Origin of the sequence: Pilimelia columellifera subsp. columellifera (genome assembly GCF_039532605.1) — a bacterium.
GTDB lineage: Bacteria > Actinomycetota > Actinomycetes > Mycobacteriales > Micromonosporaceae > Pilimelia > Pilimelia columellifera.
The window spans coordinates 114,289-163,928 of record NZ_BAAARY010000008.1 but is presented as its reverse complement, the minus strand read 5'-3'; the positions used below and the strand labels follow the sequence as shown (position 1 = coordinate 163,928).

Here is a 49,640-nt window from a genome sequence, read left to right as displayed (position 1 = left end):
GGTTACCAGGGCCAGGGCGGCGGTCAGCAGATCGACCCGCAGGTGTTGCAGCAGCTCGCGGCGTACCTGGCCTACCAGGCCCAGATCGCCCAGCAGCAGCAGGGCCAGCAGCAGCAGGGCCCGCAGGGTCAGCTCGACCCGCAGGGCCTGTTCGGCGGCATTCTCGGCAACGCCCTCGGTGGCGTGGCCGGCGGAGCGATCGGCAACCTGCTCGGCAACCGCGGCATCGGCCAGACCGTCGGACGGACCGCCGGATCGGCTCTGGGCGCGTTCCTGCCCTTCCAGGTCCCGGCGCCGACCGGGATGCCGCAGACCGCCGGCATGTTCTAAAGGGGAACGGCCGTGACTTCGTTCGGACCAATGGCCGCAGCGCCCGGCTTCGGCGCGACCACCAATATGGGCGGGGCGGCGGGCATCGGCCTGGCCAGCGGCCAGAGAACTGTCGGGGTGGCCGCCGGTTCGGCCATGGCGACCGTCCTCGAACCGGCCCGGCAGCAGGCGGCCGCGACCCTTCAACGGGTCTACCGATGGCTGGAGGCCGCAGTGCCGATGGCGCCGGAGACCGCCGTGCTGGTGCCCGTGGTCGTCACCGCGGTGCATCTGTACGAGGCGCAGCAGTACGAAGCGTCGATCACGCAGGCGATGACCGTCGTGCAGACGGCTCGGGCACTGCGCTCAGTGGCCCCGGCGCTGCCACCGCTGTGACGATGGCGGATCCGCTGGAACCGGAGGTCGGGCCCGTGGTTGACGGGCCCGACCTCCGACGCCACCTCATCGGCGCCGAGGACCCGCAGATCCTGGTCGACGCGCTCGAAGCGATCAGCCAGGACCCGCGGGCGGCTGTCATCCGTCGGCCCACCGCCGACCTCGCCGTGGTGCAGGCGCCGACCGAGACGCTTGACGCGCTCAGATCGCGTTTCGGCGCCGAACTGATCATCGAACCGGATCTGGAGCTGGATCCGCTGGAGCCTGTCGCCGACGACGGGACCACCGACCACAACCACCCGCGCCGTACGGCGCTCGGTGAACACCGGGCGTGAGCCCGCAGAGAGGAGCTACCCATGTCCGACTCCAAGCCGGACCCCCGCGGACGGCGTGACGACGACGAACACGGCGCCTACCCACGGTCCGGGCGTAGCGGCCGGGTCAGCGGATCAGCCCGGCCGGTGGAGCCGAGACGCGAGCGGTACCTGGTGGCCCCGCTGCCGCCGGAGCTGGCCCCGGCCGGCGCCGCGCTCGGCGGCCCGATGACCGATCCGAAGACTGTGCTGGCCCAGTTGGACGCCGACCCGCGCACCACCGTCCGTCGGGTGATCTCCGCCCCTGAGCGGGTCTCCATGCTGGGCGCCGGCGGTCCGTCCCTCGTCTTCCCCGACGTGGCGATCGTGGAGATGGAGCCGGACCGCGCCGTGGAGCTGGCCGCCACGCCGATGGTGCACGTCGAGCCGGACCTGCCGTTGTCGTACGCCGCCGCCGAGACCGGACTCAACATCGCCGACCCGAGCCTGACGCCGCTGGGCGAGGATGTGGCCGTCACGTTCGATATCCATGGCGCTGACGGCAAGCCGCTCGAGCACGCCGAGATCTATGTGATGAGCCACACCTTCCCGGTGCGCGGCATCACCGACGCCAGGGGTCGGGCCGAGCTGCCGGTGCCCGCCGGCGCTCTCGGCAGCGTCACCGGGGTGTACGTCAAACCCCGCTACGACTACTGGAGCACCTGGAACGCCCGCCCGGACCTGTCGGTGACCAGCCCCAACCTCATCACCTGTCCTACCCTGACCGAGACGTTCCCGGGCCTGGGCGAGGGCCGCCAGGTGGACACCTGGGCCCGGCGAGCGATGCGGTTCGACGCGCTGCCGCCCAACTTCCGCGGCCACGGGGTGAAGATCGCGGTGATCGACTCCGGGGCGGACGTCGGACACCCGGAGCTGGCCGACCGGTTCGTCGGCGGACGTGACATCACCACCGGCACCGACGACGGCTGGCGCGTGGACACCCTCGGGCACGGCACCCACTGCTCCGGCATCATCGGCGGCACGGGCGCCGGCATCGTCGGCATCGCGCCCGAGGCTGAGCTGCATGCCTGCAAGGTCTTCCCAGGCGGGCGGTTCAGCGACCTCATCGAGGCGCTGGACTACTGCATCACCCACCAGATCGATGTCGTCAACCTCAGTCTGGGCAGCGCACAGGGATCCGAGTTGATCGCCCGCAAGGTCGAGCAGGCCCGTCAGGCCGGCGTGGCGTGCGTCGCCGCCGCCGGCAACTCCGGGGGCGCTGTCGGCTTCCCGGCCTCGCTGCCCAACGTGCTGGCTGTCGCGGCGCTGGGCAAGGCCGGCGAGTTCCCGCCCGGCACCTACCACGCCACCCAGGTCCAGGGCGCCCCGACGCCGGAGGGCTTCTTCACCGCGAAGTTCACCTGCTTCGGGCCGGAGGTCGACGTGGTCGGTCCTGGCGTGGCGATCGTGTCGTCGGTGCCGCCGGCCAACTACGCAGCCTGGGACGGCACCTCCTTCGCCGCCCCGTGCGTGACCGGCCTGGCCGCGCTGGTGCTGGCCCACCACCCGGACTTCCGCGCCCAGTTCGCCGCCCGGGACGCCGCTCGGGTCGACCGGCTGTTCGATCTCATCCGCCGCAGCTGCCGTCCGGTGCGGCTGGCGGACCCTGGGCGTAGCGGGGCGGGCCTGCCCGACGCCGTCGCCGCGCTGGGGCTCATCGCGATCGGTTCGCCGCCGATGATGCCCACGGTTCCGGCGCTGGCGACACTCTGGTCGGCGATGGCCCAGGCCGGACTATTGCCGGGGGTGGGGTTCACGCCGCACATGATGGGCGTCCCGGCATCCGTCGACCGCGTCAGCGGCGCCGCCGGCAACCAGCAGCTGGCGAGTATGTCGGCGTGGCCGGCTTCCCCGGAGGAGAACCCGGCGAGTTCCAACCGTGCCGAGCCGTCGAAGAAGGAGGGCAACGGCGCGGCGACTTCGCCGACGGCAGACCAGTCGCTGGCGCCGTTACGGGCGGCGTTGCGGGCAGCTGGGCTGCTGCCGGCGCCGGAGCCTGCGCGCTGAGCCAACCCAGTCACACCAGAATCGGATAGTCCCGTCCGTCACCGTCCGGAGGCCGCCCATGGGCGGCCTCCGGACGGTGCTTCTGAACCAAGGAGGCCGCCGCTCCCCATTCACACTGGGTCAGTGGTGTGCTTCGGCCGGTGGCGCATACGGAGGTTTCGTACCAGTCGGGTGGTGATGAAGAGCGCTATACCGAGGCCCGCCACCGCGATGATGACCAGCACCGACGTGTTGATACCTGGCGCCAGACTGCTGAAGCTCGCCGCCCGTTCCGCCGGTGCGCCCTCGCCACCCTGGTTCGCCGCCGCCGCCGCTGGCGGCGCGGCAGCTGCCGGCGGCGGCGCGGTCGGCAGGGTGGAGAAGTTGACGATGCCGCTGCTCTCCAGCAGGGTCAAGTGAGTCAGGACGAACTGGTTGGCGCGTTGTGCGAGTTTACGCACCGAGTCGTTACGGGTGCTCGCTCGGATTGTCCCGATGGCGGGGAAGATCTTGCCGTGTGCCGCCCGCAGCCGATCGATGTAGATCTGGTCGAACTCCTCGCCCTCCGCCTTGTCCATCTCGTCGAGCCAACCCTGCTGATCTTCGTTGGGTTGGTCAGGCAGGGGAACGTCGACCTTCTTCGCCGCCTCGACAACCATTTCGTCGAGCACTTGGTGCTGGTCGGCGATGTCGCGCCCGATCGTTCGGATCCGGCGGTTCTCGGACTTCTGTTGAGCCATCTCGCCAGCGGGCATCTCCCATAGGCCAGCGAGGCGCACCTTCACCATGAAGTCGCGGTCGGCCTCAGAAATGTCGCCCCTGCCACGATCGGACAACGAGTCGCTCGGAGGCACCGGAACACCGGGCTCGGCGCGACCAATACCTGGGCTCAGCAGAACCACCATCGCAGAGGCGACCGCCAAGCCTGCTAGGCGGCCCCACCGCGACATACCACCGTCAGCTAACACGCCTACCTCCACTACTGGCGACACGACAAAGGTGTGACAGGTGGAGATACGCGCCGAAGCACGCTTCGGATCAACAAGCCTGCGACCGGGTTCTGGCGTCGTGGCCGCTTCGTACGGCGGTCAGTCCGCCACCCGGGCTGGCCGGCCGCCGCTGCGGGCGCCCCGGCGGCCGGGCAGGAAGCGGTCGAGGGCCCACTCGCCTGGACCGATGGCGGCGATGAGCAGGAAAGCCCAGCAGTACAGCGCGGCCATCTCGCCGCGGTTCTGCATCGGCAGCAGCGCCGCCGGCTGGTGGACGACGAAGTACGCGTAGGCCATCGCGCCGGAAGCCAGGATGGCCGCCGGCCGGGTGAGGAGGCCAATCATGACTAGCAGGCCGGTGCTGAGCTCGATCAGGCCGGCCCACCAGCCTGGCCACTGGCCGATCTGCGCGGCAGCGCCCCTGCCGCCAGCGCCGCCGAAGACGCCGAACAGCGTCGCCGCGCCGTGCATCGCGAACAGCAGGCCGATCACCACGCGAAACAGGGTGTGGACGAGAAGGGTGAAGCGGGGGTGCGCCATGTCGGTCTCCTGAGGGGTCCATCGGTCCGGGCCGCAGGGCAGCATAACTCCAAATTGGCAGACTTCGATGTCCGTGATGGACGCCGGAAGTCGCGCGAATTGCGCAGTGTCGCCATGGACAAAGTCGTCCTGATCTTGAAGCCTTGCTGGTAAGCGACAGCGTCTACTCAGGACGGGACAGCCGCTTCAGAGCGCCCGGACGGCTGCCCTGGGCATTTGCCCGGTCACACACGCGGCCCAGGCTCCGGCTCACTAGGCCCTGATGAGGGCGGTTACTGCATTGACAGGTGTACGTGGTTCGTGTGGGTGGCCGAGGGGCCGGGCCCGCCGCTGTAGGAGCGCCAGCCGGTGCTCGGCATCCAGATCTGGCGGTACCAGATGACGTACAGAACGCCGAGGCGGCCCGCGTTGCGCACGTAGAAGGCGGCCAGTCGGTCGCCGTACGACTTGTCGCCGCCGGAGGCGTCGACGTTCTCGAATCCGCCGGTCGCGGCGGCGAAGTCGCAGGCCCGCCCCTTGGGATGCTCACCGCCGCCACCGCCGCGGTGACAGGAGACGAACCGGCCGAAACCAGCTCGTTTGGCTTCCTTCATCGCGTGCAGCGTGCGCGGCGTGATGCAGCCCGAGGTCGTCGGGTCGTTGACGTTGCACGACTCGTCCGGCCATGAGCCGTCCGAGCGGCGTGGCGCTGGTTTGGCCAGCGCGGAGTTCGCCGACAGGAAGCCGCTGGTGATCGCGCCTCCGCCCGCCTCGATGAGGGCCTCTTCAGCCTCTTTCTTGCGTTTGGCCATGGCCGCGAGCTGCTTGGTCTGCTCGCCGATCTCCAGCTTGAGAGCGGCCTGGTTGGCCCGCATCCGGTTCTGCGACTCGGTGAGCCGGCCGAGCCGGCCGGCGTCGGCGCGGGCGAGCCGTTCCATCGCGTTCGCCCTTGTCCAGAACGCGTCGGGGGAGGAGCTGTCCAGCAGTAGCGAGACCTCGGTGAGCGGCCCGTTGCGGTAGGCGCGGGCAGCCATCTTACTGGCGACGCCGGCAACCTCCGCATGCTCCACAGCCAGGGTCTTGAGCTGTGCGTCCAACTCTGTCTGCCGTTTCTTGGAGTTGTCGATCCGCAATTTGGCCGAGACATATCCTTTATTGGCGGAATCCAGCGCTTTGCGCAGCTTTGCGGTGCCGCCCTCCGGGTCGGCGGCCGACGCCGGCGCCGCGGCGAGCATGGCCGTGGCGAGCGTCGCGGCGGTCAGCGCGGCCAGCCAGCGGGAGCGGTGCCCAGTTGACACGAGTTGTCCTCTCGGTGTCGCCTTCGTGCCGTAGCTGCGGGCGGCACGTATCGGCCGGAGGGCCGACCGGCGGCAACTGTACCCGACCGCCGGGACCGCCGAGAACCCGCTGAAGGGGCATGTCCCTCGATCCCCCTGTCGAGGGCGATCGGATTCCGGCCCAGGTCACGCGCTGCGTGCCTGGTCCTATTCGGGCAGTCGTGGGCCAGCCTCACGCTGCGCCGCAAGCCACGCCTCGACCTCCGCGGCGGCCGTGGGGAGGCCCGCCGACATGACCTCGGCGCCGTCGGCGGTGACGAGAACGTCGTCCTCGATCCGCACCCCGATGCCGCGCAGCTCAGCCGGAACCAGCTCGTCCTCGGGCTGGAAATACAGACCCGGCTCGACGGTGAGCACGAAGCCCTCGGCCAGCTCGCCGTCCCGGTAGGTCTCGGCGCGGGCGTGGGCGCAGTCGTGCACGTCGATGCCGAGCATGTGGCCGAAGCCGTGCAGGCTCCACCGTCGGTACAACGTGGACGCCGGGTCCATCGCCTCGTCGACGCTCACCGGCAGCACGCCCAGATCGGCCAGGCCCTCTGCCAGCACCCGCATACATGTCTGGTGGATGTCCTTGAATCTGGCGCCCGGACGCACCGCCGCGATACCGGCCAGCTGCGAGGCGTGCACGATGTCGTAGACCTGCCGCTGCAACGGGCTGAAAACGCCGTTGACCGGCAGCACCCGGGTCACGTCGGCGGTGTAGAGGTTCCCACCCTCGACGCCCATGTCCATGAGCAGCAGCTCGCCGGGCTTCGTCCGGCCGTCGTTGCGCGTCCAGTGCAGGATCGTGGCGTGTTCGCCGGCGCCGACGATCGAGCCGTATCCGACGTCGTTGCCGTCGTGCCGGGCCCGCAGCGCGAAGACGCCCTCCAGCAGCCGCTCGGAGACCGGCCGGTCGGCCGGCAGCACCCGGGCGACATCCTCGAAGCCGCGGGTCGTCGCGTCGACCGCCGCCTGCAGCTCAGCGATCTCCCACTCGTCCTTGACCAGTTTCATCTCGGCCAGGATCGTGGCCAGCTCGCCGTCGCGCCCGCCGTCGTCGCTCCGGCGCACCGCCGCGTCGACACAGGCGTCGAAGCCGCGCAGGACCCGGGTGCGCCCCGGGGCGCAGTCGGCCAAAGCGTCCGCCAGCTCGTCCAGGGGGGCGGTTTCGATGTCCAGCTCGGCGGCGCTCTCGGCCAGCGTCGGCCGGCGGCCCACCCACAGCTCGCCGTTGCGGTTGCGGAAGAACTCGTCGTTGTCGCGGTCCGCGTGCGGACACAGGTAGAGCGTGGCGTCGTGGCCGGCGCCGTTGGGCCGCATGACCAGGACGCTGCCGGGCGAGCGTTCGCCGGTCAGGTACGCGAAGTCGCTGCCGGACCGGAACGGGAAGTCGGTGTCGTTGGACCGGACCTTCTCGCCGCCGGTCGGCACGACGATCGTCTGGCCGGGCAGCGCCTCGCTGAGCGCCGCCCGACGCTTGGCGTGCCGCGGCGCCTCCGGGCGGGGGGAGGTGGGAGCGTCGACATCGTTCCACCCGGCGCGCATGAACTCCAGGTACGCCGGCGGGAAGGCCGGATCGTGCGATTCGACGCCCTCAGTGGTCTCGCTGGTGATGGCCTGCTCGCCCGACGCCGCGCCCATTAGTCCGCCCCTCACGCCACTATGCCGTTACCGGACTCGACGGTACCGCGTGAAAGACTGAACGCCATGTGCGGACTGCTTGCGTTCTTCAGCGCCCGAGGCGAAGCCGACCGACACGTCGGGGCGATCACCGACGCGGTCGAGTGCCTGCACCACCGCGGCCCGGACGACACCGGCGTCGACATCGTGCGCGGCGCGGACGGCACCGCCGACGGCGTCTTCGGCCACAAACGGCTGTCGATCATCGACGTGGCCAGCAGCCACGAGCCGCTGCCGTACGCCGAGGGCCGTTACCTGCTCACCTTCAACGGCGAGATCTACAACTACAAGGAGCTGCGCGAGCAGCTCGCCGCCGAGTTCGGGGCGCCGTTCGCCACCGCCGGGGACGCCGAGGCCATCGTCGCCGGCTACCACTACTGGGGCGAGGAGGTGGTCAACCGGCTGCGGGGGATGTTCGCGTTCGTCATCTGGGACCGTGAGCAGCGGCGCGCCTTCGGCGCCCGGGACCACTTCGGCATCAAGCCGCTGCACTGGTTGGAGACCGCCGACGGCGTCTACCTGGCCTCGGAGAAGAAGGCGCTGCTGCCGTTCTCCGACGCCGCCGTGGCCGGCGACGCCGGCATCGACGCGGCGAACCTCTCCCACTACCTGACGTTGCAGTACGTGCCGGAGCCGGGCACCCTGCACCGGGGCATCCAGCGGATCGGGTCGGGGGAATGCTTCACCTGGTCGCCGGCCGAGCACATGCGCATCCGCCGCTGGTACCGTCCGGTCTTCCACCCGGCCCCGGTGGACGACGAGCAGAAGCTGTTCGCCGAGATCCGGGAGACGCTGCGCGAGAGCGTCCGGATGCACATGCGCGCCGACGTGCCGGTGGGGGCGTTCCTGTCCAGCGGCATTGACTCGACCGCCGTGGTGGCCCTGGCCCGTGACTTCCACCCGGGCATCCTCACCTTCACCGTCGGCTACGACGTCCCCGGCTACTCCGAGATCGACGTCGCGCAGGATTCGGCCAACCATCTCGGCGTCACGCTGATCCCCACCAAGATCGGCCCACAGGAGATGATGGACGCCCTCCCGAAGATCGTCTGGCACCTGGACGATCCGGTGGCCGACCCAGCCCTGGTGCCCCTGTACTTCGTCGCGAAGAAGGCCGCCGAGCATGTCACCGTGGTCCTCTCCGGGGAGGGCGCCGACGAGTTCTTCGGCGGCTACACCATCTACCGCGAGCCGTTGTCGCTGTCGGCGGTGAACGCGCTGCCCGACGGCGTCCAGAAGGGACTGCGCGCGGTCAGCCGGGTCATCCCCGAGGGCGTCAAAGGCAAGAGCTTCCTGGAGCGGGGCACCACCCGGCTGGAGGAGCGCTACTACGGCAACGCCCGGATGTTCACCGAGGACGACAAGCGCGTTTTGCTGCGCCACTACGACCAGAACGTGCGCTACACCGACGTCACCGCCCCGATCTACGCCGAGTGCGCCGAACTGGACCCGGTGACCCGGATGCAGTACGTCGACCTCTACACCTGGCTGCGCGGCGACATCCTGGTCAAGGCGGACCGGATGTCGATGGCGCACTCGCTGGAGGTGCGGGTGCCGTTCCTGGACAAGGAGGTTTTCGCGGTCGCCGCGAAGATCCCGGTCGACCTGCGGCTGCCGCCGCGCTCGGACGCCACCAAGTGGGCGCTGCGCCAGGCGCTCCGCCAGGTCGTGCCGCCGGCGATCGTCAACCGCCGCAAGCTCGGCTTCCCCACCCCGACCCGGGTCTGGCTGGCCGGCGACATGTACGGGTGGGCGCGGGACATCTTCGCCGGCTCCGGCGCCGGCGACCTCATCGACCTGTCGGTGGCCCAGCGGCTGCTCGACGAGCACCGGCGCGGCGTGGCCGACAACTCGCGCAAGGTGTGGACGTTGCTGGTGTTCTGCGTCTGGCACGCCGTTTTCGTCGAGCGCAGCCTCGATCCGGGCGTCAGCCGCAACCAGTCCGCGCTGATCACCAAGCCGGCGGTGGGCTCGACCGTGTCGTGAGTGGATCGGGCGCCGGCGCGGCGCGGCGCGGCGGTGGCAGCGGCGCCGCCCCGGCGAGCAGCGCCGCCATTTCCTCGGCCGGCAACGGTTTGGCGAAGTGGTAGCCCTGGGCGAGCTGGTATCCCAGCTCGTACAGGCGGCGCGCCTGCGTCGGCGTCTCCACGCCCTCGGCGACGGCGCTCAGGCGCAGCCCGTTGGCGATGTAGAGGGTGGCGGTGACGATGGTGCTCTCGGCGTTGTCGCCGCCGAGGTCGTCGACGAACGACTTGTCCACCTTGAGCACGTCGACAGGGGCGGTGCGTAGCAGACTCAGCGACGAGTGTCCGGTGCCGAAGTCGTCAAGTGCCAACGCCACCCCGAGCGCCGAGATCTGCCGCAGAGTGGCCGTGGCGGTCTCGTTGTCGAAGATCGCGGTCTCGGTCACCTCGATCATCAGCCGGTCCGCCGGCAGCAGCCAGCCGGCGAGCGCCTCGGCGACCTGAACGGCGAACCCGGGCTCGCTGAGCTGCCGCGCGGACACGTTCACGCTGACCTTCCACGGGCCGGTGGTCCGCAGATCCCGGAGCCACTGCGCGGCCTGGCGGCACGCTTCGTTGAGGACCCACAGGCCAAGCGGCACGATGAGGCCGGTCTGTTCGGCCAGTGGGATGAACTCGACCGGCGGGACGACGCCGCGTTCGGGGTGCCGCCATCGCACCAGCGCCTCCGCGCCAGCCGGGCAGCCGTCCGGCAGCCGAACGACCGGCTGGTAGACGAGGAAGAACTCGTCCCGGTCCAGCGCGCGCCGGAGATCGGCGCCCAGCTTCGCGTCATGCGTGGCGCGGCGGTCCATCTCGGCCTCGTACACCACGATCCGCGCCTTGCCGGAGGACTTGGCGGTGTGCATGGCCACGTCGGACCGCCGGAGCAGCTCCGCGGCGTCAGCGCCGGCCCCCAGGCCCAGGGCGACTCCCACGCTCACGCTGACGAACACCTCATGCTCGGTGACCCGGGCCGGTTGGCTGATCCGCTCGGCGACCCGGCTGACCGCGCTCAGCGCGCGATCGGGCGAAAGGTCGCGCAGCAGCACCGCGAAGGCGTCGCTGCCCAACCGGGCCACCACGTCGCCGGGGCGGATCGCGGCAACGATCCGCTGGGCCAGGACCATGAGCAGCTCGTCGCCGACGGCGTGGTGCAGCCGGTCGTTGACGGCTTTGAAGTCATCGATGTCGATGAGCGCCACGACGCCCACATCGCCGCCGCTGTCGATGATGTCGTCGAGGCGCCGCTCGAACAGTTGCCGGTTGGCCAGCCCGGTGAGGTCGTCGTGACCTTCCTGGTGGGCGAGCTGGGTGCGGGCGCTGCGCAGGTCCCGGACCCCGCTCTCCACCCGCCGTCGCAGCTCGGCCTCGCTCCGGCTCGACGACCACTGCCGGTGCCCGGCGACGGCCATGAGCAGCACGATCGTGATGGTCAGGGGAAGGCCGCCGTGACCGGAGCGGTGGGCGATGAGCAGCAGCAGCACGCTCGTGGCCAGGAAGGGCAGGTAGGCGGTGACACCCCGGGGTCGGCCGGCGCCCACGCCACCGAACCGCTGCCGGTGCGCGGCGGCGGCGTAGCCGACGGTGACGAAGGGCAGGATGGCGACGATCGGTCGCAGGCCCTGGGTCAGCATGATTGGCGCGCTGGCCGCCAGGATGGCGCCGACCGCGATTCCCAACGCCAACGCACGCAGGGCCCGCTGATCGACCACTGCGCCGTCGCCCAGGGCGATGGTGATGAACGCCGCGGTCGCGACCACGCCCATGGCCAGGATCGTTCCGACCGCCACCCACCCGCCGCCACCGGCCCAGTCTCCGGTGTCCCCGAGCGACAACTGCCAGGCGACGGCGACGGCGCTCGCGAAGATCAACATCGCCTCGGGGATGATCCGCATCCTCTCGGCGCGGGACACCCCTCGTCGGCGGGGCAGTCGGACCAGGGCGACCAGCGAGGCCAGAACCGCCGTCACGTACATCCCCCGCACGAGCGGGCCAGGGCGGGTTGACACCTCCGCCAGGTTCTGGACCAGCAGCAGCACGGACGCAGCCCCGGCCACCCCGAGCGCGACCGCGGCCTGGCGCCAGAACTGACGGCCCCGTCGCGATCCCACCAGGCTGCCGGTCTGCCAGCAGGCGGCCGACGCCAGCAATGCGCTCGCGGCGCTCGGCGCCCAGCCGACCCAGGCGGGCAGGTCCGCGCCCAGCAGCATCGCCGCCAGCCACGCCAGGCTGGCCGCCGCCGTGCCCAGGGCAGCGAGCACCAACGGCGCGGGGCGATTGCTCATGCATTCCGTTTCGGATGGCGCTGCCCGATTGTGAGGTATCTGGGTCGACAGGTTGTTCCCCCATGACCGGACCGGCCTGATCAGGCGCCGTGGCGGCAGTGGCCGCAGTGAACCGATCTTGAACCCCGACCGTGCTGGGGTGCGGGTGGACAACTCCGCCCGGGGCGGGAGCCTCCCCTTCGCCACCGCCGCGTCGGCCCCAGGACCGTACGCCGCGGTGGCGGGCGCCTGAGGAGCTGACGTGAAGAAGAAAGTCGCCGTGACACTCGGCGCGGTCGCCATCGTTGCCGGATCGGTGGTCCTGAAATCGCCCGTCGGCCTGGCGGCCACCACCAGCGACGGGTCGCCGCTGACCGCCGCCCAGTCGGTGAACCTGGCCAGGTCAACCGTCGCGTCGCTGGTCGCCACCGACCCGGCGCGCTTCCACGCCACCGCCAACGAGGCGTACGTCGACCTGGGCGTGGTCAGCCAGGACGGCCTGCAGTACGTCGGCTACTCGCGTCAGTACGCTGGCCTGCCTGTCTTCGGCGGGGACTTCGTGGTCGTCACCGACTCCGCCGGGGCTTACCTCAGCTCGACCGTCGCCCAGGAGCGGGCGTTGCTGCTGGAATCGACGACGGCGACCGTCGGCGTGGCGGAGGCGACCAGGATCGCCCGCGGCAAGATGAAGTCCGTCGTCGCCGCGCAGACGCCCCAGCTGACGGTCGTGGCCCAGGGCGCCGGCGTGCTCGCCTACGAGGTCGTCGTCGAGGGGACCGTCGCCGCCGAGAACGGTGGGCAGCGCCCCAGCCGTCAGCACGTCTTCGTCAACGCCGCCACTGGCGCGGTGATGAAGCAGAGCTACGACGAAGTCCTCGACGCCGCCGGCACCGGCGCCTACTACGGCAAGGTCGAGCTGTCGTTGCAGGAGTCCGGCGGCCGGGTGTCGATGATCGACACCGCCCGGCCGGGATTGCAGTGTGGCGGTCAGGACGGCACGCCGTTCGCCAAAGCCGGCGGCGAGTTCGGCACCGGGGCCGGCACCGACCTGGAGTCGGCCTGTGTGGACGCGATGCACGCGGTTGCCAAGGAATGGGACATGCTCAAGGAGTGGCTGGGCCGCGACGGCATCGACGGCAAAGGCCGTGGATTCCCGATCCAGGTCGGCCTCCAACAGGTCAACGCGTTCTGGAACGGCCGGTTCACCAGCTACGGCCACTCCCAGGACAACAAGCGACAGCTGACGGTCATGGACGTCGTGGGGCACGAGTTCGGACACGCGATCTTTCAGAACACCCCGGGCGGCTCCGGCGGCGGCAACGAGTCCGGCGGGCTCAACGAGTCCACCGGCGACATCTTCGGCGCCCTGACCGAGTCCTTCGCCAACGACCCCAAGGACAAGCCCGACTACGACGTCGGCGAGCTGGCCGATCTGGTAGGCCAGGGACCGATCCGGGTGATGAGCGACCCATCCAAGGTCGGCGACCCCAACTGCTTTTCGAACGAGATCCCCAACACCGAGGTCCACGCGGCGGCGGGGCCCCAGAACCACTGGTTCTACCTGCTCGCCGAGGGCAGCAACCCGGCGTCCGGGCCAGCCAGTCCCACCTGCGACAACAGCAAGATCGAGACCGGCATCGGCATCCAGAAGGCCGGGAAGATCTTCATGGGGGCGTTGAACCGCAAGACGTCCGGCTGGACCCACGCCAAGGCCCGCGCCGCGTCCGTCGCCGCCGCCGCCGAGCTGTTCCCCAACGGCCCGGAGTGCCAGGCGGTCAAGACCGCCTGGACCGCCGTCAGCGTCCCGGCCAGCGGCAACGAGCCCGGGTGCGCCAGCGGCCCCGGCGGGCCGCCCGCACCCACCGCGTCGCCGACCGACGCGCCTACCCCGTCTCCGCAGCACCCCAGCGGCGGGCCGACGGAGACCGCATCGCCCGGCGTGCCACCGTCGTCCCCAGCCGGCGGCACGCCGTCCACCTCGGGTTATCCCGCCCGACGGCACTAGCGAAGCGGTGCGTCTCCGGCGCGGCGCGGTGGCTACCCCGCCACGGCGCCGCGCCGGAGCGCGTCTCAACGCGTCATCGGCCCGGATCACGGGCCTTGAGCCGGGCCAGGGCGCGGCGGGCCGCCGGTAGGACGGCCGCCGGGGGCCACGACGACCTCTCGGCGATCTGCTCAGCGGTGGCGCCCCGGTCATGGCCGGCGACAAGCAACTCCGCCAGAGCGGCAAGCGCGTCGCGCTGCCCGGCGACGAACTCCAGGTCCACCGGGTCCCCGTGGCCGGGCAGCACGGCCCGGGCCGTGCCGAACCGCGTCAACAGCTCGTCCAGCGCGGCCGGCCAGGCCAGCGCGTCGCCGTCCTCGAAGTCCGGCGGCGCTCCCTGCTCGACCAGATCCCCGGCGATGAGCACGCCGACGTCAGGGACATGAACAACGACGTCGCCGTCGGTGTGGCCGGGCCCCGGATGCGACAGCGTGACCGCCCGCCCGCCGACCTCCAGCAGCGCATCGACGACGAACGTCCGGGTCGGCACGAGCAGCGGGGCCGCCGCCAGGCCGGCGGCCAACGCCGGATGCGTCGGCGCCCACTGCCGTCGCCACCGCTCCCGGAGTCGTTCGCCGTCGGCGACCAGCCGACGGCGGCAGTTCTCGTGCGCCCAGACCGGGCGTCCGTCCGGGTCGGCCAGCACGCCGTTGCCCCAACAGTGGTCGAAGTGGTGATGGGTGTTGACCAGCGTCAGCGGCGCCCCGGTGATCCGGCGCGCCGCCGCCGCCAACCGCCGGGCCTGCGCCCCGTGTGACAGCGTATCCACCAGCAGGGCCTCGCCGTCGCCGAGCACCAGGGCGGCGTTCACGTTCAGCTCGGGGTGACGCAACGCGAACACGCCGTCGGCGATCTCCCGCACGGCCAACGCCGTGTCGGTCACCGCGGGTCGGCGGCGCTGGCGACGAAGGCCTGCCGGTCCACCAGCACCCGGTCGATGTGCCCGCGCGCGACGACGACCGGGCCGTCGGTCACCGACACCTCGAAGATGAGCCGCCGGCCCTCCACGGCCGCCAGCGTGGCCTGCGCGGCCACGGTACGGCCGACGCCGGTGGGCGCCAGGTGCTCGACGTGCACACACGCGCCGACGGTCGTCATCCCCGACGGCAGCCGGCGGGCGGTGGCAGCGACCGTGGCCGCCTCGGCGAGCGCCAACAGTTGTGGGGTGCCGAGCACCGGAACGTCGCCTGAGCCGATCGCCTGAGCGGTGTCGCCATCGGTGATCCTGCGCCGCACCTCGGCGTTGAGGCCGACCTCGAACGGGACCTCGTCCCGGGATTTCGTGGCGCTGCCGGCGTCCGCCCGAACCGCGTCGGCGGGGGAGGCGTCAGCGTTCTTGTCGGCGGGCACGCTCGGCAGCTCGTCCATTTCCGGATCCTACGCGTGGTTTGCGATGTCCGGCTACCGGTGCGAGCCGCCGGGTTGGCCCGCCGTTAACCTAGCCGTCGATGACCACATTTCCCGCGCCCCGCGCCGCGCCGTCAGAGCCGGTCGCCGACGCCCGCCTGCGCCGCCGACGGCGCCTCGCCATGACCTGCTGGACGGCCGCCTTCGTCGCCGGCTGGCTGGGCATTGGCCTGCCGATCGACCCCGTCTACGCGTTCGTCTGGCTGTGGAGCGCCGCCATCGCCTGGAACAGCCACCGGCCCTGGCGCGAGCACCTGCGCTTCGGCCGCGACTGGCTCCTGATCGTGCTGCTACTGGTGGCGTACAACCTCAGCCGCGGGTTCGCCGACAACGGCGCCACCCCGCACGTGCTGGAGCTCATCGTCACCGATCGGGTGATGTTCGGGTGGCTCACCGACGGACAGGTTCCCACCGTCTGGCTCCAGCGGCGCCTCTACGACCCGGACGCGATCCGCTGGTGGGACGTCCTGGTGAGCTGGGTCTACTTCTCCCACTTCGTCGCGGCGCTCGCCGCCGCCGTCGTGCTGTGGCTGCGCGACCGCGACCGCTGGGCGGCGTACCTGCGCCGGTTCGCCTTCCTGTGCCTGGCCGGCCTCGCCACCTACTTCGCCTATCCGGCCGCGCCGCCGTGGTGGGCGGCGAAGTACGGCCTGCTCGAGGACGTCGCGCGGATCTCCACCCGCGGCTGGAGCGCCGTCGGCATGCACGGCGCCGGCAACCTGCTCAACGCCGGCCAGCTAGGGGTCAACCCGGTGGCCGCCATGCCGTCCCTGCACACCGCGTTCGCGCTGTTCGTCGTGGTGTTCTTCCTGTCGACGACCCGGCGCCGGTGGTGGCCGCTGCTGCTGGCCTACCCCCTGGCGATGACGTTCACCCTGGTCTACGCCGGCGAGCACTACGTCATCGACGTCCTCGTCGGATGGGCGTACGTCGGCCTGACGTTCGTGATCGTCGGCGCCGCCGAACGCTGGTGGCGTTCGTGGTCAGCGCAGCGCCCGCAGCATCCGGTCGGTGAGCAGACCGGCGAGCCAACGGGCCTCGTCGGCGTCGCGGTGGGCGGCGGTCACCGTCCCGGCGCCGGTGTCGAGGTGGACGCTCGCCAGACCGAGTAACCGCTGCGTCCGGGATCGGGTCAGCCGCACGCTCTGCGCCCGTGCGTACGGCACGAGGTTGTACCGGCGGGTGAACACGCCGTCAGCGGTGGCGAAGACCTCGTCGGTGACGGCCACCGCCAGCGTCGGCTGGGCCAACGGCGCCAGCCACCGCGCCCGCGGCGGCGCCGGCCGCATCGGCAGCCCGAGCAAGTCGACCCCCGGCAGGACGGTCGGCAGCAGCCGCCGGGCGGTGGCGAGGTCACCCACGGGCATGAGCGTGTTCGCCGTCTCCTCTTCGTCCGCCTGCCGGACCCCGGCGATCTCCAGCTGGATCCGCAGCCAGCCCCGCCGCCGCCACAGCAGCGGCCACACCGCCCGCGCGATCTGCACCCGCCGGACCGGCACGACCTGCCGGCGCAGCTCCAGCAGCCCACGGGCCACATGCAGGCCGTCCGCGTCGGACGAGAGCCGGAAGCTCCAGTCCGCCAACACCCGGCGGACCGGTTGCAGCGCCACGCCCACCAACGCCGTCACAGTGCTCGCGAACGCGATGAGGCTGCCCGAGCCGGCGTACATGGTCTGCGCCACGATGAACGCCAGCGGCAGCGGCAGCGTCAGGGCCTGAACGGTGAGCAGCTGCCCGACCAGCACATCCCGCGACGGCACCGCCAGCAACGGAACGGCCGCGACGGCTGGGCCGTGCGGGGCGGGCGGCCGGGCCCGTCCCAGCAGCGTCTCCCGCAGCGCGGCGGCGTCCTCGCGGCCCAGGTAGGCCAGGGGCGCCTCAGTCTTGGACCCACCGGCCACCTCCAGCCGAAGCTCGGCCACGCCCAGCAGCCGGGCCAACGGCGACTGACGCACCTCGACGGTCTGTAGCCGCTCCAGCGGAATCGCGCGGGTACGCCGCCACACCAGCCCTTCGCTGACCCTCAGCTCCCGGCCGGTCACCTGGTAACCGGTGGCCCGCCAGCTCACCGCCGCGACCGCCAGACCGATCACGCACAGCGCCGCCACCAGCGCCGCCCAGCGCAGCGGCCCGAGTTGGGCGTACCCCTGCCAGGAGATCGCGGCGACCGCCACCGCCAGCGTCTTGACGCCGTGCAGCAACGGACTCAACGGATGCAGCCGGCGCCGCGGCGCCTCCACCGGGGGGGTCGTGGCGGTCACAGACCGGCCGTCCGGTCGGCGCCCAGCTCGGTCAGCCGGTCCCGCAGCCGGCGCGCGTCGGCCGCGACCAGACCCGGCACCTCAGCGTCCGAGGCCGCCGCCGCCGTGTGCAGCTCGACGGTGGCCAGCCCGAACGCCCGTTCCACCGGCCCCGCGCTGACGTCCACGAACTGCATGCGGGCGTACGGCACGATCGACAGCTGCTTCACCCACAGCCCGTGCCGGACCAGCAGGTCCCGGTCGCGTTCGGCATAGCCCCAGGCGCGGACGGCCCGCACGATCGTGGCGCTGCGCAGCAGCGTCAGCAGGCTGATCACCGTCAGGGCCCAGCCCACCGACAGCGCCAGGCCGGTCAGCGTCACCACCGCGACGACCAGCGCGCCGAGCACCAGCGCGCCCACCCACAAGCGGATGAGCAGGACGACGGCCAACCGAGGCGAGACCGACCGCCAGGCGACCCCTTCCGGCCAGGCCTCGAACGGGTCGGTGGCGCCATCGCTGCTCATGCCCGCAAAAATATGCCCCGGACCGCCCGTCGGCGAACCGCGGGGTGACGCCGCGTGTCAGGCGTCCCCGGCCACGAACGGGGTGACCTCCCGAAGGAAGGCCCGCGCGTCGAGAAAATCGCCGAGCGACGTGCGGTGCTCGTCGCAGGCCAGCCAGGTCTTACGGCGGGCCGGCTGGTGCAGCTTGGGGTTGTTCCACAACAGGCGCCACCGGGCGGGCGCACGACAACCCTTGGCGGAGCAGATCACCGGCTCGACAAGCACGGGACGAGCTTAGTGGCGGCGATCATCGGCCGCTGGGCCCGCCCCGCCTCGTAGGGTGGGTCAGGTGAACCAACCATCGTCATCCGAGCCGGAGTCCGAGTCCGAGACGTCAGGCCAGCGCGTCGGGGTGCCGCCGGCCCAGGACGCCGGGGCGCTGGAGCGGGCGCTGTTCGAGGTCAAGCGGGTCATCGTCGGGCAGGACCGCCTCGTCGAGCGGATGTTCGTCAGCCTGCTGGCCCGCGGGCACTGCCTCATCGAGGGAGTGCCCGGGGTGGCCAAGACGCTGGCCGCCGAGACGCTGGCCACCGTCATCGGCGGTCAGTTCGCCCGGATCCAGTTCACCCCCGACCTGGTCCCGGCTGACATCGTCGGGACCAGGGTCTACCGGCCATCGAGCGAGTCCTTCGACGTCGAGCCCGGTCCGGTGTTCGTCAATGTCCTGCTCGCCGACGAGATCAACCGGGCGCCGGCCAAGGTCCAGTCCGCGCTGTTGGAGGTGATGGCCGAACGCCAGGTGACCCTGGCCGGCCAGAGCCGCCCGGTGCCCGACCCGTTCCTGGTGCTCGCCACCCAGAACCCGATCGAGCAGGAGGGCGTCTACCCGCTGCCCGAGGCCCAGCGGGACAGGTTCCTCATGAAGCTGCTGGTCGGCTACCCGACCGACGTCGAGGAACGCGAAATCATCTACCGGATGGGAGTGGCCGCCCCGCAGGCCAGCCCGGTGTTCGGGCCCGCGGAGCTGCGGGCGTTGCAGGGCCGCGCCGACCAGGTCTTCGTCCACAATGCGCTCATCGACTACACGGTGCGGCTCGTGGTCGCCACCCGCGAGCCCGGCCGCCACGGCCTGGCCGATCTGGCGCCGCTGATCCAGTACGGGGCCAGCCCGCGGGCGTCGTTGGGCATCGTCCGGGCGTCCCGGGCGTTGGCCCTGCTACGCGGCCGCGACTACGTGCTGCCCGGCGACATCGCCGACGTGGCGCCCGACCTGCTGCGGCACCGGCTGGTGCTCAGCTACGAGGCGCTCGCCGACGATGTCCCCGCAGACCACCTCATCGGCCGGCTGCTCGCCGTCGTCCCGCCGCCGGCGGTGGCGCCCCGCCAGGACGCCGTCCCACCGGCGGGCCAGGCCGCGCCACACCCGGTCGCCGCCTGGCCCGCAGCGGCCGGATGAGCGTCGACCCACTGGGCCGCGGCCACCTCACACTGGCCCGGCTGAGGCTTCTGGTCACCCGCCGGCTCGACGGGCTCCTCCAGGGCGAGTACGTCGGCCTGCTCCCCGGCCCCGGCGCGGAGGCGGGGGAGTCGCGCGAGTACCGACCCGGCGACGACGTGCGTCGGATGGACTGGCACGTCACCGCCCGCACGACGATCCCGCATGTGCGGGAGACAATCGCCGACCGGGAGCTGGAGACGTGGCTGGCGGTGGACCGCTCCGCCAGTCTTGAGTTCGGCTCGGCGGCGATGCTCAAACGGGACCTGGCCGTGGCCGCGGCCGCCGCCGTCGTCCACCTGGCAGCCCGCGGCGGCAATCGGGTCGGGGCGGTGGTCGGCGCAGGGCCGGCCGACGCCCGGGTGCTGCCCGCCCGCTCGGGCCGACGGGCCGCCCAGGCGTTGACGACGGCGATCGCCCGGCAGCCGGGCGTCGCCGGCCCCGGCGACCTGCCCGGCCTCATCGGACGGCTGGCCCGGCCGCCGCGCCGACGCGGCCTCGCCGTGGTGATCTCCGACTTCCTCGGGTCGCCGTCCGGGTGGGCAAGGCCGATGCGCGCGCTGGCGACCCGCCACGACGTGTTGGCCGTCGAGGTGAGCGACCCCCGGGAACGGGAGCTTCCCGACGTCGGCGTGCTCACGGTGGTCGACCCGGAGACCGGTCGCTGGCATGAGGCGCGCACCACCGCGGCGCTGCGGCGCCGCTACGCCCAGGACGCCGCCGAACGCGCGGACGCCACGGCCGCGGCGCTACGCCTGGCCGGCGTCGGGCTGTTGCGCCTGAGCACCGACCGGGACTGGCTGCGCGATATCGTCGCCTTCGTGGCCGCCCGGCGACATGCCCGCGCCCGAGGAGCCGTGTGATCATCAGATTTCTTCAGCCGTGGTGGCTGCTGGCTCTCGTCCCCGTCGCCGCAGTCGCGGTCGGGTACGTGCTGCGCCAGCGGACCCGACGGGTGGTCGCCCTGCGGTTCAGCACCACCGAGATGCTGCGTGCCATCGCCCCGCAGGGGCTCGGCTGGCGCCGCCACCTCGCCCCGGTCGCGTTCCTGGCCTGCCTGACGGCCCTGGCGACCGCCATGGCCCGCCCCGCCACGGACGTGCGGGAGACCTCCGAACGGGCGACGGTGCTGCTGGCGATCGACGTGTCGCTGTCGATGGCCGCCGAGGACGTTCCGCCGACCCGACTGAGGGCCGCGCAGGACGCGGCCGCCGACTTCGTCGGCGACCTGCCCGCCGGTTACAACGTCGGCCTGGTGACCTTCGCCCGCTCGGCCAACGTCACCGTGCCGCCGTCCAAGGACCGCGACGCCATGATCCGGGCTATCGCCGGGCTGACCCTGGCCGAGGCCACCGCCACCGGCGAGGCCGTCTTCACCAGCCTGGAGGCGCTGCGCGCCTCGGTCGCCACGGCCGGGCCGACGCTACCGCCGGCCCGGATCGTGCTGCTCTCCGACGGCTACCGCACCACCGGGCGCTCGCTGCCCGAGGCGGCGACCGCCGCGGCGGCGGCCAATGTGCCGGTGTCCACGATCGCCTTCGGCACCGACGCCGGCGTCGTCCAGATCGAGGGCCGGATGCAGCCGGTGGCCGTCGACCGGCGGGCGCTGGCCGAGCTGGCCGCGGCGACCGGTGGCCGCTACTACGAGGCGGTCACCGCCGGGGGGCTGAGCGAGGTGTACGCCGACCTCGGCAGTTCCCTGGGCGAGCGGACCGTCGCCCGGGAGGTCGGCCACTGGTACGCCGGTGTCGGTCTGCTGTTCGGCCTTCTGTCCGCGACCTTCGGGTTGCTGTGGACCTCGCGGCTGCCCTGACCGGTGACGCCGCTCCCGGCCACCCTGGCGTGACCGTCCCGGAACGCAGCGCCTAATGTGCCAATCGCGCCGATCGGTGTCAGGGCCGGCGCCTGAGAACGTGGCGGAGGGAGCCGACAGATGGCGCGGACCGTGCTGGTCACCGGGGGGAACCGGGGGATCGGGCTGTCGATCGCCCAGGTGTTCGCCAAGCAGGGCGACCGGGTCGCGGTCACCACCCGCGGCGGCGAGGCCCCCGAGGGGCTGCTCGGCGTGCGTTGCGACGTCACCGACTCCGACGCCGTCGATGCCGCGTTCACGCAGGTCGAGGCCGAGCTGGGCCCGGTCGAGGTGCTCGTGGCCAACGCGGGCATGACCGACGACACCCTGCTCATGCGGATGTCCGAGGATCAGTTCTCCCGGGTGCTCGACACCAACCTCACCGGCGCCTGGCGGTGCGCCAGGCGGGCGTCGGCCAAGATGGTCCGCGGCCGCTTCGGTCGCATGATCTTCATCTCGTCGGTGGTCGGCCTCTACGGCGGCGCCGGACAGGTGAACTACGCCGCCAGCAAGGCCGGGCTGGTCGGGATGGCCCGCTCCATCACCCGCGAGTTGGGCAGCCGCAACATCACCGCGAACGTAGTCGCCCCGGGCTTTATCGAGACCGACATGACCGCCGCGCTGCCCGAGGAGCGCAGGGCCGAGTACCGCAAGGCCATCCCCGCCGCCCGGTTCGCCGCCCCGGAGGAGGTCGCCGGCGTCGTCGCCTGGCTGGCCGGCGACGCCGCCGGCTACGTCAACGGCGCCGTCATCCCGGTCGACGGTGGCCTCGGCATGGGGCACTGACCACCCCACCGGCACGACCCACCTGTCGACGACTCTCGGAGGAACAACCCCGTGTCTGGACTTCTGGCCGGCAAGAAACTGCTCATCACCGGAGTGATCACCGACCAGTCGATCGCCTTCACCGTGGCCCGGCTGGCCCAGGAGCAGGGCGCCACCGTCGTGCTCACCGGCTTCGGCCGGATGTCGCTGGTGGAGCGCATCGCCAAACGGCTACCGGCGCCCGCGCCGGTCATCGAGCTGGACGTCACCAACCGCGAGCAGCTCGCCAGCCTCGCCGACCGGGTCCGCGAGCACGTCGACGGCCTCGACGGCGTGGTCCACTCGATCGGGTTCGCCCCGGCGAGCTGCCTGGGCGGCGGGTTCCTCGACGCCCCCTGGGAGGACGTGGCCACCGCCGTGCACGTCTCCACGTTCTCGTACAAGTCGTTGGCGATGGCCACCCTGCCGCTGATGTCGCCCGGCGGCGCGATCGTCGGACTCACCTTCGACGCCTCCGTCGCCTGGCCGGTCTACGACTGGATGGGCGTGGCCAAGGCCGGCCTGGAGTCCACCTCCCGGTATCTGGCCATGCACCTGGGCGGGCAGGGCATCCGCAGCAACCTCGTCGCGGCCGGGCCGCTGCGCACCATGGCGGCCAAGTCCATCCCCGGCTTTGAGCAGTTCGAGGAGGCCTGGACGAAGCGGGCCCCGCTGGGCTGGTCGTTGACCGACACCGAGCCGACCGCCCGCACCTGCGTGGCGCTGCTGTCAGACTGGTTCCCCGCCACCACCGGCGAGATCGTGCACGTCGACGGCGGCTTCCACGCCGTCGGCTCCTGACCACTTCGGAGGACCGCATGACCGCGCCGCCGTACGACGGGTTCCTGCTGCTGTCGTTCGGCGGCCCGGAGCGCCCCCAGGACGTCATGCCGTTCCTGCGCAACGTCACCCGCGGGCGCGGCGTTCCGGACGAGCGCCTCGCTGAGGTCGCCGAGCACTACCTGCACTTCGGCGGCGTCTCGCCGATCAACGAGCAGTGCCGGCGGCTGTCGGCGGCGATCCGGGCGGACTTCGCCGCGAACGACGTCGATCTGCCGGTCTACTGGGGCAACCGCAACTGGCATCCGATGCTCGCCGACACCGTCGCCCAGATGCGCGACGACGGCGTCCGGCGGGTGGTCGCCTTCGCCACCAGCGCGTACGGCGGTTACTCATCGTGCCGGCAGTACCGGGAGAACATCGCCGCCGCCCGCGACACCGTCGGGCCGGACGCCCCCCAGATCGACAAGCTTCGGCACTTCGCCGACCATCCGGGCTTCGTCGAGCCGCACGCCGACGCGGTGCGCGCCGCTTTCGCCAGGCTCGACCCCGAGCGTCAGGCCGCCGCCCGGCTGGTCTTCACCGCGCACTCCATCCCCACCGCGATGGCGGCCACCGCCGGCCCGGACGGGGGTCGCTACGAGGCGCAGCTCGCCGAGACGGCCGCGCTGGTGGCCGGCCTGTCCGCCCCCGGCCGACCGTACGATCTGGTGTGGCAGTCGCGTTCGGGGCCGCCGAGCATCCCGTGGCTGGCGCCGGACATCAACGATCACCTTGAGGCGCTGGCCAGGTCCGGTGTCGACGCGGTGGTCGTCTCGCCGATCGGGTTCGTTTCCGACCATCTCGAAGTCGTCTGGGACCTGGACACCGAGGCCGCTGAGACCGCCGCCCGTCTGGGAGTGCAGCTGGCCCGGGCGGCCACACCTGGCGCCGATCCGCGTTTCGTGGCGATGATCCGGGAGCTGGTCAAGGAAAGGCTTGTCCCACCGGCCGCCGAGCCGGCCGGCCTGGGACGGCTGCCACGCTGGGACACCTGCCCGGTCGACTGCTGCGCCCCGGCCCGCCGCCCGGCGTCCGCCTGACGCTCCCTTCAGGACAGTGGGGCGTTGCAGGCAGCCAGGACAGCCCGTCGGCATGCGGCCGTCAACGGACGCAGCGCCTCCTCGCGCTGCTGCGCCTCGTACGCGTTGACCGATCCGCCCGGCGCGGAGCCAGCGGCCAGCTCCAGAACCCCTTCGAGCACCCGGGCCCGGGCGTAGAGGCGACGACAACGCGGGTCGTAGCCCGGCGGAAGGTCGGTGCCGTTGCCGGGTTTGCGCAGCCCGGCCAGGGCGCTGGCCAGCTCCGGGCGCCACTGCGCCACGTCGAGGCGGGTCAGCGTGGTGGTCGTGGCGGCCAACGTCTCGGACAGCTCAGCCTCCGCCTCGGCCGGGGTCATCACCGGTGGGCGCAACGGATCGGGAGGCATCGGGTACACCCGCCAGGTGACGGTGTGGAACGTGTCCCCGGAGCCCGAGGTGTGCGACCGCAGCGTGGGCACCAGTCCGATGTCGCCGGCGATGACGCCCTCCCCGGCGGCCAACGCGGCCTCCGACAGCGGCCCCGGCCCAGGGAGACCGGCCGGGTCGCCGGGGGCCGGCAGGACCAGCCGGACCGCGTCCGGGTGCAGTTTGGACAGCGCCGGCAGCGCCTCCGTCAACGGCACGTCCCGCCAGGCGCCGGGCAGGTCGGCGACGAGCTGCTCCTCGCCGTCGGCGATGCCGTCGGCGACCTGGTCGTACGGGGCCAGGCCGGCGCGCCACGCCCGGACCCAGGTCACGAACCGGACGGACCGGTGCGCGGCGCCGGTCAACGTGGGGGACATGCGTTGAGGGTACGTGGCGGCCCTCGGCTTTGTCTCCCGCGACGCGTTGGGCGCCGCCGGGCCGCTGCCTGCCTCCGGGGCGGCCACCGGCGTGGCTAGAGTCTGTCGGGTGACCGATCGCCCCGCCGCCCGCCCTGCCGCCGGCCCTGCCCGCGCTGGCCACGGCCCCGGCGCCGGCCGATACACCGGGGATGTGCTCGCCGGTGACTGGCGCCGCCGACGGGTCACCCCGGAGGTCGACGCCGAGCCGGGACTGGTCGTCGAGGACGCCGACTCCGGCTTCTGCGGAGCGGTGGTCGAGGTCGCCGGATCGGCGGTGACCCTGGAGGACCGGCATGGTCGCCGTCGGCTGTTCCCACTGCTGCCGGCGGCGTTCCTGCTGGACGGATCTCCGGTGACCCTGCGTCGCCTGGTCCGGCCAGTCGCCGTGCCCGCCCGCCGCACCGCGTCCGGGTCGATCGCTGTGCCGACCGCCCGCGCCCAGGTCGCCAAGGCCAGTCGGATCTGGGTCGAGGGCGTGCACGACGCCGCCCTGGTCGAGCAGATCTGGGGCGACGACCTCCGCGTCGAGGGCGTCGTTGTGGAGCCGCTGCACGGCATCGACGACCTGCCGGCGGCGATCGCCGCGTTCGCGCCAGGCCGGGGCCGGCGGCTCGGGGTGCTCGTCGACCATCTCGTGCCCGGCTCCAAGGAGAGCCGGATCGTTGCGGCGGTCACCTCGCCGCACGTCCTGGTGACCGGGCACCCGTACGTCGACGTGTGGCAGGCGGTGCGGCCCGAGCGGCTGGGTATCGACGCCTGGCCGGTGGTGCCGCACGGTCAGCCGTGGAAGGAAGGGGTCTGCGCCGCGCTCGGGGTGGCCGAGCCGTCCGACATGTGGCGGCTCATCCTGTCGCGGGCACGCACGTTTCGGGACGTCGAGACCCCGCTCATCGGCGCGGTGGAACGCCTCATCGACTTCGTCACCGAGCCGCCGTAGATTCCAGAGCAGGCGGGCAGGTCGGGTTCTCAGGGTTCGATCCGCCGCTTCGATGTGAGCCACATCACCCATTGGCCGCAGTGGAGTGTTGATCAGGGCTCCGGCCTGGCGAGGTGCTATCTGTGGCCATTTTCTCGTCACCTGGAGTTGGTGACCACGGGCACACGGAGATCGGGGATTGTCGTTAGTTTCCATCGCGCGAGCGGTCGGTGACGGATCGGCCGTCGCTACCCGCAGCCCACCGGAGGTGGCCATGCGTTGGAAGCTCTTTCCGCCCAGGACCAGTTGGATAGCCGGTTTCGTGGCGACGACTCTGGTCGCCGGAAACCTCGTGCCGGTCCGTTCGGCTCAGGCCGCTGCGCCGCCGCCGTTGTTGGGCCCTTCCCCCACCGCGGCACCGCTGCAACGACCACTGCCTCGCGACGCCGTGCCGTCCGACGGGGTGGCACGACCGCTGCCGTCCCCGATGCCGTTGACTTTGAAACCGGCGGGAAAGCCCCGCATGTTGACCGCGCAGGAACGTGGGGCGGCGCCCCGTGCCGGCAAGGGCAGCGCCCGCCGCGCCGGCGACCAGTCGACTGTGTTCACCAATGTGACCGTCCGGCCCGGTTTCGTCATCGCGGACACCTCCCTGTCGGTGTACTTCGATGTCACCGACGGGCAGGCTGACGCCATCAGGTTCTGGGAGGCGACCGTCTACGAGGACGGTGGGGATGTCGCCCAGGCGAGCGTCCGACTGTCCGCGGCGGAGCTGGCCCAGTCCCGGGACTGTGGCTACCTCGGGTACTGCCGCGATTTCGGTAGAGCCGACGGGTGGGTGCTGGACCCCGCCAAGGGTTACTACGTGACGCTCACCGCGTTCCTGGCGAACGACTCGGCTGTCGTGTCCGCGCCGTCGGCCGCCAACCGCCCGCAGGTGATCGCGGACTGGCCGGCGATGCCGAAGGAGCAGGCGGCTGGTTGCCTGTGCGGCAACGCGCTCGGTATGTCGGCCGGTGCTCAGGCGAACCGCGGTCAGGGGCTCAACACCGGCACCGGCGCCTTTGTGTGGACGACCAACGACATGAGCATGGACTCGTTCGCGATCCCGTTCGCGTCCGGTCGTGTCTACAACTCGGCCAACGACAACGTCGGGCTCTTCGGCCGCGGCTGGTCCTGGACGTACGGGATGCGCGTGGACGTCAAGGGCGAGGCGGCGTGGGTGACCGCCGACGACGGTGCGGTTGTCGTCTACCCGAAGAGCGGTGACGGCTACGCGCGCCCGGCCGGGGTGCGCTCGAACCTGCGTAAGGTCGCCACGGGGTGGGAGCTGACGACGTTGGAGAACGTCGTCTACGGCTTCGACGCCGCGGGCAGGCTGTCGTCGATTCTCAACGCCCGCCAGCGTGGCATCCGGATCGAGTACCAGACCAGCCCGCTGCCGAACCGTCTGACGATGTTCATCAGGGACGCCAGCGGACGCACGGCGCGGGTGGCGATCGACCGTGGTCGGATCAAATCCATCCAGTTGCCGGACATGCGGACCACGTGGTTCAACTACGACTCGACCGACATGTTCCTCTCGCAGATCAAGGACCCCAACAACGAGTACTGGATGTACCGGTACGACAACGGCGGTCGGCTGAGCGAGGTCAACGTGCCGGCGCCGGGCCTCAGCCCGGGGAAGCGGGCGGCGCCAGGGCGGGCGAACCTCGCTACGTACGTCCGCAACGAGTACGACGATCAGGGTCGGGTGATCAAACAGACCGACGGCGACGGGGACGTGACCAGCCTGGCCTGGGACGCGGCGAAGCAGGTGGCCACCACTACCGATCCGGACGGGGTCGCTGTCCGCGACGGCTACCGGGGCAACTCGCTGATCTGGACCCAGTTCGGCGCCGGCGAGGTGATCCACCGCCGCTACGACGCCAAGCTGAACCGGTCTTTGGTGGTCTCCGGGCGACGTAACCAGCACCAGACCAACTACAACGACGAGGGTCGGGTGGTGCGCCGCAAGGCCCCGGAGCCGTTCGACTCGGCGACGGTTACGGAGTACGACAAACGAGGCAACCCGGAGAAGTTCGTCGACGAGAACAAGAAGGTCTGGACGGCGAAGCACAACGAGTTCGATGAGCTGATGTCGGCGACCGACGCCGAGAAACACAAGATCGATTACGCGTATGACGCCGACGGTCTTCTCAAGTCCAAGACCGTGTACGACTATCAGGACAAGCATCCCAAGGTCACCAGCTACGAGTACTACCCGAAGGCCAGCAAGCCGGACGACGACGCGAACTTCGGCATGCTCAAGGCGGTCACCGCGCCTGGCGCCAAGAAACGCCGCACCGAGTACGAGTACGACCCGGCTGGTCGTCGTACCCGGATCATCGACCCGCGCGGCGCCGCGACTCCGGGAGACCGGGCCAAGTTCACGACGCAGTTCACGTACACGCCGACGGATCTGCTGAGTTCGACCACCCGGCCAGGCGGCGGGGTGTGGTCGACCAGCTACAACGGGCTGGGACAAAAGTCCACGACGCAGTCGCCCACGGGGGAACTGGTCTGGTACTTCTACACGACGGCCGGCCTGTTGGAACGGACGCAGATCCGCGCCGGGTCCATGACGTGGCGCGAGCAGGCGTTCGAGTACACCAAGGCCGGTCGGCGGGCGAAGATGATCGCCCGTAACCCCCGGGGCCCTGACCTGGTGACGTCTTACGAGCACAATCCGCAGAATGGCTTGTTGGTGCGGGAGGTGGCGCCGCGCGGCAACGAGAACGACGGCAAACGCAAGGCCGAGTTCACCACCGAGTACACCTATGACCGGGACGGCAACGTCATCCGCGTCACCAAGCCCGACCCCAGCGACCCTGAGCACAAACGCAAGATCATCCATGAGACGCGGGTCGACGAGATGGACCGCGTCGCCTCGACCATCGACGAGTACGGCAAGGTCGCGTCCAAGGTCAAGCGGGACGACAAGGGCCAGGCAGAGCAGGTCACCGATGCGCTCGGCCGTGCCACTGCTGTCGTGTACGACGACAACGGTCGACAGGCGAAGGTCACCGAGAACGGCCAGTCCGTGGGTGTGACGTCCACATACGACGAGTCCGGGCGTCTGGTCAAGCGCGTCAGCGCGGTCGGCGGCATCACCACGTGGGAGTTCGACGACGACGGTCTGCTGCTGCGCACCGTCGAGCCCCGCGGCAACGCCTCCGGCGCCGACCCGAAGAAGTACGCCACCGTCTACACCTACGACCAGGCTGGGAACCTGGAGACGGTCACCGACCCGCGCGGCAACGTCACCAGGTACCGCTACGACGCCCGCAACCGGCTCGACCGGGTCACCGATGCCCGCGGCAACACCACCGACTACCAGTACCGCCAGGACGACAAGACCGAGGCGGTGATCGACGCCGCGAAGGCGAAGACGAGCTTCGGCTACCACCCTGACGGCCAGGTCAAGTCCGTCACCGACGGCCGGACGAAGACCGCGGCGATGGAGTACGACTTCGCCGGCCGCCCGTCGGCACGCATCGACCCGCTGGGGCGGCGGACCGAGTTCGGCTACGACGCCAACTCGAACCTGACCAGCACGCTCACCCTCGACCGGGGCGAGACGCCGTCGGCGGCGGAACGCAAGAAGCGGACCATGGCCGACGAGTACGACATCCTCGACCGGCGGCAGACGCGCAAGCTCGGGGACGCGGGGCCCGAGTACCGGTGGGCCTACGACGCCAAGGACCGGGTCCGGGACTACATCGACCCGACAGGCAAGCGGGCCGTCGGCTACGACGACGAGGACCAGATCACGACGGTCGACCGGTTCGACAGCGCCGGTCAGAAGACCGAGGCGTTCAGCTACGGCTACGACGCCCGTGGCAACGTCACCTCCCGAACGTTCCCCGACAGGACCGTCGTCACCGCCGAATACGACGGCGACAGCCGGGCCGAGTGGGTGCAAGCGGCCGGTGGCGCGGCCGGCGACTCCGCCAGCCGGTGGAAGTACACCTACGACCCCGCCGGGCGCCTCGACACCATGACGATGCCAGCGTCCGCCGGGGGGTTGGTCGAAGACCGCGACTACGACACCGCCGGCCGGCTCACCCGGGTACGGACCGTCAAATCCGGATCGCCAGACGCCGCCGCCCCGGTCACCCAGTTTGACCTGGCGCCGGACCCGGTCGGCAACCCGCAGCGGATCGACACAACCCGTGACGGGGTACGGGAAACCGTCGGCTACGCCTACGACAAGGTCAACCGCGTCGAGGCCGCCTGCTACGCGTCCGCCGACTGCAAGGCCGACACCGGAACCGGTCGGATCAGCTACACCTACGACGAGGTCGGCAACCGCAGGTCGCAGACCCGAACCGGGAACGCCGGCGACGACGTCACGACGTACGGCTATGACGACGCCAACCAGCTCAACTGGCAGTCGGTCAAGCCGAAGACCGGGCAGGCGGTCCGCACCGAGTACGGCTACGACGTGCGCGGCAATCAGACCAGGGACGGTGCCGGCACAGCCACCTACAATCTGGACAACACCCTCGCATCGGCCACGGTCAGCGGACGAACCACCAACTACGCCTATGACGCTGCCGGTCTGCGGCTGACAGCGACGACCGGCAGCGGCCAGCAGCCGTCAACGCAACGGTTCGCCTGGGACGTCAACGGCGCCCTGCCTCATATCGCCGTCGACACCACCGTCAACGGACGCGGAGAGGAACTGTCGCGGCGGGGGTTTGTATACGGGGCCGACGACGACCCGCTCGCCCTGCTCGACCCCAAAGCCGGGGTGCACAGCTACGTGCACGACTGGCTGGGTGGGGTCGCCGACCTGATCGCGCCTGGCGGCAAAGTCGTGGAAAGCTACGACTACGACCCGTTCGGCAACCCGCGTACCGGTCCACGGCCTGCGGCGGCTACCCAACCGGCGCCGTCGGCGTCCGCAGCGCCCACGAAGACCGCTGCCGCGCCGGTGAATCCACTGCGCTACACCGGCGCCTACCAGGACTCCAGCAGCGGGGAAGGCAACTACTTCCTCCGGGCGCGTAACTACAGCCCAGGCACCGGGCGTTTCACCGCGACCGACCCGATGCCATCCGACGCCGGCAGCCAGTACGCGTACGGCAACAACAACCCGATCAGCAACACCGACCCGACCGGCATGCGTCCGATAGAGGGCAACGACGGGCCCGCCCGCCCGTCAACTCCAGCGACGAACGCGGGCGCCGCCGGGGACAGCCCACCGGACGCGTTGCCCGGGGTGAACCCGGAGGACCTTGCCAAGGCGCAACAACTGCAGTCCAAGTCAGTCCTCGACGTGGTCTTGGAGGCCGGCGGCCAGATCCTCATGGAGGTCCTCGGCCTCAACGACATCCTTGGCTGCTTCAAAGGCGACCTCGGCGCCTGCGCCATGGCGGTCATCGGGGCTCTGCCCTGGGGCAAGATCGTCAAGGCTAAGAAGATCGGTGAGGCGATCCTCAAAGCCGGGCGCGCCGTCATCACCTTCTACGCCGAGCTGAAATGGGCGCGAACCGTCCTCGCCGGCGCCGCGAAGGCAGCCGAGGCAGCCAAAGCGGCCGCGGCGGCGGCCAAGGCAGCGGCGTTGAAGGCAGCCAAGGCGAAAGAGGCCGCCGAAGCCGCTGCCAAGGCCGCGAAAGCGAGAGCCGCAGCGGCAGTCAACAAGGTCAAAGACAGAGCCACAACCGCGCTGGGACGAGGCTGCAAGGACAACAGCTTCGTTGCCGGCACACGGGTGCTGATGGCTGACGGGTCCACCCGTCGCATCGAGGACCTGAAGCCGGGAGACAAGGTCGCCGCCTCTGACCCCAAAGGGCCATCCAAAGCCCGGTCAACCCGCGAGGTGGTGGGCCGGACGATCACAGCGACGATCGCTCGTCTCGGCGAAAAACACCTGGTCAAGCTGTCGGTAGGCGCGGGCAAGGGCGGCAGTGTCACCGCGACCACCAACCACCCGATGTGGGAACCGAAGCTCCGCAAGTGGGCGCCAGCAGGTGACCTGCAGGCAGGATCGTCCGTACGAACGTCGGCCGGGACAGCCCTACAAGTCAAAGCAGCAAAGACGTGGACGACACGGGCGAAGGTCTACAACCTGACCGTCGACGGCCTCCACACCTACCATGTACTAGCCGGCAATACTCCCATCCTCGTCCACAACTGCGGCGACGAGATTTTCCATCCTGGCCGAAATGGCGCAGACGACAGTCCTCAGGATTGGATTCCCAGGAGCTCAATGGGCAGAAGTGGCAGTAACTTGGCTGAAGGAAATCACCACTTCGTGGTTATGCCGGATAAGTCAGTGCGAACTTTCCACGAAAGTATTTGGGACACTGCGCCGGGAGCGGGTCACACGAGCCTTTCGCGAGGTAATGGTGTCATAGCGGCGGGTACATTCGATGTCGGACCCGGCGGCATGATCACTCGATTTGACAACTTCTCGGGCCACTATAAGCCAGGAGCGGGCACTGTAGGCGTCATACGAAGCGCATTCGCACGAAACGGCTTCGACCTCAGGAGCGCGCATTGGGATCCATTTGAGTTCCCGTAAGCCATAAGCCGTTACCAAGTGTCGCACCCTCTGCGGGGCCTGTTGATGGACAACAGGCCCCGCAGGCAACTTTATTGGTGTCTTCAAGAAGTATGCCTTCGGGAAAACGCAGGTCGGCAGCGGATCGAGCCTATAGCTGCTCGGCTGGGCCTCCAGCACGACCGCCATGTCATAAGTCGTGCTTCACAACGCAAGTCGTTCTGGAGATCTGCAGTGCTCCACCCGAAGATGATTTGGGGAGTGCGTGGCTGCCAGAAGCTAGTCTTTCATCTTCCGCGCCGCTTGGATTAGTGACTCAACTTGTTCCGCCCTGAGGAAGCTGGCAGTGGCCACGAGTGTGCCTATTTCTTCGGTGGCACGGTACGGCTGTCGTGCATCTGGTTCGGCCTCCACGGGGAGACCGGCGAGAACAAGCAGATCAGCAAAGCCTAATCCGAGAACGGGCACGAGTTCCCGAAGAATATCAGGGGTCGGTGAAAGGTTGCCTGTAAGTAATTGATTGATTGTCGACTCGGCTCGTCCGGTGGCGCGACTTACGGCTCTCGCTGACAAGCGGCGGTTCTGCATGAGCCCATGAAGGATCGGGGCGAATTCGGCACTCATTACTGGATTCTATATGGTTCGAGCTGGCCACTGTGGGTAAAGGCACCCTAACTTTAGGTGCCCCACAGTCGCTCGATGTCTGGCTGTGGGGCACGGCGTTGCCGTCACCGTTGCCCGTCCGGGTCGTCCACTGTGGGCGGACGTCTCTCGGGTCGACGGATGTGCCGGGGAAGTCCGGCGGGCGGCGGGCGCCGCGTCCGGGTTTGCCCGCGCGCGGCACCGTCCGCCGCGCGGACCGCCGTTCTGGTGTGGACAGACGTTGTTCGCAACGAGTCACGCGGCGTTGCCGGCTTTGTTGCCGTCACCAAGACTACGGTGGACAGTCGTGAACTACAGAACACCAGGTCGGGCGCGCTGTCCTTCGGTCACGTAGCGTCAACCCGCCCCGCACAAGTTCACCTACCATGTACTAGCCGGCAATACCCCGGTGCTGGTCCACAATTGTGGTGAGCGAACGCTCTATCGCAGCGACACCCGGGACCCGGACGAGATTTTCGCCAACGGCTTCGAGTCGCGTGGAGATAACATGGACGTCCTAGAGCATGCGTCCGGCTGGTCGAAGGACTCCGGTTATGTCGCTACAGCAACAAGTGAGAAGGTGGCGATCGGACGAGGAGGAAATGTTTACGAGGTGCGAGCGGATGGCGTCGATGTGAACAAAGAATTCCCTGGCAATCCGTTCTCCCATGAGCTCGAAATTGCCGTTCCCAGAAGAATTGCTCCCGAGTGTATTGTTTCATGTCGCCCGCCGGACGGCATGCGAGTAATGAACCCCAACTATCGTGGGGGGAGCTAAATGTCATCGGACCACTATGAGCTTGCTGCCTGCGGAAATGGTAGCTCCGGTGTTCCCGTCGAACTGATCATCCTCTCAGACAATCCAGCGGTGCTTCGAGTCAAGATTGGGTCAAACAAAGCTCGGGACTTCACTGGTGTTGATCTGTTCGACTGCCTCCTCTCCGTGCGTGCCGAACTGGAATCAAAAAATTTGTTGCTGTGTTGTCAGGGTGCTAGGAGTAACGTGACCCCGTCAGGAATGACCCGGCAGATGAGCAACGGCCGACTTGCGTATCTACTGCCGCCCGAAGGCCCAATTTCCGACGAGGACCTCGTCGACATTTTCGCGCCCGCGGACTGTGCGGAAGTCGTATCAGTTGCTGATCAAAAAGTCGCAATTAGCAGGGTGTTCCGGGGCTCTTGACGCCATATTTCCAGCAAAGGCGCTGTCGTTGAGTAACCGAATCGGAGCGGCTGCAACACCAGGGCTCCGGCAAAGTCGTGAGTGTCGCCGGGGTTCGGTTGGTTTGGGGTGGACGCGCTGGGTTGGTGGGTAGATAGACGGGCATGACCCTTTGAGAGATCGTCTGGGTGTCGAGTCCTGTCGATCTGTCATGAGGTGTCATGCCCGCGTTGTCATCATCGCCTATCTGTTCGGTCGTGTCTGCTGGGGATGCCGTGGCGGCGGCGGTAGCTGCGCAGCCGGCGGGTTTGATGGCCGCGTTGGCTGGGGTGCCGGATCCGCGTAAGCGTCGTGGGGTGCGGTATCGGCTGGTCGTGGTGCTGGCGGCGGTGGCGTGCGCGGTGCTGGCCGGCTACTGCTCGTATGCGGCGCTGGCTGAATGGGTGGCTGACTTGCCTGATGAGCAGGTGGCGCGGCTGGGGTTGGATCCGCGGCGGCGGCCGTCGGAGTCGATGATCCGGCGGCTGTTGCAGTTGGTTGACGGTGATGAGTTCGCCGGCCGGGTCGGCCGCTGGCTGGAAGGCCAGCTCCCGCCCCCGACTGTCGGTGGGCGGCGGGCGTACGCGGTAGACGGCAAGACGCTACGCGGGTCCCGCGACGGTGACATCCCTGGCCGGCATGTGTTGGCCGCATGCGAGCAGGCCACCGGCGTGGTGGTCGGGCAGGTTGACGTGGACGGCAAGACCAACGAGATTCCCATGTTCGCGCCCCTGCTGGACCAGATCAGCGACCTGGCCGGGGCCGTCGTCACCGCTGATGCGCTGCACTGCCAGCGTCACCACGTCACCTACCTGCACGAACGAGGCGCGCACTGGATCTTCACCGTGAAGGGCAACCAGGCAGGTCTGAAAACCCAACTCGCCGCCCAGCCTTGGAAGCGGGTGCCGGTGGCCTACCGGGAGACCGACACCGGTCACGGCAGGCGTGAGATCCGCACCTACAGAATCCTCACCATCGGTGAGGGCATCGACTTCCCCGGAGCCGCCCAGGCCATCCGGATTCACCGATACCGCCGCGACCTCAACACCGGCAAACGGTCCACCGAGACCATCTACGCGGTCACCGACCTACACGTCCACCAGGCCAAACCCGCCCAGATCGCCGGCTGGGTCCGCGGCCACTGGGCGATCGAAAACCGCGTCCACCACGTCCGGGACGTCACCTACGACGAAGACCGCAGCCGCATCCGCACCAGAAACGGCCCCCAAGTGATGGCGACCCTGCGCAACCTCGCCATCGCCCTACACCGCCAAGCCGGAAAATCAAACATCGCCGCAGCCATCCGCGAAGCCGCCCGCGACCACAACCGACCAATCACCCTAATCGGACTCACCTAACGACTTTGCCGGAGCCCTGGGTAGGTCAGTTCCTGCGTTGCTCGGTGGGGCGGCGTGCGGGCCGTGAGGTATAGCGCGCCGCCGCCCCGGCCGCGTGAGCGGTCGGGGTCTTGATACAAGGAGGGTCATTCAAAACCCACCGCGGTGGCTCTGAAGATTTCTAGGCCGGTCACGGTGCGTAAGACGTCGGGGAAGTCGGTCATTATGCGGTGGTAGCCGGTTTTGAGGATTTTCCAGTTCTTCAGGTGGGCGATCGCGCGTTCGACCGCGGCGCGTAGCCGGTTGATCTTGTAGTTGCAGGTTTTCCGGACGTCGGTGAGGTCACCGCCTGGGGGTTTCTTGTATGGGGTGGTTGGTCCGGCTCCCTGGTAGCCGCAATCGGCGAGCATCCCGGGCCCGTCCTCGGCCATGTGCCCGGCCCAGCGTTCGGCGATCCCGGAGATGTTGAACGCGGCGGCGTCGTGACGGGCGCCGTTGACCGGGTCGCCCACGTCCACGACCCGGCCGTGCAGGTCCGCGATGACCTGCACGTTCTGCCCGCACAGGTGTTTCTTGCCGGAGAACAGGGCTGTGGTAGCCCTCCCGCTCACCGACAGGGGCGATGAACCCGTCGACCAGCACCGCCGCCTCCTGGCAGCGTTCCTGCTGCCGGGCCACGTCACCGGCGGTGACTCACCGCAGGATCGGATGCAGGACCTGGTGGTAGCGGGTGATCGTGGCCTGCGAACAGCCGAACACCTCGGCCACCACATCATCTGACAGGTTGTGGCGCAGTCCGAACAGCACCGCCACCAGCGCATCATGTAGGCAGAGCACGTGCGGGCGGCCTACCGGCGGGTCCTCCCACGGACCCACCACCTCACGCACCCGCCCGAGCAACTCGGCGAGTTGTCCTGAGGTCAAACCCGTCATACGCTCAACCCGCGGCGGCTGGCCCTCGATCGTGTTCCACACAAGACACTGATCTAACGGAACCCAGCCGCCGCGTCCAATTCAGACACCCAGCAGTGGTGGCCCCGCCACCCGAAACGTCACTCACCGTGATGGCCCACGGGGCCAACTTACTTTTGAATGACCCTCCTAGCATGCGCGGCGGGTCTGTCAAGATAACGGTGTAAGCCGGTCGATATCTTCTACTTGCTGGCGGTGCGGAGTCGGCCTTCGAAGGTGATCTCGAAGGCGTTCAGGGCTGCTTTCCAGCGCACTGCCCAGCGGCGTCTGCCGGTGCCGGTGGGGTCCAGGGCCATGACGGCCATGTAGACGCACTTGAGTGCTGCCTGCTCATTCGGGAAGTGGCCGCGGGCGCGGACAGCTTTGCGGATGCGGGCGTTGACGGACTCGATCGCGTTGGTCGAGCAGACGATCTTGCGGATCTCAGGGTCGAAGCCGAGGAACGGCACGAACTCCGCCCATGAGTTCTCCCACAATCTGACGATCGCCGGATACTTGTGTCCCCAGGCCTCGGCGAACTCCAGGAACCGTTCCTGAGCTGCGGCTTCAGTAGCCGCGGTGTAGACCGGTTTCAACCCGCGGGCGATCGCGTCCCAGTGCTGGCGGGCGGCGTAGCGGAACGAGGCGCGTAGCAGGTGGAGCCGTCAAGAAACAAGCTGTCGGTTTTCTGCTGCGTGGGTTCCTGGCGGTGGCTGCTCGGTGGAGGCGAGCAGGTCGATGGCGGTGGCGTGCCGGTGTTGCGCGGGGGTGATGGTGATGCGGCGGTCGTCGAGGATGGGCAGGACGTCGTTGATGGCGTTCCAGAGGGTGCTGCGGCTGACGTCGAAGAGTTCGGCGAGGGTGTCGAGGGTGCAGACTCGGCGTCGGTAGAGGATCGTGGCGAGGATTCGGTCGCTGTCGGTGATCTTCTGTCGGAAGACCCCGGCGCGGGTGCCCAGGCGCCGGTCGCCGCCGCGTTGGCGGTGGCGGCGTTGCTCGATCGCGGCGGCGTAGGGAACGATCAGTTCTTCGAGCAGGGTGTGTAGGGCTTCGCGGTTCATGCCGGTCAGTCGCGGGTCGGTCAGTCGGTAGCGGGCCGGCGGTGTGGGTGGGTGGTTGGCTGGTCCGGCGTTGGTGGTCCAGGCGCGCAGGTCGTCGGCGTGGGTGAAGTAGCGCACGACGGTCGGGGTGATGCTGATCTTCTGTTCGTCGATCAGCTGCCGGGTGGCCTTGATGGCCTGCCCGATCGTGACCGGGTTGATCCCGAGCAGGTCACAGAGGACTTTCTGCGGGCAGATTTGCCGTAGGTAGACGACGGTGATCAGGACTTCGTCGGCGTCGGAGAGCAGTGATCGGCTGCGGCCGGTGGTGGCGACGCGTCTGCCGCCGCGCAGTACGTAGCGGTGCTGTTCGCTGCGGGCGGCCTGGGCCGGTGCCAGCCCGGCTCGCAGCTTGTCGAGTTCGGTGGTGGTCATGCCGGTCAGCCGTGGGTCGGTGAGCATTTGCAGGGCTTGGGTGCGGGCCGTGGCGCGTTGGTCGGCGCGCGGCGGCGCGGTGTCATTGGCGCCGGTCGGGGCGATGCTGTAGTTCCATTGGCCGTGCTCGGCGTGTGGGGTGATTGGCAGCGCCTGCAGCTGGTCGCGGCTGACCGCTATTCCGGTCGGGTAGGCGCCGTGGTCGAGGACGGCCTCGACCCGCAGCCCGGTCTGGGTGGTGGTCGCGGCGATGGTGTTGAGGACGACCTCGTGGCTGGTCAGTGGGCGGCCTCGCCAGTTGGTGGTGATGTGAGAGAACAGCCGGTGTTCGATCTTGTTCCACTTCGAGGTGCCCGGCGGGAAGTGGCAGACCGTGACCGTCAGACCCGCTTGGGCGGCGAACGCGGCCAGTTCGGCCTTCCAGAGCCGGTAGCGGTAGCTGTTTGACCCGCCGGCGTCCGCGGTGATCAGCAGACGTGTGGCGTGCGGGTAGTCCAGTCGGCCTCGGGCGTACCACCAGGCCCGGATCGATGCGACCGCGAACGCGGCCGTGTCGTGGTCGACTCCGACGTTGACCCAGCCGGTGTTCGCGGTCAGGTCGTAGATCCCGTAAGGGATGACCGTGTCCACGCGTGGGCCGGCGAAGAAGCTGTGGTCCTCGACCTGGATCGGCTGCCCGCACGGCCGCCACTCCCGCCCGGACATCGGCAGGAGCCCGACCTGTTCCTTCTTCTTGGCATCCACGCTGATAACCGGCTGCCTGGCGGCCTGATGCTCTTTGACCTGCTGATTCAGATACCGGAACTGGGCGTCGCGGTCGGGGTGCTGATCTCCTTCCAGGGTCTTGGCTGTGCCCTGCAGGCTGAACCCGTTGGCCTTCAATAGCCGCCCGACCGTCATCGCCGAGACCGGCCGGCCCTGGCGGCCCAGCTCGGCGGACAGATGGCGCAGCGATCTTGTCGTCCACCGTAGCGGCGAGCACGGGTCGCCCCGCTCGTCCGGCTCCACCAAAGCGAGCAACGCCGGCACCAGTCCCGGATCACGCTCTTCAGCGCGGCTACGGCCACCGCCCGCCTGGCGGGCGCGCCCAGCCGGCATCGGATCGGCGCCGGACTTCAGCTCGGACACGCCCCGGCGGACGGTGCTCTCGCTGACCCCGGCGAGCTGGGCCACCGCACGGATCCCACCGTGGCCGAGCAGCCGGGCCTCGACCCCGAAGAGCAACCGCCGCTGCCGTTCGTTCAGGTGAGGCAACAGTGCGTCCAACCGCACGGCGAGCTGAGCACCGAAACCATCCAGAACCGCCACGCCAGTCCAACGAGGACTCAACCGGGAAGCGACGAGTTGTTTCTTGACGGCTCCGGTGCACGATGCATGTTTGGGTGATCGCCTCCGGCCAGGTGGCGGCGATGGCGTCTGGTAGGCCTTTGAGGCCGTCGCAGACGACCATGCACACATCCTCCACGCCCCGGTTCTTGAGCTCGGTGAGGACCTGGAGCCAGAACTTGGCGCCCTCCCCGCCGTCGCCGGCCCACAAGCCGAGGATGTCGCGGCACCCGTCGACGGTGACGGCCATCGCGACGTAGATGGGCCGGTTGGCGACCTTCCCGTCACGGATCTTGGCTCTGTCGCTGATCTTGTGATCAGGGGCTGATGCGATGATCGTCTTTGTGTACTTTGTGGAGTACCGACGATTTGTTGCCTCACCTCGCGGGGGTGGCGATCGAACGGGTTGAGCGGTCTGTTGACGGATTGACGATCGATGCGCGGTCTCGGGCGGCGACGGCGAGGTGTCCGGGGTGCGCTGTGGAGTCGGTGGCGGTGCATGGCCGGTATCGGCGGCTGCTGCGAGACGCCGCGGTCTGCGGTGTGGCGGTGAGGATCCGGCTGCTGGTACGGCGGTTCCGCTGCCGTAACAACAGTTGTGTGACGGTGACGTTCGTTGAGCAGGTCGAGGGGTTGACCTCGGCGTTTGCGAGGTTCACACCGCCGGCGGTCGCGATGCTGGTATCGGTCGGGTTGGCGTTGGCTGGCCGTGCGGGCGCCCGGCTGACAGCCGGCCTCGGCGCCGCCGTAGGCAAGGACACCCTCCTGCGCAGGGTCCGAGCTTTGCCGGACCCGCCTGCAGGACCGGTCCCTGTGTTGGGAGTCGATGACTTCGCGTTCCGGCGGGGACACCGCTACGGAACTGTGCTGGTGGACATGCAGAGTCGCAGGCCCGTCGATGTGATCGACGGCCGTGACAGTGACGGGTTCGCTACTTGGCTACGCGCCCACCCCGGGGTGGAGGTCATCTGCCGTGACCGGGCAAGCGGCTACGGCGAAGGCGCCCGCCAGGGCGCCCCGAACGCAGTCCAGGTCGCCGACCGGTTCCACCTGTGGCGCAACCTCGGCGAAGCGGTCGAAAGGACGCTGATCTCGGTGCGCAGCTCCCTAACCCCGCCACCCACGGCGGTAGCCGAGGATCATGCGGTGGAGCCGCAGCAGGTTCAAACCCTGCCAGAGTTGAAGATCGCTGCCCGCTACCGGGTGCAGCACGCTGACGTCCACCGACTGCGGGCCACCGGCATGACACTATCGGCGATCGGCCGCCAGCTCGGTCTGCATCAGGCCACCGTCCGCAAGATCGCCAACGCGGCCACCGTCGATGCGCTGCTGGTCAAGACCCACCAACGCGCCCACGTGGTCGACGAATACGTGGCTCACCTGCACAAACGGTGGAACGAAGGGGAACGCAACGCCACCGCCTTGTTCCGAGAGATCAAGCAGCAGGGCTACCCCGGCGGTGAACTGGCCGTCCAACGCCATCTACGCCGCTACCGACACGGCCGCAGCTTCAAGCCCGTCCCGGGCCCCAAACAACCATCAGTGCGCGAGACCACCAAGTGGATCATGACCCATCCGGACCGGCTCGACCCTAAAGACGCCAGCAAACTACGCGAGATCCGCGACCGCACCCCAGCCCTAGACCGTCTCGTCGGTCACGTCCGCGGCTTCGCCCGCATGCTCACCGGGCTCCAAGGCCATCACCTCAACGAGTGGATCACCGCCGTGGCCAGCGACAACGAGCTCCCCGCCCTCGCCTCGTTCGCACGCCACATGATCCGAGACCTCGACGCCGTCCGCAACGGCCTCACCATGGCCTACAGCTCCGGCCCCGTCGAAGGCAACGTCAACCGCATTAAAACGCTCAAACGCCAAATGTACGGCCGAGCCAAGCTCGACCTCCTGCGCAAACGCATCCTCCTCGCACACTGACCTCATCATCACAAGATCAGCGACAGAGCCCGGATCTTGACGTGGATGGCGTCCAGGAAGATCACCGGGTAGACCGGGTCCAGGGGCCGGTTCTGCCACTCGGTCATCCCGTCCATCACCTTGTCGGTGATCGTGGAGATCGTCTGCCGGGATACTTCCGCTCCGTAGACCTCGGCCAGGTGGGCGGAGATCTCACCGCAGGTCAAACCCTTGGCCGACGACGACAACACCATGTCCTCAACCCCGGACAAGCGCCGCTGGCGTTTCTTGACGATCGTCGGCTCGAAGCTACCGGCCCGGTCCCTGGGCACGGCGATCTCCACCGGCCCGACGTCGGTCAGCACGGTCTTGGTCCGGGCGCCGTTGCGGGAGTTCCCGCTGCCGGCGCCGGCCGGGTCGTGCTTGTCATAGCCGAGGTGGTCGGTGATCTCACCTTCCATCGCCGACTCCAACACGATCTTCGTCAGCTGCTGCAGCAGCCCACCCTCGCCGGATAGCTGCAGGCCCTGCTGCCGGGCTTGGGCCACCATTTGCTTGACCGCCGTGGTGTCCACACCGGCCACGGTGGCGGAGCGATCGCTGGGCTGGGTTGTCGTCTCGTCCTCAGACACCGCGGCAGTATCCGCCACGGCCATCATCGTCGTCATCAGGTGTCAATCCCTCGGTCAGGGGCTAACACCGTTGTTCTTACAGACCCTGCGCGGCACGTGGGACGAGAGAAATTGCCTTACACTTCGTCCGTGGCCGACAACGAACAGGTGTTGCTAGATCAAATTCTGGTTCAGCTACAGAACGAGCGGACCGTCCCGATACGAGAGGACGAGGCCTTCGAACTCTTCGCTGCGGAACAGGCGCTAACCGCGCGACAGGTATCCCAAGAAGAAATTGCTGACGGTGTTATTGGAGGTAGTAACGACGGGGCCATAGATGCTGTTTATGTTTTTGTTGATGGGGCCCTCCTATCCGAGGATAGCGACGTACTGCAAGCCGGGTTCTCCGCAGTCAAATATTCAAGCGGCATCAATCTTGAACTCTGGTTGGTGCAGGCGAAGCGCGAGGTGTCCTTTACCGAGACAACTATCGACAAGGCTGCGAGTGCTCTCGCGCGATTGTTGAGTCTGTCTGAAAACGAGGCGGATCTCCTCCAGCTTTACTCGCAGGGCGTTGTCTCTCGCACGGGCTTCTTCCGGAAGGCCCTCAAGGCGTTGGCCACAAAGCACCCAAAGGTGACGATTCATTTTGTGTACGCGACGCGGGGTCGCGCCGTCGGCCCAAATGCAATAAATGCAAAGGTGGAGATCAAGGCCCGAAACCTAGAAGCCCAACTAGCCGATGTGATTTCGGGTGCAAAGGGTAATGTTGAGTTTCTTGGTGCTGCTGAACTTTGGCGACGGGCAAACGCGGTCCCGTCGTACACAACCGAATTGACTTATCAGGAAAATGCGACTAGTGGCAACAGTCACGTCGCTCTCGTCAAGCTTCGGGACTATCGGACATTCTTGACAGATGAGGGCGGATTGCTGCGGCGTCATATTTTCGACTGGAATGTCCGTGACTACCAGGGCGATGTCGAGGTGAACCGTGAGATCCGAGAATCGTTGGAGAACCCGACCGGCCCTGAGTTCTGGTGGCTAAACAACGGCGTTACTATCGTTTGCTCCAAGGCGACCGCAGTGGGTAAAACGTATTGCCTTGACGATGTTCAGGTAGTTAATGGCCTGCAATCCTCGCACACTATCTTCAATTTCCTTAGGGCAGCGCCAGTTGACCATCCGGCGTTCGACCGCTCTGTGCTGGTCCGTATCCTGGTAACTGGTGATGATTTGGCGACGCGAGATCGTGTTATCCGTGCGACAAACCGGCAGACCTCGGTACCTGCTGCATCGCTGCGTGCCACCGATGATATCCAACGGGATATCGAGGCATATTTTCTTGCCCATGACTGGTACTATGACCGACGGAAGAATTTCTACCGCAATAACGGGCGGAGCGCGGAGCGAATCGTCAGCATTCCTCTATTGGCGCAGGCTGTTATGGCGATGGGGTTGAGTCGTCCAGACAACTCTCGAGCGCGGCCGTCAAGCCTACTCAAGCGCGACGAGGAATATGGGCGAATATTTTCTAAGGAAATTCCCGTAGAGATCTATTTGTGGCTGGCCCGGGCGCAGAAAGAAGTCGACTCTTTCCTTGCGTCGGAATCTGCTGAAATGGATGTCGCGGATAGAACAAACTATCGTTTTCATCTGGCTATGGTGGCAACAGCAAAGTTAATGGGCTGCCCAGTTCGCTCCCCGAAGCAGCTTGGTCGCTTGGCGACGGCTGGCACGTCACTTTCCGGAGTGGATCTGCTTGCTGCCCTCGCGTTCGTCCGGCACGCATACTCCGAGCACAAAGGCCGTACCGGGAACCCGAACGACAAGATCGCCAAGGGGCCAGAGTTTGTCCAGCACCTAATCGGTCAACTGGATGACCCAGCCGATCGAGACGGCTGAGCTGGTTCGGCCAGCCGCGTTAGCGCCGCCGCGGCGGCGGTCGGGTCGGCGCCACGTCCGACAGCGACCCCCAGCAGGTAGGTGGTGACCGGGGCGGCAGGGCGTAGCACGCCGTGCGCCACGTCACGGGCCAGGTCGAGCACCAGGCCAGTGTCGACGTCGGCCGGGGTCAGTCCCAGCGCCGCGCACGCCTCGGTGGTCCACTCGTCGAGCGTCGTCATCGTTGCCACTCCCGGGCCTGTCGCAGGTCGTCGTAGGTGTCACAGTCGAACCACGGCGGTGGGCCGGGGTCCGACCAGGTCGTTTCGGCGCAGCGGGCCGACGCGTACAGCTCCCGCATCGACGCCCCGGCTGGTCCGGCGGGCAGCGCCGTCAGGGCTGCGGCCAGGGCGTCGGCCCGCCACAGCGCGCACAGCCACTGCCGTCGTCCGGCGGCGTCCACGTAGACCGCGGCGTCGTAGCGCTCGGTCAGCGCGGATTGGAGGAGGGTCACCGCGGCCGTTGTCAGCAGCGGCAGGTCACCGGCCAGGACGGCGACCTGGCAGGCGCCCGGCGCCCCGGAGACGCGCTCGTTCACCAACGCCAGGCCGGCGGCCAGGCCGGCGACCGGGCCGCCGCCGGCCGGTGACTCACAGGTCAGGGTCACCCCGGGCGGAACCGGCAGCTCCGGTGGCCCGACGATCACCTGCGGACTGGCTGCCGTGACGGCTGCCAGGACCCGCGCCAGCATCGGCTCGCCGCCGATATCCAGCGCCGGCTTCGTCGCCCCGCCCATCCGGCGCGCGGCTCCACCGGCGAGGACCACCGCCGCGAAACCGTCGATCATCGGCCGTCGCCGGGCAGCGGCAGCACCGGGACGGTGTCGCCGATGTCGGTCCCGGCGCCGGGGCGCAGCACGGCGTACCCGTCCGCTTCGGCCAGGCCTCTGAGCATGGCCGGACCGGTGTGCGGGAGCGGCCTCACCAACCCGTCCTCGTCGTACCGGACCGGCAGCAGCGCCGTCCCGCCAAGCCGCCCGGGCACCGGCGCGCCCAGCGCCGCCCGCCGGGCCGCCGGCAGTGGTCGTCCACGCAGGCCAGCCAGCAGCGGCGCGACCAGGGTGACCAGCGCCGCCACCGCCGCCTGCGGGTTCCCGGGCAGGCCGGCGACGAATCGGACCATCCCGGCCGGTCCCAGCAGCCGGGCCAGCAGCATCGGGTGGCCGGGGCGTACAGCGACGCAGTCCACGACCAGCTCAGCGCCCAGCTCCAGCAGGGCTGGGCGTAGCTGGTCGGCGGGGCCGCGCATGGTGCCGCCGGTAGCGCACACCAGATCGGCTCGCGTGAGCGCCCCCTCGAGCGCCGCGACGTGCCCGTCGAACGTGTCCGGCAGCGGCTGCGGTGGCTGGTCGGGCCGGGCGCCCAGCCACCGCAGCCACGCTGGCACGCTCGGGCCCAGCGCGTCCCGGATGCGCCCTCCCGCAGGTGGGCCGGCGGCGAGCAGCTCATCGCCGAAGACGAGCACCGCCGCGGACGGCGCCGGGCGTACCGGCAGGTCGTCGTGGCCGCTGGCCGCGGCCAGGCCCAACACCGCCGGCGTGACTTCGACGCCGGCGGGCAGCAGCAGTTCGCCGACGCGTGTCTCCTCGCCGATCTCCCGCCATTCCGGACGCGTCCGCGGCGCCCCGTGCACGCGGTCGTCGACGAGAACGCCGTCCTCGGCGCGCAGGATCGCCGTCGCGCCCGTCGGCACAGGAGCGCCGGTGGCCACCTGGACCGCTGTGCCGTCCACGGTCAACGCCGCCGGGGACGCGCCGGCCAGAACCTGGCCGACCACCCGCCACGGGCCGGGTCCTCGCACCGCCCAGCCGTCCATGCAGCAGGTGCGGAACGCCGGCAGGTTCCCCTGTGCCGCCAGCGGCGCCGCCAGGGTCAGCCCGGCGCACCGCGCCAGTGGCAGCCGCGTCACCGGCATGGCCGCGGCCTGGCCGGCGGCGTGCGCGAGCTGCCGGGCCTGGTCCCAGCTGGACGGCCCGGCGACCGGCCGTGGGTCGGCGGCGGTGGCGAGAGAGGACAGGTGGCTCACAGCGCCGCAGTCTAGCCCCGACCGTGACTGGCAACCCTGCGCCGCACGGACGTGAGAGCGCGGCGCGAATGCCCGCTGACCTGCGGTGGGGCGCGGTACCGTCCAGTCACTAGGGCTGGAAGTCACCAGTGTGAGGGGCCTTTAGGGAGCCGGGACAGTGGCGTAGGGCAGCTGTGGGGCAGGTTTCGGTCGTCGAGGCTGATGCTGCGCCAGCGACACAGGCACAGCCACCGAGCAGAGCATGAGGGAAGCGCGCATGACAGCGACCGCGGATCGGGCAGGACGGGCGTTGCTCGCGGTGGGAGGCCTGGTCAGGCGGGCGCAGGTGTCACCCGACGGACGCGCCCTGTATCAGATCGGCGGCCGGGAGGCCGATACGTTCTACCGGGACCGTTGGGCCTACGACAAGGTCGTGCGCTCCACCCATGGCGTCAACTGCACGGGCTCCTGCTCCTGGAAGGTGTACGTCAAGGACGGCATCATCACCTGGGAGCAGCAGCAGACCGACTACCCGACGGCTGGCCCGGACCGCCCCGAGTACGAGCCGCGCGGCTGCCCCCGGGGCGCGGCGTTCTCCTGGTACACCTACTCGCCGACGCGGGTGCGGTACCCGTACGCCCGCGGTGTGCTGATCGAGATGTACCGCGAAGCCAAGGCCCTGCTGGTGGACCCGGTCGCGGCCTGGGCGGACATCCAGGACGATCCGGAGCGGCGACGCCGCTACCAGCAGGGCCGTGGCAAGGGCGGACTGGTCCGGATCAGCTGGAACGAGGCGTTGGAGATCGCCGCCGCCGCCCACGTCCACGCGATCAAGCGGTACGGCCCGGACCGGGTCGCCGGGTTCTCGCCGATCCCGGCAATGTCGATGGTCTCGCACGCCGTCGGGGCCCGGTTCGTCTCCCTCATCGGCGGCACGATGCTGTCGTTCTACGACTGGTACGCCGACCTGCCGGTGGCCTCGCCGCAGATGTTCGGTGACCAGACCGACGTCCCGGAGTCCGGCGACTGGTGGGACGCGTCCTACCTGATGATGTGGGGCTCGAACGTCCCGGTCACCCGAACCCCCGACGCGCACTGGATGGCCGAGGCCCGCTACCGGGGCCAGAAAGTCGTGGTGGTGGCGCCGGACTACGCCGACAACGTCAAGTTCGCCGACGAGTGGCTGTCGGCCCAGCCGGGCACCGACGGGGCGTTGGCGATGGCGATGGGCCACGTCATCCTCAAGGAGTTCTTCGTCGACCGGCGTACCGAGCGCTTCGACGCCTACGTCAGGAAGTTCACCGACCTGCCGTACCTGGTGTCGTTGGAGGCCGACGGCCAGGGCGGCTTCAAGCCGAGCCGGTTCCTCACCGCCGCTGACCTGGCCCCCCGCGGCGAGGACGGCGGCCGCGGCGAGGGTAAGGAGGCCAAGTTCCGTCCGGTGGTCTGGGACGAGGCGTCCGACGCCCCGGCCGTGCCGCACGGCGCCCTCGGCGACCGGTTCTCCGAGTCCGGGATGGGCCTGTGGAACCTGGACCTGGGCGACATCTCGCCCCTGCTGAGCTGCGAGGGCGGCGAGACCGCCGAGATCTCGCTGCCGCGCTTCGACACCGACGCCCCCGGCGTGCTGCGCCGGGGCGTGCCGACGAGGACAGTCGCCGGCCGGCTGGTCACCACCGTCTACGACCTCATGCTCGCCCAGTACGGGGTGGCCCGCCCGGGCCTGCCCGGCAAGTGGCCCACCGGCTACGACGACGCCCACGAGCCGTACACCCCGGCCTGGCAGGAGCCGATCACCGGCGTGCCGGCCGCGGCGGTGGCCCGGATCGCGCACGAGTTCGCCGACAACGCCGACCGCTCCGGCGGCCGGTCAATGATCCTGATGGGGGCGGGGACGAACCACTGGTTCCACTCCGACACCATCTACCGGGCGATGCTGGCGCTGACCACCCTCACCGGCTGCCAGGGCGTCAACGGCGGGGGTTGGGCGCACTACGTCGGCCAGGAGAAATGTCGGCCGGTCACCGGCTGGGCGCACCTGGCGTTCGGGTTGGACTGGTCCCGCCCGCCGCGGCAGATGATCGGCACCGCGTTCTGGTACACCCACACCGACCAGTGGCGCTACGACCAGTACGACGCCGGCGCGCTCGCCTCGCCGCTCGGGGACGGCCGGTTCGCCGGTCGGCACACCGCCGATCTGCTGGCCCAGTCGGCCCGGCTGGGCTGGATGCCTTCGATGCCCACGTTCGACCGCAACCCGCTCGACGTCGCCGACGAGGCGCTGGCCGCGAACCCGGACAACCCGGCCGAGCACGTGGCGCAGTCGTTGGTGGACGGCCGCCTCACGTTCGCCAACACCGACCCGGATGCCCCGCAGAACTGGCCGCGGGTGCTCACGGTCTGGCGGGCGAACCTGCTCGGCTCGTCGGCCAAGGGCAACGAGTACTTCCTGCGGCACCTGCTCGGCACCGACGCCTCGCTGCGGGCGACTGAGTCGCCACCGGACAAGCGGCCGCAGGACGTCGTCTGGCACGACGAGGCGCCCGAAGGCAAGCTCGACCTGCTGCTGTCGTTGGACTTCCGGATGACCTCCACGACGCTGTTCTCGGACATCGTGCTTCCGGCGGCCACCTGGTACGAGAAGCACGACCTCAACACCACCGACATGCACCCGTTCATCCACGCCTTCACCCCGGCGATCAATCCACCGTGGCAGACCCGCACCGACTTCGCCGCCTTCCACGGCATCGCCCAGGCGTTCTCGAAGCTGGCCGGCCAGCACCTGGGCGTCCGTAAGGACCTGGTGGCCGCCCCGCTGCTGCACGACACCCCCGACGCGATGGCGACCCCGGGCGGCGTGGTCAAGGACTGGAAGACCGGCGAGGCGCCGGCCGTGCCCGGTGTGACGATGCCGAAGTTCATTGTGGTCGAACGCGACTACGGCGCGATCGCCGACAAGATGGCCGCCCTCGGACCGTTGCTGGACACCCTGGGCACGACGACGAAGGCCGTGACTATCGACGTGCGGCCGGAGATCGCGCAGCTGCGCGAGCTGAACGGCGAGGCACACGGCGGTGTCGCCGACGGACGGCCCCGGCTGGACACCGACATCCGCTGTTGCGAGGCGATCCTGGCGTTGTCGGGGACCACGAACGGCCGGGTCGCCACCGAGGGTTTCCACTTCCTGGAGAAGCGCACCGGACGGCAGCTGGCCGATCTGGCCCGCGAGCACGAGGGCAAGCAGATCCGGTTCGCCGACACCCAGGCCCGTCCGGTGCCGGTGATCACCAGCCCGGAGTGGTCCGGCAGCGAGACCGGCGGCCGGCGCTACTCGCCGTTCACCATCAACACCGAGCGGCTCAAGCCCTGGCACACCCTGACCGGTCGGCAGCATTTCTTCCTCGACCACGACTGGATGACCGAGCTGGGCGAGCAGCTGCCGATCTTCCGCCCGCCGCTGGACATGCACAAGCTGTTCGGCGAGCCCCGGCTCGGCAGCGGCGGCGCGGTGGAGATCACCTTGCGGTATCTGACGCCGCACTCGAAGTGGTCCATCCACTCCGAGTACCAGGACAACCTCATCATGCTGACGCTCTCCCGCGGCGGCCCGACGATCTGGATGTCCGAAGCCGACGCCGGCAAGATCGGCGTGAAGGACAACGACTGGATCGAGGCGGTGAACCGCAACGGCGTCGTCGTTGCCCGGGCTGTGGTCACCCACAAGATGCCCGAGGGAACCGTCTACATGTACCACGCGCAGGAGCGGGTCATCGACGTGCCCAAGGCCGAAGCGTCCGGGCGGCGCGGCGGCATCCACAACTCGCTCACCCGACTGCTGATCAAACCCACCCACATTATCGGCGGCTACGCCCAGCTGTCATTCGCCTTCAACTACCTCGGACCCACCGGCAACCAGCGCG

37 protein-coding genes and 4 pseudogenes (1 of these 41 running past the window's edge) are annotated in these 49,640 nt (G+C 69.4%); 20 read left to right on the top strand and 21 right to left on the bottom strand.

Annotated elements, in window-relative coordinates; genetic code table 11:
• The 4 genes from ABD287_RS11065 to ABD287_RS11050 form a co-directional block, all read left to right on the top strand.
• Positions 1 to 330: hypothetical protein (locus ABD287_RS11065; RefSeq protein WP_344171917.1), on the top strand; the 330-nt coding region annotated here is incomplete at its 5' end.
• A 12-nt stretch (positions 331 to 342) separates the two neighbouring features.
• A complete protein-coding gene (locus tag ABD287_RS11060; RefSeq protein ID WP_344171915.1) occupies positions 343 to 705 on the top strand; it encodes a hypothetical protein in 363 nt (120 codons plus the stop codon).
• A 2-nt stretch (positions 706 to 707) separates the two neighbouring features.
• Positions 708 to 1,040, top strand: coding sequence for a hypothetical protein (locus tag ABD287_RS11055; protein WP_344171913.1), 333 nt, complete (start codon positions 708 to 710; stop codon positions 1,038 to 1,040).
• Between the two features lie 21 nt (positions 1,041 to 1,061).
• Positions 1,062 to 3,065 (top strand): S8 family serine peptidase, encoded by a 2,004-nt coding sequence (locus tag ABD287_RS11050; protein ID WP_344171911.1) that lies wholly within the window; start codon positions 1,062 to 1,064, stop codon positions 3,063 to 3,065.
• Between the two features lie 110 nt (positions 3,066 to 3,175).
• On the opposite strand, the gene ABD287_RS11045 is transcribed toward ABD287_RS11050, so the two are convergent.
• From ABD287_RS11045 to ABD287_RS11030, 4 genes are all read right to left on the bottom strand, one after another.
• The gene (locus ABD287_RS11045) at positions 3,176 to 3,898 is read right to left on the bottom strand and encodes a DUF4142 domain-containing protein (protein ID WP_344171909.1); all 723 of its coding nucleotides are present in this window, start codon (positions 3,896 to 3,898) and stop codon (positions 3,176 to 3,178) included.
• A 234-nt stretch (positions 3,899 to 4,132) separates the two neighbouring features.
• Entirely contained in the window at positions 4,133 to 4,573 is a 441-nt protein-coding gene (locus ABD287_RS11040) for a DoxX family protein (protein ID WP_344171907.1), read from the bottom strand.
• 272 nt (positions 4,574 to 4,845) lie between these two features.
• A complete protein-coding gene (locus ABD287_RS11035) occupies positions 4,846 to 5,850 on the bottom strand; it encodes a coiled-coil domain-containing protein (protein ID WP_425565595.1) in 1,005 nt (334 codons plus the stop codon).
• A gap of 186 nt (positions 5,851 to 6,036) precedes the next feature.
• Positions 6,037 to 7,512, bottom strand: coding sequence for an aminopeptidase P family protein (locus tag ABD287_RS11030; RefSeq protein WP_344171937.1), 1,476 nt, complete (start codon positions 7,510 to 7,512; stop codon positions 6,037 to 6,039).
• 66 nt (positions 7,513 to 7,578) lie between these two features.
• Between ABD287_RS11030 and asnB the strand changes: the two genes are divergently transcribed.
• The gene (asnB, locus tag ABD287_RS11025; RefSeq protein WP_344171905.1) at positions 7,579 to 9,537 is read left to right on the top strand and encodes an asparagine synthase (glutamine-hydrolyzing); all 1,959 of its coding nucleotides are present in this window, start codon (positions 7,579 to 7,581) and stop codon (positions 9,535 to 9,537) included.
• Here asnB and ABD287_RS11020 read toward each other — a convergent pair.
• Positions 9,503 to 11,842, bottom strand: a complete 2,340-nt coding sequence (locus tag ABD287_RS11020; RefSeq protein WP_344171903.1) for a putative bifunctional diguanylate cyclase/phosphodiesterase — start codon at positions 11,840 to 11,842, stop codon at positions 9,503 to 9,505. The two genes, asnB and ABD287_RS11020, sit on opposite strands and share 35 nt — an antisense overlap.
• 241 nt (positions 11,843 to 12,083) lie before the next feature.
• Here ABD287_RS11020 and ABD287_RS11015 point away from each other — a divergent pair, with 241 nt between their 5' ends.
• Positions 12,084 to 13,826 carry a M4 family metallopeptidase gene (locus tag ABD287_RS11015; RefSeq protein ID WP_344171901.1) on the top strand — a complete coding sequence of 581 codons (1,743 nt, stop codon included), beginning with the start codon at positions 12,084 to 12,086 and terminating at the stop codon, positions 13,824 to 13,826.
• Positions 13,827 to 13,899: 73 nt separating this feature from the next.
• On the opposite strand, the gene ABD287_RS11010 is transcribed toward ABD287_RS11015, so the two are convergent.
• Together ABD287_RS11010 and ABD287_RS11005 are read right to left on the bottom strand one after the other, a co-directional pair.
• The gene (locus ABD287_RS11010) at positions 13,900 to 14,748 is read right to left on the bottom strand and encodes an MBL fold metallo-hydrolase (RefSeq protein ID WP_344171899.1); all 849 of its coding nucleotides are present in this window, start codon (positions 14,746 to 14,748) and stop codon (positions 13,900 to 13,902) included.
• On the bottom strand, positions 14,745 to 15,233 hold the full coding sequence (locus ABD287_RS11005; protein ID WP_344171897.1) for a thioesterase family protein: 489 nt from the start codon (positions 15,231 to 15,233) through the stop codon (positions 14,745 to 14,747). Before ABD287_RS11005 ends, ABD287_RS11010 begins: the two co-directional genes overlap by 4 nt.
• A gap of 80 nt (positions 15,234 to 15,313) precedes the next feature.
• Here ABD287_RS11005 and ABD287_RS11000 point away from each other — a divergent pair, with 80 nt between their 5' ends.
• Positions 15,314 to 16,384, top strand: coding sequence for a phosphatase PAP2 family protein (locus tag ABD287_RS11000; protein ID WP_425565594.1), 1,071 nt, complete (start codon positions 15,314 to 15,316; stop codon positions 16,382 to 16,384).
• On the opposite strand, the pseudogene ABD287_RS10995 reads toward ABD287_RS11000, so the two are convergent.
• The 3 genes and pseudogenes from ABD287_RS10995 to ABD287_RS10985 form a co-directional block, all read right to left on the bottom strand.
• Positions 16,358 to 17,341: pseudogene (locus ABD287_RS10995) on the bottom strand (PH domain-containing protein); the annotation flags it as partial. The gene ABD287_RS11000 and the pseudogene ABD287_RS10995 overlap by 27 nt on opposite strands.
• A 188-nt stretch (positions 17,342 to 17,529) precedes the next feature.
• The gene (locus ABD287_RS10990) at positions 17,530 to 18,039 is read right to left on the bottom strand and encodes a PH domain-containing protein (RefSeq protein ID WP_344171895.1); all 510 of its coding nucleotides are present in this window, start codon (positions 18,037 to 18,039) and stop codon (positions 17,530 to 17,532) included.
• Positions 18,040 to 18,096: 57 nt separating this feature from the next.
• On the bottom strand, positions 18,097 to 18,303 hold the full coding sequence (locus tag ABD287_RS10985) for a hypothetical protein (RefSeq protein WP_344171893.1): 207 nt from the start codon (positions 18,301 to 18,303) through the stop codon (positions 18,097 to 18,099).
• 64 nt (positions 18,304 to 18,367) lie between these two features.
• Between ABD287_RS10985 and ABD287_RS10980 the strand changes: the two genes are divergently transcribed.
• From ABD287_RS10980 to ABD287_RS10955, 6 genes are all read left to right on the top strand, one after another.
• The gene (locus ABD287_RS10980; RefSeq protein ID WP_344171891.1) at positions 18,368 to 19,474 is read left to right on the top strand and encodes an AAA family ATPase; all 1,107 of its coding nucleotides are present in this window, start codon (positions 18,368 to 18,370) and stop codon (positions 19,472 to 19,474) included.
• On the top strand, positions 19,471 to 20,376 hold the full coding sequence (locus tag ABD287_RS10975; RefSeq protein WP_344171889.1) for a DUF58 domain-containing protein: 906 nt from the start codon (positions 19,471 to 19,473) through the stop codon (positions 20,374 to 20,376). Before ABD287_RS10980 ends, ABD287_RS10975 begins: the two co-directional genes overlap by 4 nt.
• Positions 20,376 to 21,326: a VWA domain-containing protein gene (locus ABD287_RS10970; RefSeq protein ID WP_344171933.1), complete on the top strand. Its 951-nt coding sequence runs from the start codon at positions 20,376 to 20,378 to the stop codon at positions 21,324 to 21,326. Before ABD287_RS10975 ends, ABD287_RS10970 begins: the two co-directional genes overlap by 1 nt.
• Positions 21,327 to 21,446: 120 nt before the next feature.
• Positions 21,447 to 22,151, top strand: a complete 705-nt coding sequence (fabG, locus tag ABD287_RS10965) for a 3-oxoacyl-ACP reductase FabG (RefSeq protein WP_344171887.1) — start codon at positions 21,447 to 21,449, stop codon at positions 22,149 to 22,151.
• Between the two features lie 51 nt (positions 22,152 to 22,202).
• A complete protein-coding gene (gene fabI / locus ABD287_RS10960; protein ID WP_344171885.1) occupies positions 22,203 to 22,970 on the top strand; it encodes an enoyl-ACP reductase FabI in 768 nt (255 codons plus the stop codon).
• Positions 22,971 to 22,987: 17 nt separating this feature from the next.
• Positions 22,988 to 24,031: a ferrochelatase gene (locus tag ABD287_RS10955; RefSeq protein ID WP_344171883.1), complete on the top strand. Its 1,044-nt coding sequence runs from the start codon at positions 22,988 to 22,990 to the stop codon at positions 24,029 to 24,031.
• A gap of 8 nt (positions 24,032 to 24,039) precedes the next feature.
• Here the strand turns inward: ABD287_RS10955 and ABD287_RS10950 are convergent, their stop codons facing one another.
• Complete coding sequence (locus ABD287_RS10950) at positions 24,040 to 24,813, bottom strand: hypothetical protein (protein WP_344171881.1); 774 nt, start codon at positions 24,811 to 24,813, stop codon at positions 24,040 to 24,042.
• A gap of 193 nt (positions 24,814 to 25,006) precedes the next feature.
• Between ABD287_RS10950 and ABD287_RS10945 the strand changes: the two genes are divergently transcribed.
• The gene (locus tag ABD287_RS10945) at positions 25,007 to 25,792 is read left to right on the top strand and encodes a DUF3097 domain-containing protein (protein ID WP_425565598.1); all 786 of its coding nucleotides are present in this window, start codon (positions 25,007 to 25,009) and stop codon (positions 25,790 to 25,792) included.
• A gap of 301 nt (positions 25,793 to 26,093) precedes the next feature.
• On the top strand, positions 26,094 to 32,342 hold the full coding sequence (locus ABD287_RS10940) for an RHS repeat-associated core domain-containing protein (RefSeq protein ID WP_344171877.1): 6,249 nt from the start codon (positions 26,094 to 26,096) through the stop codon (positions 32,340 to 32,342).
• 258 nt (positions 32,343 to 32,600) lie between these two features.
• Here ABD287_RS10940 and ABD287_RS18535 read toward each other — a convergent pair whose 3' ends face one another.
• Complete coding sequence (locus ABD287_RS18535; RefSeq protein WP_486352061.1) at positions 32,601 to 32,909, bottom strand: helix-turn-helix domain-containing protein; 309 nt, start codon at positions 32,907 to 32,909, stop codon at positions 32,601 to 32,603.
• Between the two features lie 463 nt (positions 32,910 to 33,372).
• Between ABD287_RS18535 and ABD287_RS10935 the strand changes: the two genes are divergently transcribed.
• Together ABD287_RS10935 and ABD287_RS10930 are read left to right on the top strand one after the other, a co-directional pair.
• Positions 33,373 to 33,741: a scabin-related ADP-ribosyltransferase gene (locus ABD287_RS10935; protein WP_344171875.1), complete on the top strand. Its 369-nt coding sequence runs from the start codon at positions 33,373 to 33,375 to the stop codon at positions 33,739 to 33,741.
• A 641-nt stretch (positions 33,742 to 34,382) separates the two neighbouring features.
• On the top strand, positions 34,383 to 35,522 hold the full coding sequence (locus ABD287_RS10930; protein ID WP_344171873.1) for an ISAs1 family transposase: 1,140 nt from the start codon (positions 34,383 to 34,385) through the stop codon (positions 35,520 to 35,522).
• 125 nt (positions 35,523 to 35,647) lie between these two features.
• On the opposite strand, the gene ABD287_RS10925 is transcribed toward ABD287_RS10930, so the two are convergent.
• From ABD287_RS10925 to ABD287_RS10905, 5 genes and pseudogenes are all read right to left on the bottom strand, one after another.
• Positions 35,648 to 36,112, bottom strand: coding sequence for a transposase family protein (locus ABD287_RS10925; protein WP_344171871.1), 465 nt, complete (start codon positions 36,110 to 36,112; stop codon positions 35,648 to 35,650).
• 82 nt (positions 36,113 to 36,194) lie between these two features.
• Positions 36,195 to 36,434, bottom strand: a complete 240-nt coding sequence (locus ABD287_RS10920; protein ID WP_344171869.1) for a transposase family protein — start codon at positions 36,432 to 36,434, stop codon at positions 36,195 to 36,197.
• A 221-nt stretch (positions 36,435 to 36,655) separates the two neighbouring features.
• Positions 36,656 to 37,114, bottom strand: a pseudogene (locus ABD287_RS10915) (transposase); the annotation flags it as partial.
• Positions 37,115 to 37,117: 3 nt separating this feature from the next.
• Positions 37,118 to 39,226, bottom strand: coding sequence for an ISAzo13 family transposase (locus tag ABD287_RS10910; protein WP_425565597.1), 2,109 nt, complete (start codon positions 39,224 to 39,226; stop codon positions 37,118 to 37,120).
• A gap of 55 nt (positions 39,227 to 39,281) precedes the next feature.
• Positions 39,282 to 39,554 (bottom strand): annotated as a pseudogene (locus tag ABD287_RS10905) (transposase); the annotation flags it as partial.
• Positions 39,555 to 39,643: 89 nt separating this feature from the next.
• On the opposite strand from ABD287_RS10905, the gene ABD287_RS10900 reads away from it, so the two are divergent.
• A complete protein-coding gene (locus tag ABD287_RS10900) occupies positions 39,644 to 41,185 on the top strand; it encodes an ISL3 family transposase (protein ID WP_344171931.1) in 1,542 nt (513 codons plus the stop codon).
• A 29-nt stretch (positions 41,186 to 41,214) separates the two neighbouring features.
• On the opposite strand, the pseudogene ABD287_RS10895 reads toward ABD287_RS10900, so the two are convergent.
• Positions 41,215 to 41,715: pseudogene (locus ABD287_RS10895) on the bottom strand (transposase); the annotation flags it as partial.
• 210 nt (positions 41,716 to 41,925) lie between these two features.
• On the opposite strand from ABD287_RS10895, the gene ABD287_RS10890 reads away from it, so the two are divergent.
• Positions 41,926 to 43,677 (top strand): AIPR family protein, encoded by a 1,752-nt coding sequence (locus ABD287_RS10890; protein WP_344171865.1) that lies wholly within the window; start codon positions 41,926 to 41,928, stop codon positions 43,675 to 43,677.
• On the opposite strand, the gene ABD287_RS10885 is transcribed toward ABD287_RS10890, so the two are convergent.
• From ABD287_RS10885 to ABD287_RS10875, 3 genes are read right to left on the bottom strand one after another with little or no spacing between them, the layout of a single operon-like run.
• Complete coding sequence (locus tag ABD287_RS10885) at positions 43,644 to 43,898, bottom strand: DUF6457 domain-containing protein (RefSeq protein ID WP_344171863.1); 255 nt, start codon at positions 43,896 to 43,898, stop codon at positions 43,644 to 43,646. The two genes, ABD287_RS10890 and ABD287_RS10885, sit on opposite strands and share 34 nt — an antisense overlap.
• Positions 43,895 to 44,503: a molybdenum cofactor guanylyltransferase gene (gene mobA, locus ABD287_RS10880; protein WP_344171861.1), complete on the bottom strand. Its 609-nt coding sequence runs from the start codon at positions 44,501 to 44,503 to the stop codon at positions 43,895 to 43,897. The genes ABD287_RS10885 and mobA overlap by 4 nt, the downstream gene beginning before the upstream one ends.
• The gene (locus ABD287_RS10875; protein WP_344171929.1) at positions 44,500 to 45,732 is read right to left on the bottom strand and encodes a molybdopterin molybdotransferase MoeA; all 1,233 of its coding nucleotides are present in this window, start codon (positions 45,730 to 45,732) and stop codon (positions 44,500 to 44,502) included. The genes mobA and ABD287_RS10875 overlap by 4 nt, the downstream gene beginning before the upstream one ends.
• A gap of 265 nt (positions 45,733 to 45,997) precedes the next feature.
• On the opposite strand from ABD287_RS10875, the gene ABD287_RS10870 reads away from it, so the two are divergent.
• A protein-coding gene (locus tag ABD287_RS10870) for a nitrate reductase subunit alpha (protein WP_344171859.1) crosses the window boundary here: on the top strand, positions 45,998 to 49,640 show its 5' portion. Its footprint extends 47 nt past the window's final position; 3,643 of the gene's 3,690 nt are visible here — the first part of the coding sequence; it begins with the start codon at positions 45,998 to 46,000; its stop codon lies beyond the right edge, outside the window.

Excerpts from the sequence above, each read along its gene's own strand:
- ABD287_RS10950 (WP_344171881.1), bottom strand. The coding sequence starts at position 24,813 with ATGTCCCCCACGTTGACCGGCGCCGCGCACCGGTCCGTCCGGTTCGTG.
- fabG (WP_344171887.1), top strand. The coding sequence starts at position 21,447 with ATGGCGCGGACCGTGCTGGTCACCGGGGGGAACCGGGGGATCGGGCTG.
- ABD287_RS10955 (WP_344171883.1), top strand. The coding sequence starts at position 22,988 with ATGACCGCGCCGCCGTACGACGGGTTCCTGCTGCTGTCGTTCGGCGGC.
- ABD287_RS11040 (WP_344171907.1), bottom strand. The coding sequence starts at position 4,573 with ATGGCGCACCCCCGCTTCACCCTTCTCGTCCACACCCTGTTTCGCGTG.
- asnB (WP_344171905.1), top strand. The coding sequence starts at position 7,579 with ATGTGCGGACTGCTTGCGTTCTTCAGCGCCCGAGGCGAAGCCGACCGA.
- ABD287_RS18535 (WP_486352061.1), bottom strand. The coding sequence starts at position 32,909 with ATGCAGAACCGCCGCTTGTCAGCGAGAGCCGTAAGTCGCGCCACCGGA.
- ABD287_RS11005 (WP_344171897.1), bottom strand. The coding sequence starts at position 15,233 with ATGGACGAGCTGCCGAGCGTGCCCGCCGACAAGAACGCTGACGCCTCC.
- ABD287_RS10975 (WP_344171889.1), top strand. The coding sequence starts at position 19,471 with ATGAGCGTCGACCCACTGGGCCGCGGCCACCTCACACTGGCCCGGCTG.
- ABD287_RS11055 (WP_344171913.1), top strand. The coding sequence starts at position 708 with ATGGCGGATCCGCTGGAACCGGAGGTCGGGCCCGTGGTTGACGGGCCC.
- ABD287_RS11030 (WP_344171937.1), bottom strand. The coding sequence starts at position 7,512 with ATGGGCGCGGCGTCGGGCGAGCAGGCCATCACCAGCGAGACCACTGAG.
- ABD287_RS10990 (WP_344171895.1), bottom strand. The coding sequence starts at position 18,039 with ATGAGCAGCGATGGCGCCACCGACCCGTTCGAGGCCTGGCCGGAAGGG.
- ABD287_RS10920 (WP_344171869.1), bottom strand. The coding sequence starts at position 36,434 with ATGACGGGTTTGACCTCAGGACAACTCGCCGAGTTGCTCGGGCGGGTG.
- ABD287_RS11050 (WP_344171911.1), top strand. The coding sequence starts at position 1,062 with ATGTCCGACTCCAAGCCGGACCCCCGCGGACGGCGTGACGACGACGAA.
- ABD287_RS11020 (WP_344171903.1), bottom strand. The coding sequence starts at position 11,842 with ATGAGCAATCGCCCCGCGCCGTTGGTGCTCGCTGCCCTGGGCACGGCG.
- ABD287_RS11000 (WP_425565594.1), top strand. The coding sequence starts at position 15,314 with ATGACCACATTTCCCGCGCCCCGCGCCGCGCCGTCAGAGCCGGTCGCC.
- mobA (WP_344171861.1), bottom strand. The coding sequence starts at position 44,503 with ATGATCGACGGTTTCGCGGCGGTGGTCCTCGCCGGTGGAGCCGCGCGC.
- ABD287_RS10885 (WP_344171863.1), bottom strand. The coding sequence starts at position 43,898 with ATGACGACGCTCGACGAGTGGACCACCGAGGCGTGCGCGGCGCTGGGA.